This is a genomic window from Lactiplantibacillus sp. DA1 (assembly GCF_032681335.1).
Lineage (GTDB): Bacteria > Bacillota > Bacilli > Lactobacillales > Lactobacillaceae > Lactiplantibacillus.
In genome coordinates, this window is sequence record NZ_JAWHTQ010000001.1 from 346,029 (window position 1) to 403,699 (window position 57,671).

Sequence of the window (57,671 nt, forward strand, 5' to 3'; positions counted from 1 at the left end):
ATACGCTGCGGCAACCTTGATCTGATTATCTTGAATAATCACAGCACCATCATGTAATGGCGTATTTGGAATAAATATGTTAATTAACAATTCACCCGTAATATCGGCATCTAAGGCGATTCCGGTCTCAATATAATCTTCTAAGCCAGTGTCCATCTTAATCGACATTAAAGCTCCGATGCGCCGCTTAGCCATATATTGAATTGCTTTATCCAGTTCGGCAATCATCCGCTCTTCGTCTTCATTTTGACGCTTACCACGAGCAAACATGGAGCCCCGTCCTAAATGTTCCAACCCACGCCGAATTTCGGGCTGAAATATAATGACCATTGCAATAACTGCCCAGTTGATAATTTGATCCATAATCCACGAAACTGTGTCCAGACCAATCAAGACACTCACAGCCTTAATAATGGCAATAACCACGATTCCGCGAAATAGTTGTACGGCTTTGGTACCCCTTAGCAACACAATCAGCTCATAAATGACAAACCATACCGCCAGAATGTCAAGGAGCCGGACAAAGTTTTGTAAGGTCAACAAACCGCTCCAATTGAAAGTCATTAGTCCTCCTCCTCATGAAAATCATTTACTTTCACATTATAGCACGGCAGCCCAATTATCGCGGTGTGATTTAAGTAGCGAAGGCGCTTTTTAACCATATTTTTGAATAAATATTAAGCTTGATGTTATTTAATATAGCTCGTTTAATATTTCTGTTAAAATTAAACGTAGAAAGGAAGTGACTAAATGACTAAGTTACAGCGCTGGCTCGTTCGGCTAGCATTTTGGGGATTCTTTATTTTTGCCGCAGTCGATTTACACGGTGCATTTCATTTTTTACTACTTAATTCTGTCCTAGCTTATATCCCGATCGAGTTGAGCTTTTGGCTAACTAAGCGCCGAGGGCTGTTATTATTCTGGTCCATGACAGTCATTTGGTTACTCTTCTACCCGAACGCACCATACTTAATGACCGACTTATTTCACCTAAGCCTACTAAAACCTTATGGAATCAACGGCTTATTAAGGTTTGATTTACCTATGTGGCGTGACTTTGCCTACCTAGTTGGCCCAATGATGGTTGCAACGATCATTGGAACTTGGGGCGTTGATCGAGTCGCTCAGCAACTGACCTATCGACTGCGATTGGGCCGACTACCCGCTAGTCGTAGCATCATTTGTGCAGCCCTTTTCTTATTTGCGAGCGTCGGCGTCTATGTTGGCCGTTTTTTACGCCTACATTCAATCTACTTGCTGATTACGCCTCAGTATATTGTGAAACAATTGCTTGAGATGTGGTCCTTAAAGATGCTCGCCTTCGTGTTAATGATGTGGCTACTTCAATTAATTATCTATGCAGCTTGGCGATTTACTATGCCACCAATTTCCCATCAGGCCGAGAATGACTCATAACCAAATCAAAACCGCCGTGTAAATTGAGTTAATATCAATTTACACGGCGATTCTTATTATTAGCTTAATATTAGCTAATCCTTAGTTTTTGGATCGCTATATTCTGTATGACGTCCTCGCTTATCATGTAGGCCACTAAAACCACTAAAGCCTAATTGCGTTGCTTTTTGTTCCGCATCGTTAATATATCGTAACGTATCACTAGCCCGCTCTTCACCATAGACTTGGACCCACTGATGAAACCGTTCGTCTGAAGCCGTCGTAATTTCTTGTTCAACTTTAAACCCCGCCGGCGTTAACGATAAATACTTAATACGCCGATCATGCGTATTTGTGGTCTGTTCAATGTATCTCAAATCTAATAATACATTGATTTGTCGTGCAATCGCACTTCGTGAAACGCGCTGTTCCTTAGCAATTTTAACCAATGTTAACGGCTCATCACTCGTTGCAATCATCCGCATAACAGTATAAGCTTCAAATGTTATCTTATATGGTCGTGTTGGAACAGACACAAAGTCGCCAACGTACTTTAAAATATGCATGTAGGTATCTACAAAGCGTTCATGAATTTCTGATTCTGTCATAATGATGTCCCCCTGTAAGGTCGTCCTTATTCGTCCATTTTAAGTTATGATTAATTTGCAGACCTAATCATTCACCATCAATACTACTCTAACATCATTATAACCTAGAACTACTGATTTACAATCTAAAAAGTTAACTAATCATCATCAGCCTCAATATCATTGAGCATTAATAAGTTCTCCGAGTAATTAATGAACTGTCGTAACTTTGCCGCCGTGCGTAGATTAATCTGGCCACTCTCCAATAGATGTTGGACCCCCGCACGTTCGGCCCCTAGACTCTTGATCCGCAATCCGTGGAGTTGTTGTTCATAATCGTCACGTGATAGTGTGTGATCATTTTTAGCATTCTCAATACGGTTCCGGTAATGAACGATTAGATGATACAGTGCTTGCCGATCAAACTGTTGTTCATCAACGTTCGCCTGCTTTAAATACTGCGACAATGCCTTGATTGCCGCTTTGGAAGCCTCACGCTGAATATCTAATAATGCCGCCCTGAGCGCATCACTATCACCTGGGGCCAACCACAAACGAATACCTTGCATTGCACGTGAGATTAATAAACGCAGTGATCGCAGTGTCGGCAATCCTGGTTTATGAGTTGCTTGTAAGAACCGCTGTTCACGGCGATCAACGCGCCGTAAATAAACTTGGCCAGCTAGTTTCGTTGCTTGCTTATTAGCTATTAATTCTCTGACGGCCGCTCGTTCACCATTCAACGCAACCAATCGTAATTGTAATTCATCCGTTAACATTGGTGCTAACTCATCTGCCGTCTGGGAAGCGACTTCCAAGCGTCGCATTTGAAATTGTTGGTCCAAAATCAGATCATAAGCGGCCCGTTGGTTATCTGGACGTCGATGCTCTTCAATATTTTGAATCGCTAACTGTAAAATATAGATCCGCGCTTGTTTATATGTCAATTGTTGTGGCTGGTTATCCGCAACGTCAGTTTCATCGGCCTCATCCGGCCCATCAGCTAGAACCGCATCATCTTCATCAGGACTAGATCCCCGCGTCACAAATGGCAATGATTTGGCGGCCATCAACGGTAAAATGGCAGCCGCAGCAATCAAACTAACGATGATCACACCAGCGGCAATGAACAAGACCAATGATCGTTCCGGAAAAGCTTCACCAGTCGCAATCACGGTTGGAATTGTAAACACCCCGGCCATCGTAATCGCACCACGAACACCCGATAGCCCTGATAACGCGGCAATCCGCAAACTTGGTTTAACCTTTTTATGATGTCGTAACCAGTTAAACAGCATGTACGCATACGTCCAAGCAACCCGAATCAATAACAGAATGCCCCAGACGATTAACACATCAAAGACCGCATGGAACGTGTTCGTATGGGCCCCTTTGATAGTTGCCTGAGTTGCAACCGGTAACTCGATACCAAGGATCAAGAAGACGATTCCATTCAATAAGTAGACAACCACGTTCCAGACTCGTTCCGTCACCAACCGGAGCTCCGGCGCATCTTCACTTTCATGTGAATTTTGCAAGTGTGATAATACGCCCGCAGCCACAACTGCAACGACGCCCGAAGCATGAAACCATTCTTCAGCAATAAAGTAAATTGCAAACGGCGTCAAAATTTGCAATACGACGTTGAACACGATATCGTTAATGCCTTCGCGCCGTAAAATATCACGAATCAATTGAATAATTGTGATCAACGCTAGACCCACAGCCAAACCAATCAGACTAATATAGAAGAAATCACCAATAGCTTGACCTAATACAAAAGTCCCGGTAACTGCTGCAGCTAACGCATACTTAAACCCAATTAACCCACTAGCATCATTAATTAAGCTTTCACCACTAACCAAATGCAAAATTTCTTTGGGTAACTTGACCCCTTCTGAGATCGACTGCACGGCAATTGGATCAGTTGGTGAAAGGATGGCTGCTAACGCAATACCGACAGCTAGTGGGATAGTCGGTATTAACACGTGAATCAAAAAGCCGCCTAAAATTGTGGTAATAAAAACAAGCACGATTGCATTCGCAAAAATCGCCCCGCGTAATTCCCACAGTTCTTGTTTTGGAAATTCTCTGCCGTCGTTGTACAGCATGGGTGCAATAAAGACGAGCATAAACCAGTCCGTTTGCAGTTTAACTTGTACATTTAATAATAAAGCCACCACCAGCCCCAGCCCGACTTGAATTAAACTGACCGGGATTGCGACTAGATAGTGGCTCAACACATTCGACAGCAGCACTAAACATGCCAGTAAAATCACTAACTCGATAATCGGCATCTAGTGGTTGCCCCCTTTGTTAAATTGACATAACTAACCTTGAGCGACATCTTCACCAATAATTCGAACTTCCGTCTGAAGATGGACGCCAAAACGTTCAAATACAACTTTTTGGACGTAATGAATCATATCCATATAATCGGTTGCCGTTGCATGATCAACGTTAATAATAAAACCCGCGTGCTTTTTAGAAACTTCAGCACCACCGATTCGGTGCCCTTGTAGACCAGCATCATGAATTAGTTTACCAGTAAAGTACCCCGTTGGTCGCTTAAAAACACTTCCACACGAGGGCCACTCCAATGGCTGTTTGGCTGCTCGCAACGTATTCAATTCATCCATCCGAGCCTGAATCTTAGTTTGATTTCCTGCTTTGAGGCCAAACGTCACTGATACAACAATATCATCATAATCCTGAATACTACTGTGACGGTACCCAAAGTCTAACTCAGCATGATCCAATGTTTTAAGCTGCCCCGTTGGCGTTAAGACCGTCACCGTTTCAACAACCTCACTCATTTCACCACCATATGCGCCGGCGTTCATAAAAATCGCGCCACCAACGCTCCCAGGGATACCAGCCGCAAATTCTAGACCGGTTAAACTGGCACCACAGGCAACCTTGGTCGTCGCTATGATAGCGGCTCCCGCCTCAGCGACAACTTTATTCTCACTAGCATGAATCTGATTCATACGAGTCAAAATAATCGTCAAACCACGGATGCCACCGTCTTTGACAATTAAATTGCTCGCATTACCAATAACCGTCAGCGGTAAATGCTGGTCGTTGGCATAAGTAATTAAGGCTTTGGTTTCACTAATTGACTTAGGAAATGCCACGTAATCAGCGGGACCGCCTGTTTTAGTATTCGTATAATGACTTAGTGATTCATCTTTTTTAATTTCAATGGCTGGAAAAGTGGCCAAGACATCTTTGGTCATGGTGAAAAGTTCCTTTCGTGTTTCAATTTAATTCACTTACATTAACAAACACTTTAATTACATAGCGTTTTTAGGCTTACAGCGCTATAAAGCTAGTGTAAACAGAAGGTGTTTACTTCAAAACGCTATTTGAACGCTATAACCATGTTGAAATTTGTAAGTCTACCGTTTAATTTTATCACTTTTTAATCACTTAATAAATGACGGCACACCGCGTGACTCGTAATTGCAGAAGTTGGATCGATTGGATTAGGACCATGCGTCGTCACCGCCGTTAGAAACGCACGAATCAATGGCGCAAAACCCCGCTTTTCCAATGTTGGCGTCCAATCTGGAAAATTCGTGGTCATAGTTGTTGCGGTGGTCATCACCGTTTTAGCACTTAAATCAGTCACAGCAACCCGTTGATCAGTTGTTTGGACCGTTACTTGCTCAAGATTAACACCACCATACATATTCGTTACAACTTGCAATTGTTGGTGCGCCGTCTGAACCGTTAAATAACCTTGCGCCAATGCACCAGTCGCCGTAGTCGTTATACGACCACCAGTTTGTTCAAGTGGTTCATCCAACAAGAACAACCCCGTATCAACCATGTGAATCATGAGATCAAAAACAGCTGTCTCCGGATCTTGACCACCAGCTTCGCGGACCTTTTCAGCTACCAGCATCCGTTTATCTGGTAAAGCCTTTAATTGCTGGTTCAAGGGAGCAAAGCGCCGATTGAAACCACAAGTCAACAGTAGATGCCGAGATGCTGCTAAATCATACAGATTTTGTACAACTTGAAGATCAGTCGCTACCGGCTTATCAACATAAACGTGAATACCAGCTAATAATAATTGCTTAATGATAGCGGCGTGAGTACTCGTTGGCGTATGCACAAATACGGCCGCCGGTTTGACCGCCACCAACTCAGCCAACGTCGCATGCGTATGCTGAAACCCATACATGGTCGCTAGTTGTGCCCGTTTTTCAGGGTTACGTGTTGTCAGATGAAATTCATACTGATCTTGCATCGCGGCCATTACTGGCAAATAAGCCTTTTGAGAGATATTGCCTAATCCAATGACACCAATTTTTAACATCGAAATTCCTCCAATTTTATCAACAGCCTTTTGATTCACCATTAGTAATCAAGACATTTAATCTATTTAGCCTATCTTAATTAAATAAGAATTAACTTCAAGCGACCACCTAACTTAAAGTTGCACATCGTGTTAATGATTATTAACACGAAAAATTGTTACGCCGAGGCTGGCTAGTTATTCGTCAGCGCCTGTGCATTCTAGTCTTCCGACCTTCAACGCTTAGGGGGCAATTTAAAACTCGAACGCATACTGCAGTTCACTGCACAACTTCAACTGCTAAACTTCCGTTCAATTGACTCATTGTTATTAAAATAACCAACGCCACCCGTGTTACAATATGAGTAATAAATTACTTGAAAGGTCTGAAACTCACGTGAAACTTATCTCTTGGAACGTTAACGGAATCCGAGCCGCTGTCAAACACGGCTTTGTCACAACTTTTAACACACTTGATGCTGATTTTTTCTGTGTCCAAGAAACTAAATTACAAGCTGGTCAAATCGAGCTGGACTTCCCAGGTTACTACCAATACTGGAACTATGCCCAACGTAAGGGCTATTCTGGTACAGCAATCTTTACAAAGCACGAACCGCTCAATGTGACTTATGGTATTGGCGTACCAGAATTTGATACTGAAGGCCGCGTCATCACGCTTGAATATGCCAACTACTACGTTCTGACGTGCTACACGCCCAATTCAGGTGGTGAATTAAGACGACTCGACTACCGACAACAATGGGAAGATGCTTTTCTCGCCTATATCAATCGTTTGAGTGCTAAGAAACCATTGATTTTTTGTGGTGACCTCAATGTTGCCCATGAAAATATCGATTTGAAGAACTGGCGTAGTAATCAACATAGCGCTGGTTTCACTGATGAAGAACGAGCCAAGTTTGACCGCCTACTTGCGAATGGCTATACTGACACGTTCCGGCACTTCTATCCTGATCAAACAAATATATACTCATGGTGGAGTTATCGTGGTCATGCACGTGACAACAATTCTGGTTGGCGGATTGATTACTTTATAACGTCACAACAACTAGACAAGCAACTATTGAATGCGCGAATTCTTAACGATGTTTTCGGCTCTGACCACTGTCCAGTTGAACTCGACATCATTTTACCGAACCATTAACTTGAAATTTGACAAGATCCTTTGTACGATAAATCTATTATTTAGAAACGGTGGTGGCAACTTTGAACTTTGTCGCAATGGACTTTGAAACGGCGAACGCGAAACGTGACAGTGCTTGTTCACTCGCACTGACGGTTGTCCGCAACAACCAAATCAGCGATGAGTTTTATACACTCATCAAACCGGAAAGTGACTTTTTCTGGCGCAACGTCCAAATCCATGGCATTCATGAAGAAGACGTCGCGGAGGCACCCAAGTTTCCGGAAGTTTGGGAACATATTGCGCCCTTCTTCCAACGAGATCGCCTCGTGATTGCCCATAACGCGCCATTTGACATCGGCGTATTGCGCAATACACTCGCCCATTATGGCATCAGCACGCCAGAATATTTATCAATGGATACTGTTAAAACTAGTCAAAAATTCTATCCAGAGTTACCGAACCACAAATTAGATACACTTTGCCGGGCACTCGATATCGACTTACAGCATCACCACAATGCTTTAGATGATAGTCTTGCCTGTGCCAACATTTTACTCACTGAAGCCCGAGCCTTTGGTACTGAACAGCTTAAACCCTTCGTTCGTGTTCAAGGTTAACACTGCTTAATTTGAGTCCAGCAATCGTGCTGGACCTTTTTTATTTAATCAGCTACACAGCATTCCAGCTGATTTTGACTTACTGCAGACTCAGTGGATCATCCGTCATATCATTATTCTTACAAACATTAACGTCCAAGATTGGCTGGTCGTCCAACCTTAGTCCTAACTAAAACATTGAACTCCCTGCTGTCTTCACCAATCTAACGATTACTAACAGCTTTGACAGCAAGGCCAACCTTTAAACCCACATTTCCATATCAATGGCTGCAACCCGTTTACCGGTAGGATCAACCACGTCATAACTTGTTGAAGTACAGTTTTCAAAACCCAAACGCCGATACAGCTTGATTGCACGCACGTTTCGCAGCTGAACAGTTAACATTAGTCGTTCCAAAGTACTATAATTTCGTGCCCAATCTAGGACTTCCTCAATTAAGGCCGTTCCGAGACCCATGCCCCAGAATTCTTTCAGGACCGCAACTCCGACCTCACCCTGGGCAGCACTAAAATCGGTACTAGCTTGCACCGTACTAACACCGATGAGTCGTGATGCTAACGTTGCAACAAAAATAACATTGGTCGTTGTGCCATTGATATGTGCAATTTGTTCCTGTTCATCAGTCTCACTTAAATCTTCAATCCCCTCATCAACTGTAAAGGTATTACTTTCGCGTTCTAATTGAGCTAGCAGCGCTAATAATTTTGCTGCATCCGCAACTTCAGCCGGCCTTACATTGACAACTTCTTCTGCCATCGATGTCACTCCTTCAATTGATCAACCAATTGTTGATAATGCTCACCTGCAGCTTTAAATGTCATTACCCGCTGGTCGTCAGCATCGGTGTCCCGGCTAATGGCAATTCGCAAGTACGTCGCTGGCAAGAGGTCGTCAATAAACTGTGACCACTCCACAACGCTGACTCCCTCGCCATCAAAATATTCATCTAATCCTAAATCTTCCGCACCACCATCTTCTAGGCGGTAAACATCCATATGATACAGCGGTAATCGTCCTTGATGATACTCACGAATAAGCGTAAAAGTCGGACTCTTAACGTTATTGGGAATCCCGAGACCTTTAGCTAGCCCTTTTGTAAACGTCGTCTTACCAGCACCTAAATCACCATCTAGTAAGATCAGATCGCCAGGCTGCACTAATTGGCCTAGCTTTGTCCCAATTGCCATGGTAGCTTCCGGCGACGTCAACGTGATTGATTCCATATTCTTCCAACTCCTCATCCAATTAACTGCTTTTATTATAGGAAAAACGAGGGAAACTTCAAAGTACAAGCTCTGAAGTTTCCCTCGTTTAACAAACTAAATGGTCGTTTAAGCTAATCCTTGGGCCGCTGTAATGATTGCAACCTTATAGACGTCTTCTTCACTGCATCCACGTGACAAGTCGGAAACTGGCTTATTTAAGCCTTGTAAGACCGGGCCCACGGCTTCAAAATGACCAAACCGTTGCGCAATCTTATAACCAATATTACCAGATTGGAGTTCTGGGAAAACAAAGACGTTGGCGTGACCAGCCACTTTAGAACCCGGTGCTTTTTGCAAACCAACTTTTTCAACGAAAGCAGCATCAAATTGAAGTTCCCCATCGATGGCTAATTCAGGTTCAGCAGCCTGAGCCTTCGCCGTTGCTTCCTGAACCTTAGTCACCATGTCACCCTTTGCTGAACCCTTAGTCGAGAAGCTGAGCATTGCAACTTTCGGATCAATATCAAAGACCTTAGCAGTCGCGGCACTCTGAGTCGCAATTTCTGCTAACGTATCGGCATCAGGATCGATGTTGATGGCACAATCAGCAAAGACATAGCGTTCTTCACCCTTTTGCATAATAAAGGCCCCAGAAATCCGGTGTGAGCCAGGCTTAGTCTTAATAATTTGTAAAGCTGGCCGCACCGTATCGCCAGTTGGATGGATTGCGCCTGAAACCATCCCATTTGCTTTTCCCATATAGACAAGCATCGTTCCAAAATAATTTTCATCTTCTAGCATTTTACTTGCTTGTTCCGGCGTATTCTTACCTTTCCGTCGTTCTACCAGGGCGTCCAACATCGCTTGTTTATCTTCAGCCGGGTATGTCGCAGGATCAAGAACTTGAACACCAGCTAAATCAGCATTCAAATCGTTAGCCACAGCCTGAACCTTGTCTACTGGGCCTAAAACGATTGGCTTGACGAGACCATCTGCTGCTAATCGCGCCGCCGCACCGACAATTCGGGGTTCAGTTCCTTCAGGGAAAACAATTGTTTGATCTTTACCAGTAATTTTTTGTGCTAATGACTCAAATAAATCCATGTGATAACCCTCCAATAAATTAATTAATGCTCAAGATTGACGTGCGCTGGTAACTGCCAATTAATTGGCTGTTCGCCGAAGGATGTTAACGCAATGTTAGTCTTTGAAAATGGTTTAGAACCGAAGAAGCCACGATAAGCTGACAATGGACTAGGATGCGGCGATTGTAACACCACGTTCTTCTGCGTATCAATCAACTTAATCTTAGACCGCGCCGCCTTGCCCCACAAAATAAAGACCACTGGGGTCGGCCGTTCTGATAAACGCCGAATAGCAACGTCAGTCAATTGTTCCCAGCCCTTGCCAGCATGTGAGAAAGCCACGCCATTTTGAACAGTCAACACGGAGTTCAGTAATAGGACCCCCTGCTTGGCCCAACTCTCCAAATAACCATGAGCCACTGGCGTACAGCCAACATCGTCTTGTAATTCTTTGTAGATATTAACTAACGATGGTGGCACGGCTACACCGGGAAGTACGGAAAAGCTCAGTCCGTGCGCCTGACCAGGGCCATGATATGGGTCTTGGCCTAAAATAACAACCTTTGTATCTGCAAACGGCGTCCATTCAAAGGCCTGAAAAATATTGTACATATCTGGGTGAATATTTTTCGTTCGGTATTCATTTTTCAAAAATTCGTGTAATTGGTGGTAATACGGCTTCTCAAACTCTGGTTTTAAGACGTCCCACCAGTCCGTGTGAATAAACGCTTTCATCCTTAACACCTCTTGCTTTATTGTATCATAACCAAAACCACTAATGATAATAATTCTGTATTCAGACGCAAACATGTTAAAATGTAATTATTAAAACAACTAAGGATGTGACAACATGATTTCGATTATCGCCTCTGATATGGACGGAACGTTACTCAACAACGAAATGGTCGTTTCGGATTTTAACGCTGAAGCCATCCGTCAAGCACAACAGCAAGGCGTACACTTTATCGTTTCAACCGGACGCCGGTTCTCTGAAGCCCAGCCACTCCTGGCCGCCCAAGGTATTACCGCTCCTCTGATCACTCTAAATGGTGCAGAGGTTTATGACGCCTCCGGTAAAATGCTCGACATGGTTCCAATTACCAATAGTGTCGCTCGGGCTGTGTTCCATACCCTAACTTCCCAAGGCTACTACTTTGAAGTCGTCGGTAGTGACGGTATTTACTCTAACAGCAAGGCCAAACGAATCGAGCAAATTGCCCATCTCCTAACTAATTTAAATCCAGATACAACGTTCAAAATTGCCGTTTCACTTGCTTCAGCACGCTTAGAGTTAATGGATATTAATTATGTGACTAATTACAACGAATTACTAGCGGATCCCACTAAACACGTCATGAAGATCATCGCCTTCAGTGAAGCCGGTCCTAGCAAACTCAAGCCACTCAGTGATGAAATTCTTGCCAAACACTCGTCCCTCAAGATTACTTCCTCATCGGCATCCAATATTGAAATCAACAATATTAATGCCCAAAAGGGAATCGCCGTAGAACGCTACGCCAACATGCTTAACACACCAATGAGTGATGTCATGGCAATTGGTGATAATAATAATGACGTCTCAATGCTGGAATTGGCTGGCGTAAGTTACGCCATGGGTAATGCTAGTCCCGAAGTCAAACAACTAGCACGCTACATTACCGATACGAATGTCAATGACGGTGTCGGCAAAGCCATCTTGGAAGTACTTGCTAAACAATAGTTTCTAGAGAACGGAGGTTGAAGATGCGCAAACTATATTTCAGCCGCAATAGCTTTGCCCAGGGGGCGCGGATCGTTCGCGATGTGCATAATCAGTCCCATTATCTCTTAGTGGGACGCTGGGGGCGGCGCCAAGACGCGCTTAGTTTATACGCTATTCAAGGTGAGCTACTTGCTGAGATTCGACAGACGTCCCTGGGATTATTGCCGAAATTCGATTTATATTATAACCGTCAAAATGTCGGTTCGATCAGTAAAACATTAGGATTCTGGCACGAAATGTTGTATGTTCGCAAACTTCGTTGGATTATCATGGGTAGTTTAAGTACCGAAAATTACCGCATCTATCATGGCACTGAACTGATCATGACGATGCGCCCCGTTGTCACTACGAATGGTGAAGCATTTGAATTAGCAATTACTGATCAATCAACAGAACCACTCTGCATCTGTATTGCAGCCATCTTAGATCACTGGCAAAAGCCAACCAATCGTAATCAAGCCCCAGTTGCTAAAAAGGGCTTAAAGGTTAGTTTCGGTGAAAGTAACTATACGTTAACACCACGCCACAAAGCGACACAACACTAATTCCTTCTAGGCTGAATGAGTACGACCAAAAAGGACCCCGGAATTTATTCCGAGATCCTTTTTAGCAACAATTTCTAAACATTAATAACTTTTTGTAAGAAATCCTGTAATCGGGGACTTTGTGGATGTTCGAATACATCGTCTGGCTTCCCCGTTTCCTGAATCAAACCGTCTGCCATAAAGACAACCCGATCAGCGACTTCCTTAGCAAATCCCATTTCATGGGTTACCACGATCATCGTCATACCGTCAGCCGCCAATTTTTTCATAACATCCAACACATCCCCGACCATTTCCGGGTCAAGTGCTGATGTCGGTTCATCAAATAGCATGATCTTCGGATGCATAGCTAGTGCACGGGCAATGGCCACCCGTTGCTTCTGACCACCAGATAAGGATTTAGGCATGGCATCCGCTTTATCGGACAATCCAACCGTTGCAAGCAAATCACGAGCCGTTTTCTCAGCTTCTTGCTGACTTTCCTTTTTGAGTTGGGTCGGTGCTAAGGTAATGTTTTGTAACACTGACAGGTGTGGAAATAAGTTGAAATGTTGGAATACCATCCCAATATTTTCACGGACCAAATTAATATTCGTTCCTTTATCGGAAAGGTCATAACCACTAATAATAACTTGGCCTTGTGTTGGGACTTCCAAATCATTTAAGCACCGTAAAAACGTGCTCTTACCAGAGCCAGATGGTCCAATCATGCAGACGACTTCGTTATCTTGAACCTCGAGGTTTAACCCTTTCAAGACTTCATTGTCACCATAACTCTTGTGCAAATCTTTAACAATTACTTTCGCCATGCTTAGTTAATCCTCCTTTGAACCCAGTTAGATAACCATGTTAATAACGTAATGATAATCAGATAAATAATCGCAATCATCAACCAAATCTTAAAGCCTTCAAAGTTACGGGCGATAATCAACGTCCCAGTTTGCGTCAATTCTACAATCCCGATAACTGACACAATTGACGTATCCTTCAATGTGATAATAAATTGGTTAATGAATGATGGAATCATAATGCGAATTCCCTGTGGCATAATGACCTTGCGCATGGCCGTCCAGTATGGCAATCCTAGTGAGCGGGCCGCTTCCATTTGACCATCATCAACGGCAGCAAAGCCCCCCTTAACGAAGGCCCCAGTATAAGCCCCTTCATTCAGCATCAAGGTAATCATCCCAGCAACGAAGGCAGGAATCTTAAAGCCATGACCAATCAAATCTGGAAACCCAATGTAAATAAAGAAAGCCAACACCATCAATGGCATTCCGCGGAAAATATAGATAATCGTACTTGAAATTGCCGGACCCAGCTTACCAGGCATGACACCCAAGACACCAAGAATCAGTCCCAGAATGGTGGCTAAAATAATTGAAATAACCGTTAACTCAAGCGTCATCCATAGCCCTGAACCAATCGTGTCCAAATTTTGAGTGAACAGTCCAACAAACGTTCGACTACTTGCATCTTCGCCAGTCAAAGAGGCTTCACTGGATTTCAAATACTTATTAATAATCTTTTTGTAAGTACCATCCGCTTTAATCGCTTTGAGACCAGCATTAAATTTCTTTAACAGTTCCGCATTTTTACCCTTTTTAACCGCGAAACCATAGTCACCCGCTTCGTGTTGCTTGGAAACGATCTTCAACGCAATGCCATTCTTGATACCGTATGACATCACGGGATAATCTTCAAAACAAGCCGCTGAATTACCGACCTTAACATCGTTATACATGTTATTTGAGTCGTTGAAATACTTGATTTTAAACCCGTACTTGCTTTGAATCGATTTCGCATAGGTCGCACCGGCTGTCCCTGTTTTAAGGGCAACGGTTTTGCCTTTTAAATCCTTAAACGTTTTGACTTTACTATCTTTGGCAACAGCCATAACCACTCCGGACGTATAGTAAGCGTCTGAAAAATCAAACGTTTGCTTCCGTTCGGCCGTAATATTCATTCCGGCAATCACCCCGTCAACTTGGTTCGCGCTAAGTTGCTGGACAGCGGCACCAAAACTAAGTGCTTTTAATTTATAATTGAAATTCTCTTTTTTGGCAATCGCCTTTAAAATATCAATATCAATCCCCTTGTACTGACCACCCTTGACCTGAAACTCGAACGGCGCAAAGGTTGTATCCGTTGCAATGGTGTACGTCTTAGCCTGTGCCTGGGTGCCAATCGCAAACCAGCTGCCCAGCGCTGCTAACAACATGACAACCGCAACATGCCACTTTCTCATCGACGAGACCTCCTCAAATAGTTTACCGAAACGGTATGTCATAAAATATAACATAATTCATGCCTCGCGACCAATTTGTTTTGTTATACTTTTTTAATTTAACTTTAATGAGATCGCTATCATTAATAATTTGCTTAATAATATAAAGTAATTTGGCTGTTTTGGAAAAGATTCTGATGAAAGTTAGCCAATTTTATGTTTTAAAATTTTGTACGCTCAACCGAGTTATGGTGATACTCAAAAAAATAGCACTCACTAACGATCCAATCGTTATGAGTGCTATTACTGACGAGCCTAGTAATGTTTCATGACCCGGTCGATTTGACGCTGTTGTTCGCGTTTCTTAATATCTTGCCGTTTGTCGTATTCCCGTTTCCCGTGAGCGACTCCAATTAAGACTTTCGCAAATCCGTGTTTGAGATACATCTTAAGTGGAATGATCGTCACACCCTTAGTCATTGTTGCTGCACCTAACTTACTGATTTCTTTCTTATGCAGCAATAGTTTCCGGGACCGTAACGGGTCAACGTTATAACGGTTACCCTCTTTAAACGGACTAATGTGAACGTTTTGCATCCAGGCTTCACCATTGCGAATTTGAACAAATCCATCCTTCAAGTTGACCCGCCGATCACGAACAGATTTAATCTCCGTCCCAGTCAACGCAATACCAGCTTCATAGGTCTCTTCAACAGCATAGTCATGGCGTGCTTTCCGATTTTGAGCGAGGGCGGTATCCGGGTGTTTACCGTGTTGTTTGGCCATTGCCGCACATCCCCTTACTTAAAAATTAACGTCGACGATCGGTTGTTGACCGCCGATTATTATTGTTACTACTGTGATTGTTATTATTGTTATTCCGACGGCCATTGTTATTGCCATTACGATGGTTATTGTTGTTGCCACCCCGATGGTCGTTGCTCCGATTATTATTGCCATTGCGTCGATAATTACCAGTATTACCACCACGGCGGTTATTACCACGATAATTATCATGAGATTCCCGTTTTGGTAATAAATCGGTCTTCGGCGCTTCTTCTGGATTCAATAACTTAAAGTCGACTTCGCGTTGATCCTTATCAACCCGCATCAATTGAACTTTGACGGGCTGGCCAATTCTAAACGTCCGTTTCGTCTTACGACCAACCAACGCTAATTGTTTTTCAACGTATTCGTAGTAGTCGTCGTCCATCGTACTGATATGAACTAAGCCTTCAACGGTATTTTCTAGTTCAACAAACAGACCGAATTTCATAACGGAATCAACAACGGCTTCAAACGTCTCACCAACGTGATCAGCCATATATTCAGCCTTCTTCATCGAATCAACGTCGCGTTCAGTATCAATCCCCCGCCGTTCATGATCAGAAGTCGTTTCCGCAATATTTGGTAGGTTATCCCGATAACGGGCCCGTGCATCTTCACCAGTGCCGTTTTCAGCATAATGACGAATCAAACGATGAACCATCATATCTGGATAACGTCGAATTGGTGACGTAAAGTGAGTATAATATGGCGCCGCCAACCCAAAGTGACCAAGCGACTGGTCAGCGTATCGGGCCTGCTTCATGCTCCGCAGCATCATGACTGAGACCATGGCTTCTTCGGGCTTACCAGCAACCTTCTTCAAAACGTCTTGAAGCATCTTCGGCTTAACATCCTTAGAACTCCCCTTGACACTGACACCAAAGTTAGTGACGAATTCAAAGAAACTAAGCATCCGGTCACTATCAGGTGTTTCATGTACCCGGTAGATAAACGGTACCTTAAGTTGACTATAGTTTTTTGCAACCGTTTCGTTGGCTGCCAACATGAAACTTTCGATCATTCGTTCAGCCAAGCCACGTACCCGTAATTGAATGTCAATTGGGTGACCGGCTTCGTCAACGATAATTTTAGCTTCGTTATCATCAAAATCGATCGCACCACGATGACGACGATGCTTGTACAAGATACGGTGCAAGTCACCCATCGTATCAAACATGTCGACTAAGTCCGCGTACTTTTCACGCGTCTTGGGATCATGGGCTTCAAGAATCTGATTAACGGCGTCATAAGTCATCCGGGCGTGCGAACGAATCACACTTTGGAAGATCTTATGGTTAACGATTTCCCCAGTTTGATCAATTTCCATCTCACAACTCATGGCTAACCGTTCAACATCAGGATTTAAGGAACAAATCCCATTGGATAGCCGCCGTGGCAACATTGGAATCACACGGTCAGTTAAGTAAACCGATGTCCCACGTTTGAAGGCTTCCCGGTCTAACTCAGAGTTCTCGGTGACATAATGGCTGACATCCGCAATGTGAACACCTAGATGGAAGTTCCCATTTGGCAAGCGCCAAGCAACGACCGCGTCATCCAAGTCTTTAGATTCGGCGCCATCAATCGTTACTAATGGCTGGTCCGTAATGTCGACCCGACCAGCCTTTTCTTCATCCGTCACGTAATCCGGAATCCGATTAGCTTCATCCGTCACTTCTTCTGGGAAGACTGAAGGAACATCGTGTTGGTAGACTACTTGTAAGACGTCCATCCCAGGATCATCAACACTCCCAATCACCTGCTTAGCGATCCCAATCATCCGCGTTGGATGCTGAGCATCAGGATAAGCAGCCACTTCAGCAATGATGACTTCGCCTTCAGTCGGGTGCAAGCCTTGATCAGTAATCAGTAACTGATATTTAGATAATTTCTTGTCTTTAATCGCCACGGAGCCAATGAACCCAGCCTCATCAGTGCTAGGCGTATATGCACCAACAATTTGGGTATAATTACGCTTAACGATGCTGACGATTTTACCTTCAGGGCCGCGATCGGAACCGGGACGGGCTGGCCGAATAATTTCAACCGCAACATCATCACCGGTAATCGCAAACTGCGTATTGTCCGGATTAATATAGATATCTGGCAATTCTGGATCGTAACGCACGAACCCGAAGCCCTTATCATTACCATGAAATGAGCCTTCAACAGTCTGCGTCTCCTGAATCAGTTTGAAGTGATCATGATCATCGGTACTAACTAATTTTTTACGTTCCATGTTCGCAAGTTCTTTTACTAGAAAAGTAAACGCCGTTGCGCCTGTAAAATGCAATTCATCCGTTAATTGTTCGACACTATAAGTGCGATCGGGATGAGCCTGCAAAAAAGTCAGGATTTGTTCTTGTAAGTTTGCTTCTGACATTATTTACCTCATTTATAAATAGTTTTTAAATATGTTAAGACATCTTGTTCCAATTGGTGATGGGCATTGTTCACGGTGATGACGTGGCCAGCATCCGCATACCAGTGGAAATCAACTGGTACTTGTGATAATTGATCACGCAAGCGTCGCGCCACTGTTGCATCAATTAACTCATCCTGTCCACCCTGACCAATAAAGAAAGGTTGGGTCACAGCGTCTAGCCTAGCCGTCACTTCAGCTGTCGTAAAGGTGTTAATTGCCTGTAATTGCCGCCGAACCTGATCTGGCAAGGCTGTTAAAATCTGTTCCCGTTCAGCAATTGAAAATTGACTATGCGCCAATTGATGGTAACTGAGCGTAATAAACATTTCGGCAACATCACTACGATTGCCAGCGAATAATGGTGAGCTAAACGTCCCACCGCCCACTAACTGCGGATCTCGTTCCAACGCAGCTGTTGCAAAAATACCACCTAACGATAGACCGAAGATACTAATTTTAGTATAGCCTTTTTGGCGCATAAATGATATTGCTTGTTGCGTATCTTGCCACCATTGCGCGGGTGTTTGTGCTAGAATGTCACGCGGATCATCAGTCGCATGGCCACTAAACTGAGGCCCATACACCGTATAATCGGCCCGTTCTAAAGCCCGCGCTAACATTCGAACATCATTGGCACTTCCCGCATAGGCGTGCAGCAAAATGACGGCGTGCTCACCGTGTTCAAAGTAAAACGGTTCGGGTTGTTTCATCATCACTACCACCTACCTTAAAAAAAAGCCTCCTGAAATCACAGGAGGACGGTCAATTACTTCGATGAGTACCATGCTAAAGCTAACGCCAGGATAAAGAATGCGATTCCCAATACCACGGTTACCTTCTGCATGAATGCTTCAAAACCGCGGGGCTTCTGCTTGGCAAACAAGTCATCAGCACCACCGGTTAATGAAGACATGGCATCATTAGTTTTGGATGGTTGCATCATCACCGCAATGATAATCAAGACGGAAACAACCAGTATTAACGTTAACAATAAATTATACAAGAAATGTGCCTCCTAAAGCCTCCGCTATGTCTATAACAATTTAACATATTTTGCCTTATTTTTCCAGTATCCTGAACAATTCATTGATTTGTTCAGGACTCAGGGGGTTGCCGCCATTAAATGTGCAATTTGATGCCGCACCCACGCACGATTGTTCCGATCCGTTAAGATGATTAAGGTGTCCCCAGCGCACATTAGGGTATCCCCGTGGGGAATAACTTGGCGTTCACCCCGCCGAATCGCAATCAGTAAAGATTCAGCCGGCCATTTAAAATCACGAACTTGATGGCCTTCTAATTTGGAGCCTTCGAATATCGGTAGCTCCAAACGATCTTGCACGCCACTGTGCTCGGGTAGACGCGGCTGAATCAATTTTTCCAGCAGCGCTTCATAGATTGGCGCACCACCCAGTAAGTCAACAACAAGGTATGCCGTCATCGATACAACGGCTAGTGGCATAAGATGATGTAAAGTTCCCACCATTTCTGTAATCAAAAGAATAGCCGTAAACGGCGCTTTCCCAATACCAGCAAAATAGCCCGCCATGGCAAAAATAATAAAATTTGGAATCAATCTCGTCGGCATCCAACCAACGGCGACCATGAACTGGGCATAGATTGCACCTAAGATGGCACCCAGCGACAAGATTGGCAAGAAGATGCCACCCGGCAAACCGGAACCATACGAAATAGTTGAAAAAGTGAACCGTAACACAAAAATCCCCACCAAAGCGAGTAACGCTGGCGTCACTGCGGCCAAATTCAAGATAACCGCATTGCCGCCCCCTAATAGTTGTGGCCACATCAATCCAATCGGAATCACCAACAAGAATGGGACCAAGCCGTCCAACCAACTGGGCAGCCGCAACTTGGCATACCAATTCGGCATCGTCAGCGTCACGTTTTGATATAGATAACCGAAGACACCAAGAAAAATTCCGAGCCCAATCAGATTGCCATATTGACTCAACGGAAGGTTATGGCCGTACGGAATGTGTAATACTGGTACAAGACCAAAAAAATTCAGCGAAATAAAATTACTTGCCATGGCACTAACTAATGCGGTGGTCCAAATGATTGGTGAAAAATTATGATAAACCTCTTCCAGAACAAACAATGTACTGGCAATCGGTGCGTTGAAGGCCGCTGAGAGGCCAGCCGCTGCACCACCGGCAATCAGCGAACGTCGATCTGATCCGGTCTGTTTGAGCTTCGACGCGACCCCCTGACCAATCGTTGCTCCCAGTTGAATCGAGGGGCCTTCGCGTCCAAGAAATAGTCCAGAACCAATACCCAGAATGCCACCGACAAACTTGCGCCAGAGCACTGACCACCAACCATAGTCAAGTTCACCGGCTAATTGGCCCTCAACTTGTGGAATGCCAGATCCTTTAATATTAGGCTCCTTCCTAACTAACCAACCCACAAAGAACGCCACAACCACGGACAAACCGATCCAAGGAAAGAGCAATAACCAATTTGTATGAATTTGTGCGTACACCCATTGAACGAGCTTCAGCCCCTGCTCAATGCTGAAACGAAAAATACTAACCACGATACCAGCAATCACACCAACAATTAGTGCCCGGCCAATCGAGCTGAACCGTGTCAAGTCAAAATGTTGTTTTGCAATATGCGGCCGTTGTGCCACTATGAGTCCCCCCTCTTAATCATGACAATCGTTGTGCAATCACTTGCTGAACGGCCGCTAACGTCACGGGTGCTCCAGAAAGTAATGTCTGAATCTGCTGCGGTCCATCTACGCGTAATAACAAGCCCAATAACAGGTCCGTTTCCAAGTCGTCAGTTTGATAAGTTTCTTTAAATCCAGCCAATAAATCGGTATCACTATTAAATGCTTGCAAAATTAGTGGGACTAATTCCGTTTGTTTTGCAGCCTGATGGGCGGCGCTGAATCGCTGTAAACCTAGTTCACCACTAGTCACAATTAAATTATCACCCACCAGATTGCCATGAACAAATTGATTAGGCGTTACAGCGTGTGCTTGCAGCCAGGCCGTACGCTCATCTACAAATTCAGGGCCCAGTAAGTCCCACTGCGTTGATTGCGAAACGGCTGGCCCAAATGCGGGAACTTCGGTATTAAGACGCGTCAGCATTGTCCCAATCTGGCGTCCCAGCGTTGACTTAGCAAGGGGTTTAGCCGTTGTACAAAATTCAGTTAGTGTCAGACCTTGTAGCGGCTGATAAATCACGTAGTAGAACTGGTACTTATCGAAAATGAAACCCGCATGCAATAGACGTGGAGCACCCAAGCTCAACCGGGCCATCCTAGTCAGTCCAAAACGTTCCGCCTGATAATAGGCCCGAGTTTGGGGGATAACCTCACTGGGTGGAAAAATCGCGATTTGGGTGGGTCCGACCGTAAAGCGGGCGGCCAACTTATCTGCAACGGGTTCTGGCGTTTTATAAGGCTCATTTTCACTGGCATAAATTTTTTGCATCACCGGTTCAAAAACACCGGCATTCAGTTGCAGTCCTTGCCAATCAGACCACTGATTAATTTGTTGCTGAAAGTCATCCATTCCGATTCTCCTTACTAAAAATGCACATGCTTTTATTTTACCACGATATCGGCTCATCAAGACGGTAAAATCAAACGGGTGTTCTTTAAATTATGTATAATAAAAACGCCGCCCCAATAGGAACGGCGTTTTCATTAGAACTTCAAATTACTTGCTAGTAATAGTGTTCCGTGCAGCTTCGTCTAAGTTGTAGAAGCCGTGGATACCTTTATATTCTGAAGTGCTTTCAAGTTGGTCTTCGATCCGCATTAATTGATTGTATTTAGCAATCCGTTCAGTACGGCTCATTGAACCAGTCTTGATTTGGCCAGCGTTCATTGCGACAACTAAGTCAGCAATGGTCGTGTCTTCAGTTTCACCAGAACGGTGAGAAACGATGGCAGTGTAGCCAGCTTCTTTAGCCATTTCGATAGCTTCAACAGTTTCAGTTAAAGTACCAATTTGGTTAACCTTGATTAAGATTGAGTTAGCAACGCCCATCTTGATACCCTTTGCAAGGTAGTCCGTGTTCGTAACGAATAAGTCGTCACCAACGATTTGAACTTTCTTACCAAGCTTGGCAGTTGCCATTTGCCAGTCTTCCCAGTTGTTTTCATCCAAAGGATCTTCGATGGAAACGATTGGGTACTTGTCAACGATGCTGTCAAGTAAGTCAACGAATTCTTCGGCAGTAAATGATTGACCATTTTCGCCTTCACCCTTTAAGTCGTACTTGCCAGTTTCTTCGTTGTAGAATTCTGAAGCGGCACAGTCAAAGGCAATGGCAATATCCTTACCAGGCTTGTAACCGGCACGTTCGATAGCTTCAACTAAGATTTCGAATGGTTCTTCGTTGTTCTTCAAGTCAGGTGCAAAACCACCTTCATCACCAACGGCAGTTGAGTAACCGCGTTCGTTCAAGATCGCTTTCAAGTTGTGGAAAGTTTCTGAACCCATCCGGATAGCTTCTTTAACTGAAGAAGCACCAACAGGCATGATCATGAATTCTTGGAAGTCAACGTCGTTGTTGGCGTGGGCCCCACCATTGATAACGTTCATCATTGGTGTTGGTAAAACGTGAGCGTTGAAGCCGCCAAGGTAGTTGTATAAAGGCATTTCAAGTTCGTCAGCAGCAGCACGGGCAGCGGCAATGGAAACACCTAAGATAGCGTTAGCGCCTAACTTAGCTTTGTTAGGAGTACCATCTAACTTGATCATAGCTTGGTCAATGGCACGTTGGTCAGTTACATCGTAACCAACAATTTCCTTAGCAATTAACTTGTTAACATTGTCAACGGCTTTAGTAACACCCTTGCCCATGAAACGGCTCTTGTCACCGTCACGTAATTCAACGGCTTCATGTTCACCAGTTGAGGCACCTGAAGGAACGATACCGCGGCCAAATGCGCCACTTTCAGTATAAAGTTCAACTTCAACAGTTGGGTTACCACGTGAGTCTAAGACTTCGCGAGCATAAATATCTGTAATAATAGACATTAATTTCTCTCCTTAAAATTGGCTTGTTATTTGTTTCACACTTATTGTAGAATTTTGTCAACCAACTTGCAATAACTATTATTAGTTATTTTGGTAATTAACAAGTTCCAAGAATGAATCAGGTTGTAATGAAGCACCACCGACTAAACCACCGTCGATATCAGCTTTGCCCATTAATTCGTTAACGTTGGCTGGTTTAACACTACCACCGTATTGAATCCGAACTTTATCAGCAACTTCTTGTGAGTAAAGGTCAGCAACAGTCTTACGAACAACCGCACAAATTTCTTCGGCTTGGTCACTCGTAGCCGTCTTACCAGTACCGATGGCCCAGATTGGTTCATAAGCAATAACCAATGAACTTACTTGGTCAGCTGATAAATCCTTCAAGGCAGCTTTGATTTGGCCAGAAACCCATGATTCTGCTTGACCAGCTTCACGTTGTTCCAACGTTTCACCACAGCAGATGATTGGCTTCATGCCGTTCTTAAAGATAGCATGGGCTTTTTTGTTAATGTCTTCGTCAGTTTCGTGGAAATAGCCACGACGTTCTGAATGGCCAATAACAACGTAGTCAACGCCTAAGTCAGCTAAAGCGGCTGGTGAAGTTTCACCAGTAAAGGCCCCAGCATCTTCAAAGTAAGCATTTTCAGCAGCAATCTTTAAATCAGAACCCTTGGCAGCTTCAACCATTTCTTGTAAGAAAAGGGCTGGGGCAGCAACGACTGATTCAACTTTTGATGAATCTGGTAATTGATCCTTAACAGCATTAACGAAAGCTAAAGCTTCGCTAGCTGTTTTGTTCATTTTCCAGTTACCGGCAATAATAGGTGTACGCACGATAAACCTTCCTTTCGGAGAACAGATTATTTTTCAGAAATAGCAGCAATACCAGGTAATTCCTTACCTTCAAGGTATTCAAGTGAAGCACCGCCACCAGTAGAGATGTGGGTTAACTTGTCGCCAACGCCAAGTTGCTTAACAGCGGCAGTTGAGTCCCCACCACCAACGATGGTCGTTGCATCTGATAAGGTTCCTAAGAACTTACCAACTTCAAGTGTACCCTTGGCGTAGTTACTCATTTCGAAGACACCCATTGGTCCGTTCCAAACAACGGTCTTAGCGTCGCGTAAAACGTCTTTGAATTCTTCGATTGACTTAGGACCAATATCTAAGGCCATGTAACCATCAGGAATTGAACCTTCAACAACCTTGCTAGGAACATCGTTATCAAACTTTTCAGCAACGATTGAGTCGCTAGGTAAGACTAACTTGTCGCCAGCTTTTTCGATGATTGACTTAGCCAATTCAATCTTGTCTTTTTCAACAAGTGAATTACCAATGCCCATGCCTTTAGCAGCATAGAACGTATAAGTCATCCCACCACCGATGATGATCTTGTCAGCTTTGCTGATTAAGTGATCGATAACACCGATCTTATCAGAAACCTTGGCACCACCTAAGATAGCAACGAATGGGTGCTTAGGATTGTCAACCGCGTCACCTAAGAACTTGATTTCCTTTTCCATTAAGAAACCAGCGGCAACTTGATCCATGTTTGAAGCAATCCCAACGTTAGAAGCATGGCTCCGGTGAGCAGTCCCGAAAGCATCGTTGACGTAGACATCACCAAGTGAAGCCCAGTACTTGCCTAATTCAGGATCGTTACCAGATTCGCGCTTAACTTGTTCGCCGTTAACAACGTCTTCAAAACGAGTGTTTTCAACAACTAAGACGTCACCGTCGTTCATGTTGTTGATGGCAGTTTCAAGTTGTTCGCCTTCAGTAACAGGTACGAAGGTAACAGGCTTGTTTAATAAGTTTGAAAGACGTTCTGCAACAGGACGTAAGCTTAAGCCTTTCTTGTCGTCTTCGCTCTTAATCCGGCCTAAATGTGAGAATAAGATGGCTTTACCATCATGTTCAATCACGTATTTGATCGTTGGTAAGGCAGCGACGATCCGGTTGTCGTCACCAATTTTGCCGTCTTTAATTGGAACATTAAAGTCGACACGAATTAAAACTTTTTTATCTTTAACATCTAAATCTGAAACGATTAATTTAGCCAATGTTAAAATCCTCCTAGAATTCGTGACTGCTGAAATTAAAAAAACGGCAAGAGGAGTTTTGCCTCCCCCCGCCGTCAAAACCATATGCGGTTTTAAAGTTCTTAACTATCTAACAGATATTAGAGAGTGGCGAACTTCAATAAAGTACGTACCATTTGGCAAGTGAAGCCGTATTCGTTATCGTACCAAGCAACAGTCTTAACTAATTGGTTGTCACCATCAGAAGTAACTTCTGTTTGAGTAGGATCGAAGATTGAACCGAAAGTAGTACCGATAACATCAGATGAAACGATTTCGTCATCGTTGTAACCAAATGATTCGTTACCTTCAGTATGCTTCTTGATTGCGGCGTTAACTTCGTCAGCAGTAACTTTCTTGTCTAAGATAGCAACTAATTCAGTTAATGAACCATCAACAACACCAACACGTTGTGCATGGCCTTGTAATTTACCGTTCAATTCTGGGATAACTAAGCCAAGAGCCTTAGCAGCACCAGTTGAATGAGGAATAGTGTTTACACCGGCAGCACGGGCAGCACGGAAGTTACCACCACGTACAGGGCCGTCAAGTAACATTTGAGTTGAAGTGTAAGCATGGATAGTAGTCATAGTACCAACCTTGATACCGAATTCTTTGTTTTCAAAGAATGCTAATGGTGCAAGGCAGTTAGTAGTACATGAACCAGCAGAAACGATACGGTCATCTGCAGTCAAAATGTCATCGTTAACGTTGTAAACGATGGTCTTCAAGTCTGAGCCAGCAGGAGCAGAAATCAAGACACGCTTTGCACCAGCGTCCAAGTGAGCTTGTGACTTAGCCTTTGAAGTGTAGAAACCAGTACATTCGAGAACGAAGTCAACACCGTCGTTCTTAACCCAAGGAATATTTTGTGCTTGTGGTTCAGCATAAACACGGTAGTTCTTACCGTTAACAACGATTGAATCGTCGGTTGCTGAAACGTCAGCGTTCAAAGTACCATGAGTTGAGTCATACTTCAAAAGATGAGCCAACAATGCAGGTGAAGTTAAATCGTTAATAGCAACAACTTCGATATCACTTGACTTTTCACCAAGTTCTAAGATACGACGGAATGCTAAACGACCGATACGTCCGAAACCATTAATACCAATTTTTACAGACATACTAGAATTTCCTCCTTGTGGAAATAAAAATAGTTTTATTTTAAAAAGCAACTTCACTATAGAAGATTACTTTTTTAAAATCAAGTTAGCCGCACCCTCATCCGTGATTAAACACGTCTGTTTAGGTGCAATGTTCCTCATATACGCGGCGATTGCGGTCGCTTTTGAAGCGCCACCCGCAATGGCGAGTATAATTTCCCGATGGGCCAGTTCTCCGATTTGCAACCCAATTCGTGGAATTCGATAGACCACGTTACCCTTCTCATCGAAGAAATAACCAAAGGCTTCGCCAATCGCATCACGACTGCGTAACACCTTGATCTGATCCTCGGACATATTCCGGCGATGGGCCATTGAGATGGCTTCACCGATACTATGCACGACCACGTTAGCTTGCCCGATAATCGCCAGCACCTCTTGAATACTCGGTTCCTTGAGGAGTGGTTCATACGTTCGTTCACTGACCTGTTCTGGTACAAACAACGAGCGGAATTTACCGCCAGTATGTTGTGCCATTTGTGACGCAATGGTATTTGCTTGAATCGCAACTGATTCACCAACACCGCCACGCGCCGGAACAAATAGCAAATCACGTTTGTCGCCTAATCTATTAGTTAAATGACTTGCCACGTGTTCCATGGTATGCCCACCCATGACAGCAATAATGTTATGTCCTTCCGGCAATAACTGCTGTAATAGCTGGTTCACTTCTTCGCCCATGGTCCCAATAACTTTCAACTGTCGATCGGAATCACCAGAAACGATGATGCAACGCTTAATATTAAAGTGTTGTGCCAACTGTCGTTCCTTCTGGCGAATGCCCATTAACTCATCCATAAAATGACTTAAGCCGACTAGCACGTCCTGACCTTGTTGGGTAACTTGCATACCTGACTTGTTCGTCATAATCAAATCAAGCTTCCGCAACGTATCGGTTTCAGTCCGTAACGTCCGTTCGCTAACGCCTAATGTCTGAGCTAATAGTCGACGTCCAACTGGGGCCATCCAATTAATGGTTCTTAATACTAAGTAACGACGACTCAGCATATCAACCATATCTGGGGCAATTGCCTCAATCCATTGAATATCTGAATGCATGGCATTCAACCTGCTCTCTAGTGGGACGGGTCTGGTCCAGCTATGTCGAAAAACGACCCAAAGACTTCAAAAAACAAAGCACACAACGCAAATTCACTAAGAAATCAATGTTGCATACCTCTCTTACCACAACATGAATTATAACAGGTTCATAAGATGGTTGCAAATGAAACCCCAATTAAACTTATACCCGACTGGTCCAAATACCGCATTTAATTATTGTTCGGTTCTCAAGTATTGTTTTCGCTTTGACGAAGGCGGAATATTAAGATTTTCGCGATATTTAGCGACAGTTCGCCGAGAAAGTTCGACATTTTCCGCATTAAGAATCTGAACAATTTTTTGGTCCGAAAGCGGTTTTTCTTTATTTTCTTGCTCAATCAAGGCCATGATTCGATGCTGAACACTATCCGCCGATACTACTTTGCCACCAGTGGGACGTTTACTGACCGCTTTAGTAAAGAAACGTTTAAGTTCAAACATCCCGAAATCGGTCTGAATATATTTACCATTAATGCTGCGACTGATCGTTGATTCATGAACCTTTAGCTGTTGCGCAACATCCCGAAGCAATAAGGGCTGTAAATCCGTTGTTTTTTCTAAGAAAAAATCAGCTTGACGTTCAATAATGACCGTTCCAACCCGAAATATCGTTGCCTCGCGTTGTGCCAAACTACTGGCGATCCAATCGTATTCATTTTTCTTTTCTTTCAGATACTCCGTCACTTCTTGATCATCATGTTGCCCCATCTGATGGTAATATCGGCTACGAAACTTCACAACTGGCTGCGCCATTGAAGCTGTCCTTAGCGCTAATTGGCCGTTCTGATTGGTCACAACCAGATCTGGAAAAATATACCCGGTCGTTTCCTGTCCAATTGCTGCGCCAGGTACTGGTGTGAGTGTGCGGACGTAGTCGTAAATGCTTGAAATATCAGCAAGTTCAACTTGATATTTCTTAGCCAACAATTCCCATTGACGATTGACAAACGCCTCGAAGTCTTCTTCTAAGATGATGTACGCCAAGTTAGGAGCATGGTCATCATTTTCGGTTTGCAACATTAATGCTTCCTGCAAGCTACGCGCCCCAACACCCGGTGGATCAAGCTGCTGTAATAAGGTAATAGCATCTAATAGTTCAATCGGCGTCGCTTTAGTTGCCTGCCGAGCCTGTGCTTCATCGATTCGCAAGTAACCATTGACATCAACATACTCAATTAAGTACAGGACAATTTGCCGCAAATGGGTATCACGTAACGTCAAATGAATCTGATCCAATAAATATTCGAATAACGAGTGCTGATTCGAAGTCGACACCCGCTCAATGAAATCCGCCTTAGTGGTTACATTTTTGACTGCGTTCAAGCTTGCATGATTATTATTCCAATTTGTATCCACATCGATCAATGGGTTTTCTAATGCTTTTTGCGTCAGAAAATCTCGTAGTTCTTCCACATTAAACTGCAACATCTGAATGGATTGTTGTAGTCGCTGGGTCATTGCTAATTTCTGTGATTGCCGCTGTTGCTGGCGAAATCCTGGTCCCAGTGCCATAAAAATACCTCCCTGAATAAATTTTTATGTAAAACCCTTGTGTTTTTATCCATTATTCGCTAAAATATAATATGTTGTTTAGGCGCCCGTGGTGTAATGGATAGCACGTAAGATTCCGGTTCTTGAGATGGGGGTTCGATTCCCTCCGGGCGCATCAGTAGCTGAGAAGTGATTCTCAGTTTTTTTTTTGCACTTATTTAAGTGACAACTACTGGACTATACCAGTCACATCTTCATATGGTAACTTAATTTAAACCAAACAACAAGCAATATCCTTTCTGGGTCAGTAATAGTACCTATACCCGCTCATCCAAGTAAAAATAATCAAAAAGTAATCAGTTCAAGTAAATCATATACCAGTGTAGTCGTTTAGTAGATTTAATAACAGCTAAACTTACGCTATTCAAATAATAATTACTATAATTATATTATATTTTTTTTAACCATGGCAAATTTCATTCATACATCTGATACTAATTAATTCATTGCGAGCAGCTTGAGTCCAGCAACAAGGTCAAAGTAATTTGATTAGCCTACTAGCGTAATAACGGAATTATGCGGGCCAACTACTTTTAAATCACCATATTAGTACTGAATATGTAAGTCGATCACTGCTTAATCTTGAATCATTATTATAAGAAAGCATCATTTTCAAGCCAAGATAGACGCAATACTTAATCCAAGGCCTACTGCCTAAAATCGCTGAAAAAAAAGAGATTGGGTTCACCCAATCTCAAGCCGTATTATGATAGAAACCTAAGTATACCACGTTAACTGCATAAACGGAATTCTGTTTTTGAGGTTTTTCTTTTGACCTTCACTGACCTTAGCGGTAAACTACATTTATATTAGCAATCAGCTAATCAAATAATGCAACCTTAGGAGGCTAACAAATCATGTATCCAGTTCCTACAGTTATTGAACAGTCATCACGTGGCGAACGTGCTTATGACATCTATTCACGACTATTAAAGGACCGTATCATTATGTTATCCGGTCCCATTGAAGATAACATGGCAAACGCCATTATTGCCCAACTACTCTTCTTAGATGCTCAAGATTCAGGTAAGGACATCTATCTCTATATCAACTCACCGGGTGGTGTCGTTACCGCCGGCTTAGCAATCTACGATACGATGAACTTCATCAAATCTGATGTTCAAACCATCGTTATGGGGATGGCTGCTTCCATGGCCAGCGTCTTAGCTTCATCTGGTACTAAGGGCAAGCGATTTGCTTTACCTAACTCTGAAATCTTGATTCACCAACCATCTGGTGGCGCTCAAGGTCAACAAACGGAAATTGAAATTGTTGCGGAAGAAATCTTGAAGACTCGTAAAAAGATCAACCAGATTTTAGCTGACAACTCGGGACAATCCGTTGAAAAGTTGAACCATGATACTGAACGTGATAACTACTTAAGCGCACAAGAAGCTAAAGACTACGGTTTGATCGATGATATTATGGAAAACAACAAATTAAAATAAGTTAATATCTTTGACTGGGCTGACTTGACGTTGGTCCAGTTTTTTTTGTTCGTTTTCTTGTCATTCGTTTTGCAATGGCCCATACTGCACATAAGCAGGGATTACTACCCGGACAATATTACTTGTCCTTGAACTTAAAAGTAAAAAGGAGTCTCTATAATGACAAAAGTCTTTATCGCTGGTCAGCTTCCAGCCCAAGCCAATACGTTACTTTTACAAAGTCAGTTAGTCATCGATACTTATACCGGCGATAACCTGATCAGTCACGCGGAACTCATCCGCCGAGTCGCTGATGCCGACTATTTGATTACCCCACTTTCAACTCAAGTAAATCAAGATGTCTTAGACCACGCCCCACACCTTAAACTGATTGCTAATTTTGGTGCTGGCACTAATAACATCGACATCATGGCAGCGGCTAAGCGCCAGATTTCAGTCACGAACACGCCGAACGTTTCGGCGGTCGCAACCGCTGAATCAACAGTCGGTTTGATTATCAGCTTAGCGCATCGTATCGTGGAAGGCGATCACTTAATGCGAACTAGCGGCTTTAACGGTTGGGCACCACTGTTCTTTCTCGGCCACAATTTACAAGGCAAGACACTCGGCATCTTAGGCCTTGGCCAAATTGGTCAAGCCGTTGCCAAACGACTGCACGCCTTTGACATGCCCATCTTATATAGCCAACACCACCGCCTACCGATTAGCCGTGAAACGCAACTTGGCGCAACCTTTGTCTCCCAGGATGAACTTTTGCAACGTGCCGACATCGTTACTTTACATCTGCCACTTACCACACAAACAACGCATCTAATCGGTAACACTGCTTTTAGCAAAATGAAGTCAACGGCGCTCCTCATCAACGCCGCGCGGGGGCCAATTGTCGACGAGCAAGCACTTGTGACGGCCCTGCAACAACATCAAATTGCTGGCGCTGCACTCGACGTCTACGAACATGAACCGCAAGTCACACCTGGTTTGACCACGATGAACAACGTCATTTTAACACCTCATCTTGGCAACGCAACGGTCGAAGCTCGCGATGGTATGGCCACCATTGTCGCGGAGAATGTGATTGCGATGGCCCAACATCGGCCAATCAAGTACGTGGTCAACGATGTAACACCAGCATAGACCAATCAGTGCAGCTGTCTTGCATGACAAACTTAGGCACTGCAGAATCATTCATCGAAATAAATAAGCGGTCCACTTCGATTCGTCAAGACACTTCGACAAATCGGAATGGACCACTACTTTGTTTTGACCAAGGCAGCGTATGGACCTGGCGCTCCTACTAAGGTAACAGCCAAATGACCAGTTACCATGAACGCTCCTCAATCAGTTAATTATTTGGCAATATAAGCATACTTATAATTCCACTGTGTCCCAGCAGTATTATGAATAATACCCTTTACCTTTGGATTTTGTAAATAAGAGTATACTGTCTGATACAATGGCGTAATTCCTTGATCCTTCATGATCGTCTTCTCAGCGTTGATCATATCTTGCCACCGAGCACTAGTATCATTGGCATCCTGGTTTTGCGCCTTATTAACCAATGCATTGTACGTGCTACTGTTATATTTCCCGTAATTATAACCGCTATTATTAGTCATAATTTGCAAATGTGAGATTGGGTCGTTGAAGTCAGCGCCCCAACCACTGAGATAAAGGTCAAAATCACCACTTTGAGCACGACTTGAAGCCACCTTTGATGGGATGTTGGACAAGTTGACTGTCAAACCATCGAGATTCTTTTCTAGTGCTGATTTCAAGTATTGTGAAATTGGCTTATTAGGTTCGTCATTAGAAGCTAATAACTGAATGGACAATTTCTTGATTCCTGTTTCCTTAAGGCCTTGTTTCCATAACTTTTGTGCCAGCGCTTTGTTATATGACGTTGAATTTTTAACCGTTGACTCATCCGCAAAATCCTTACCATTTTTCGGATCTTTAGCTAAATCTTGTGGAACAAACGTCTTCGAGACCGTTGACGCATCCCCAATTACATTCTTGACTAACGTTTCCCGATTAATAGAAAGAGAAATGGCTTGGCGAATCTTAGCGTTACTGAGTGCTTTTTTGATTGTCGCGTTGCTGTCTTGAAAATTATAAACTAGGAACGCCGTGATCGAATATGGATAAGTCGTATAGTCAGCATTAGTCTTCATATTCTTCACTTGCTCGCTCGCTAATTGTGTTAAGTCCAGCTTCTTTTCTTGGAATAAGTTCAGCGTTGTTGTCGTACTTTCATTAACGGTGTAATTAATTTTTTGTAAATGAACTGCTTTTTTATCCCAGTATTGATTGTTCTTAACAAATTGCCAACTATTATTGGTCCCTGTCCAGCCAGTTAATTTAAACGGCCCACTGTATAGCATATATTGGGCTTTGGTTGCGTACTTGCTACCCCATTTTTTGACCGCCTTTTCGCTGATTGGTCCAAATAGCGGGTAAGTCATCAACTTCTTAAAGTAAGTAATTGGCTTATCCAAGGTGACGATAAAAGTATGCTTACCTTGAGCTTTGACACCCAGCGTACTTGGCGATTTTTTGCCAGCGACAATCGCATCCGCATTCTTCACCCCTGAAAAGAGATAAGCATATTGTGATTTAGTTGCGGGGGTCACCGTGCGCTTCCAAGAATACACAAAATCCTGTGCAGTTATCTTGGACCCGTCACTCCACTTCGCATTGCGAATCGTAAAGGTATATGTCTTGCCGTCCTTTGAAACTTTAGTCGATTTGGCTAATCCAGGCGTAATACTCCCATTCTTCCCTAGCCGGTATAGACTTTCAAAAATATTACCGGTGCTCCCGTATCCCGACATGTTGGAAATATCAATTGAATCCAACGAACTAGGGTACGACAAGTTTAAAACCTGACTACTTGCATACTTGCCACTGCCAGTAGACTGACTACTTTGCTTCCCACACGCTGCCAGCACCGTCACTAATACTAGACTCATCATAATCGCTAACACTGATCGCTTCTTCAAACTTCTCGCCCCTTACATTCCCATTTTAATTGTTATTGATTTACTTATTCTCATCGGTCTAAACAAAAAACGCCTGCTTAGAATCTCGTCAGATTCCAAGCAGGCGTTTCAAAATTAACGATTTGAGCTCAAGTTCGTTATTTTTGATGCAGAGACGCTTGTAATTCAACGCAAATAGCCATGTTGTTTGATTCACAACATGGGCAGCACATCATCATTTGCGTCGCTAATTTTTGCATGATTACGTCTCTCCGATTTCATAAGATGTGTTCAGTATAAATAGCTTCACTTACTTTTGTCAAGTGTTTTTTCTGATCTAAAAGATTGGCAACAACACCCGTCCTAAATAAAAAGCTTCCCAACACTCCCAAAAGAGTGTCAGTAAGCTTCTCAATAACTATTCAGCGCAACTCTCAAGACGGATGGCCTGTATTTAGGCATCTTTTTGTAGCTGTTCGGCAAATTGATTAATCTTGCGTAAGCGATGATTGATACCAGATTTAGAGATTGGCCCACCTGGAACAAGGATTCCCAGTTCCTTAAGACTAACTTCACGGTGTTCCAAGCGCGCAACCGCGACCTCTTGTAACTTCGGCGGTAATTGTTGCAATCCCACCGTTTCGTCAATCAGTAAAATGTTTTCAATCTGTTTGCTAGACGCATTGGCCACTTTATCCATATTGGCATTTTCACAGTTGACTAACCGATTAACCGAGTTCCGCATATCACGCATAATCCGAATATCTTCGAATTTAAGCATGGCATTCGTGGCACCCACTAATGACAAGAAGTCCGCGATTTTTTCTGCTTCCTTGATGTACGTAATAAAGCCGCCACGCCGATCAGTCGTTCGCGAGTTCAAACCATACTGATTCATCATTTCTGAAATCATATGATTGTGTTCCTCATACAGTGAGTAAATTTCCAAATGATACCGGGAAGTTTCAGGATTATTCACCGAACCTCCCGCCAAAAAAGCACCCCGTAAATAGGACCGAACGGCCGCGTCATCCGTTAGCACTTCCGTTGGCGCAACCTCGACAATTTGATAATCCTTCAAAATACCCAAATCGCCTAACACCATATCCGTACCCGTCTTTAAACGTACAATGTACAAATTATTTTTATTTAACTTCATTTTACGTCGAACGATCAATTCACTATCAACGTCGTAAAATTGTTTGAGTAGCCGGTAAATACGCCGCGCGATGGCCGGATTTTCCGTCTGAATATTCAAAATAAAGTGGTGGTTAGCAATGCTAATCGCCCCATTCATTCGAATCAAAGCCATTAATTCAGCCTTAGCATTCTCGCGATGGACAGCGAGGTTAGTTAATTCTTTCTTAACGTCACTGGCGTAGGACATGCCGCAACCCCCTTATCTTAAAACGTCGGAATGACCGACTAAATTCATTAATTCAGCGACGACTTGGTCGCCATCATGAAAGGCCCCATTATCACGGAGTTTCAAAAAATTCGATGAAATCACCCGGCAATTTTGTTCCCGTAAGCCGCGAAAATCATGGCTTACCTGGCGTGAAACTTCATTAAACTTATGGAAATCCATATAATCTTCTGGCACTTCTTCAGTATTAACTAAAACTGTATTGATAAAGTTTTGACCCAAATGACGGTTTAAAACCCGGACGTGATCAGCATCAGAAAAATGATCCGTTTCACCTTTTTGCGTCATAATATTGCAAATATAAACGACTTCTGCATCAGACTTGCAAACGGCCTGACCAATATTACGAATCGTTAAGTTCGGCAAAATACTGGTAAATAAGCTCCCTGGACCCAAGACAATCTGATCTGCTGCCATAATTGCATCAATGACGGGTTGGACGGCTTGCGGTTCCTTGCCATTCTTATCAGTGACCCAGACGCGCTCTAGTGATTTGTGCGCCGCCGTGATCTCAGCTTCACCCACTAACTCCGTACCGTCACTAAACTTACCATGTAACGTCAGTGCTTCGTTTGCAGCTGGAAAGACATGACCATCTACTTGCATCATGTTAGATAGTTCTTGGACCGCGTCAAAAACCCCTGACTTCATTTCCGTCAGCGCCGCAATCACCAAATTACCAATCGCATGACCAGCAAAGAACTGATCATCACCCTGAAAACGATACTGAAAGATATCTTTATATAGGTGGGGCCAATTCGATAAAGCCACCATCACGTTACGAATGTCACCAGGTGGGACCACGTTAACGTAATTGCGAATAATACCGGACGAACCACCGTCATCAGCAACCGTCACTACTGCAGTAATATCCACAGCCTGTTTACGCAGACCCTTCAGAACGACCGGTAAGCCGGTCCCCCCGCCAATCACCACAATTTTAGGCCGCTGAGTCTTAAATGTGTATTTTCTCATGAGCGATTAACAGTTTCCTTTCGTTTATCAATATCACGGTGACTAATATGCACCTTATAGTGCTTAGCCAGAGCTTCACCGATACGTTGCGTCAAAGCAACGGAGCGGTGTTGTCCACCCGTACAACCGATGGCAATCGTTAGACTACTCTTACCCTCAGCTTCATAGCCAGGCATAATACTCTCCAACATGCCTAAAAACTGTTGATAAAAGGCTTCCGTCGCTGGCTGCTCCATGACGTAATCTACCACGGGCTTATCCAAGCCCGTCTGCTTCTTCAATTCTGGAATATAGTACGGATTTGGTAAGAACCGCACATCCATAACAATATCCGCATCAATAGGTAAGCCATATTTAAACCCAAAGGATAACATCTCGATATGAAAAGTCTCATCCTGGTCCGTTTCAAATTTATCAAAAATTGATTCGCGCAGTTCACGGGGCGTCAACGTCGACGTATCAATGACGTATGAAGCCCGATCTTTCAGCGGTGCTAATAGTTCGCGTTCCTTGCGCACGCCATCCATTACGCGCCCCTCCATGGCCAGTGGATGTGACCGACGCGTTTCTTTGTACCGTGAAACCAATTCTTCGTTGGAAGCATCTAAAAACAGAATCCGAGTCGACACAAAGTCCGTGTTGTCTAAGTTAGCCAACATGTCCATGATTTCATCGTAAAAAGCCCGCGAACGTAAATCAATTACTAGCGCTACTTTTTTTATTTTACCCGACTCCTCGACTAATTCTGAGAACTTCGGTAATAACGCTGGTGGCATATTATCAATGCAAAAATAGCCTAGGTCCTCAAAGCTTTGAACAGCAACCGTCTTACCAGCACCGCTCATCCCAGAAATAATTACGAGTTGTAATGATTCTGCCATATTGTATTTGCCCCCTCTTGTCCATATTGTCAGTAGTATAACACACCGGGCGTGTCATTTCTACTGACGGATCACTAACCCCATCGTTTGATGCGGATAATCCGTTAAAATCATGTTACAAAAATGGCCCGTTAACGCCAGGCCAGCATTACGAATGAACGCTCGTAACAACCGAACCCAGGAATCGCTAACGTGCCAAACACTGATTAAACTAATTACGCCGGGCAAAGGCAATCAAGATAGCATTGATCCCGAAAACTGCGAAATAAAAACTAACTAACACATTGAAACTAATTACCGCAATCATTGGATTAATGACTAATAAAATGCCTAATGCCAAACTAATAATGTCCAAAATTAATGATAAAACAAAATATCCCGTCCCGAAGACCCGTAAATGTGAGACCACGGTCAAACGTTCAATTGAGTCAATCAAGAACCAAAAAGCAAAGACGTACCCGAGCACGAGAACACCAGTTGGCGCGTGGAATAAAAATAGTAACCCCACTAGAATATCAATAATCGCAAACACTAGGGCGAAATTTGCTCGTAGACCTGTTTCACGGCGCAATTTGGTGTACCCACCAATCGTGGTAATCCCACTAATAATTGCGGCAATTGCAAATAAAAAGACTAAGCTTAACAGTGCCGCCTGAGGTTGCTTGATGACGAAGTAAGCGGCAATCAAGAAAATAATTCCCGTCATAAACTCGGTCCAATCAAAACCCCATCGATGATCATTAAACATACATCAACATCTCCCATATCCGATATTAATTCCATCTTACCAGTTAATGTAAGAGTTTCCAATTTTTCTGATGAACTTTATTTCAGCTTAAGGATTTTCTGAAGCGCCAACTATTACTCTTCTCATATTAAAAACGACCTCTAAGTGTCGATAATCCGCCACTTAGAGGTCGCTTCGAAAATAATATCAATGGTCAAATTGATAAACATTAATTAATCGATGGTTGCTGATTGATAAGCCGCTAATTGCACTTGTGCTCGTTGCAATTCCTGCTTAATTTGATCAAAACCAGTGCCACCTAGTGAATGCCGCCGTTCAATCGCAACTTTTGCATCTAAGTCATGGTAGACATCTTCTTGAATCAATGGTGAGATAGCTTGATACTCGCTGAGCGGAATCGCTTGCAATGGGCGCTTCTTTTTCAAGCCATCCAAGACTAATTTGCCTACAATCGCATGTGCTTGGCGGAATGGAATCCCTTTATTGGCAAGATAATCTGCTAACTCAGTCGCATTTGAGAAATCATTAGTTGTTGCATCCGCCATTCGGTCTTCATTAACCGTCAACGTTGCTATCATTCCAGTAAAGACATGAAGACTCGTCAACACGGTCGTCACCGTATCAAACGCCCCCTCTTTATCTTCCTGGAGATCCTTGTTATAGGCCAATGGAATGCCCTTCATCACGGTCAATAGCCCCATTAGGTTGCCGTAGACTCGCCCGGATTTGCCCCGAATCAATTCAGCCATATCTGGATTTTTCTTTTGCGGCATAATTGAACTACCAGTTGAAAACTGATCACTCAAGCTAATGTACTTGAACTCATAACTACTCCAACTGACAATTTCTTCACAAAACCGCGAGAGGTGCATCATCAAAATTGACGCGTTGCTGAGAAATTCAAGGACAAAGTCTCGGTCAGAAACAGCATCTAAACTATTATGATAAACTTCACTGAATCCTAATAATTTAGCACTATATTCCCGGTCAATTGGGAAAGTCGTCCCGGCTAGCGCAGCAGCACCCAATGGCGAAATGTCCGTATGCTGCATATTAAATTCAAACCGATCCATGTCACGTTTGAACATTTGATAATAAGCTAACAAATAGTGCGCATATGAAATCGGTTGGGCGTGTTGCAAATGCGTATACCCTGGCATCACCGTCTCTACGTTTTCACTTGCTTTAGCTACCAACACTGTTTCCAACTCATGTAGCCGATCCAAGATCAACGGCAGCTGATGCTTCAAATACAAGTGAAAATCCGTAGCAACTTGATCATTCCGTGAACGAGCTGTGTGCAATTTGCCAGCCACCGGTCCAATTTCTTCAGTTAATAATGATTCAATATTCATATGAATATCTTCGTTGACCGTTGAAAATTCCAGCTTACCCTGTTTCTGGCGTTCTGCCAACGTTTCTAGGCCAGCCACAATCTGATCAACATCTTGAGCAGGTAAGATGCCCGTCTTCTTCAACATCTTAACGTGTGCCAATGAACCAGCAATATCTTCTGCGGCAAGTAGCTGGTCGAAGCTAATGGACGCCCCAAAGTCATCAACATACTTGGCACCGGTTTCTGTAAACCGGCCACCCCATAGTTTTTTTGTACTCATTAGGCGTGAGCCTTATTAGTCTTGGCTTCGGCCTTAGCCTTCGCTTGAACCTGAGCGTTAACTTGCGTTGGTAGGCCCCATAATTTGATAAAACCAACCGCCGCCTGTTGGTCAAATGAATCTGCTGAAGTGTACGTTGCTAAGTTCGTATCGTAAAGGGAGTTAGGTGACTTCCGGCCTTCAGTAATAACATTGCCCTTGAAAAGCTGTACCCGAACGACACCGTTAACCACTTGTTGTGTCTGCTTCAAGAAAGCAACCATTGCTTCCATTAACGGTGAGAACCAAAGACCGTTATAAATGGTATCCGCTAATTTTTGTTCAATAATTGGCTTGAAATGGGCTAATTCCCGTTCAAACGTTAAATCCTCTAAGTCTTTATGTGCTTTGAGTAAAACTGTTGCGGCTGGTGCTTCGTAGACTTCACGAGATTTAATGCCGACTAACCGGTTTTCAATATGGTCAATCCGGCCAATCCCGTGTTCACCAGCGATTTTATCTAACTTGATTATCAAATCTGCTAGATTTAAAGATTCACCATCCAGAGCGACTGGCACTCCGGCTTCAAAGGTAATCTCAAGGGTGGTTGGCGTGTCCGGTGTGTCAGCTAGTGCTTTCGTCCGATCAAACGCATCGGCGGGCGCTCCTTGCCATGGGTCTTCTAAAATACCACATTCGTTAGCCCGTCCCCATAAGTTTTCATCAATGGAATAAGGACTGTCAAGATTGATTGGCACGGGAATATTATGTTCTTTGGCATAATCAATTTCTTCTTCCCGTGACCAGTGCCAGTCACGAACAGGCGCTTCAATCTTAATGTCGGGTGCCAACGCATGAATCGCAACTTCAAACCGAACTTGGTCATTCCCCTTACCAGTACAGCCATGGGCAATGGCCACGGCATGTTCTTGCTTGGCCAGCGTCACTAACTTCTTAGCAATCAATGGCCGTGAAAGCGCTGAGACTAACGGATATTCCCCTTCATATAAAGTATGTCCTTGCAAGGCAATCAAAGCATATTCTTCAGCAAATTCTTGCTTGGCGTCAATCATATATGATGAAACTGCCCCTAATTTCAATGCCTTTTCTTTGATAGCATCCATGTCCTTACCTTCACCAACATCGATACCACAAGCCACAACATCGTAGCCCTTGTCTTTTAACCAACTAATAGCAACTGACGTATCTAGACCACCAGAATAAGCGAGAATAATTTTATCATTTTGTTTGACCATTGATTTGTACCTCCGAAATTTTTATCACTGCTTTTCTCAATGACAGTATCGTACCACCGGCTTTAATTTTATGCAACTATTTTTGAAAAATATTCGATATTTGCGGAATATTCATTATATTAAAGAATATTTATTCACATATTCACTTAAATTGGTATATTTTTTTATTCTCCTACTCATCGTATTTCTAATTTTCAAAATGATATTAGTTGCTACTGATAATGACCAGACGCCACTCAACCTTAAAGTCAAAAGTGGCCGACTGAGAATAAGACCCGTGTTTGAGACGACGCGGTATTTTGCGGCGTGAGTGCCAATCGATGACAAACACGTTGTTTGTAACGATCGGCACCCCCGCCCTGGAGATCGGAACTAGGTACGCGCATACTGACGAACAAGTCTCTAACTAATTGACATCCTCTGACAATAATTCATGCCACATAAATTCGTGCACCTCAGCTTGATCTGCTAATTGAATGTTCATCAAAAAATGGGTCTAGCTTTCGGTTACCGAAAGCTAGACCCATTTTGATTAGCACTATCAACTACGCTTAATTTTAAAATTTCAGACTATTCAACGACTTTGCGAACGAACGGGTCCGATGAAATCCCTTGTGATAAGATCAGCTTAGCCCATTCCTTAGCCGAGAATAACGAATGGTCCTTATAATTCCCACAACTATCAATCGTCGTTCCTTGAACATCTTCCCACTTAGCTGGACCAGCAATGAATTCTAATGAGGACTTCAATGCCTTAGCAACTTCCACGGTGTCATGTTCACCCCAAGTAATCAAATGAAAACCAGTCCGGCAACCAAATGGTGAGCAGTCGATCACGCCATCCATCCGATCACGCAATAATCCGGCTAACATGTGTTCAATCGTGTGTAAGCCCGCTGTATCAATCGCAGTCTTATTAGGTTGAACTAACCGCAAATCAAAATTAGTGATGGCATCGCCCTTAGGACCATTTTCCACCGTAATTTTACGAACGTAAGGTGCTAAAACTTTGGTATGATCTAACGTAAAACTTTCTACTTTAGCCATGTACAAACAACTCCTCTAAATTAAAATTACATTACAAACTCAAGTGTAGCACATTGCCATCTATTTAGCAGGTGCAGGTGCTTCACGAGCACGGTCGCGTTCCAAGACTGGTCTCAAGTATTGGCCAGTGTAACTTTCGGCCACTTCAGCCACCTGTTCCGGAGTACCGGTAGCTACGATTGTTCCACCACCATCGCCACCTTCTGGTCCTAAATCAATCAAATAATCCGCTGACTTCACGACATCGAGATTATGTTCAATAATCAACACCGTATTACCTGCATCCACTAACCGATCCAAGACCCCAATTAACCGCCGAATATCTTCACTATGCAACCCAGTTGTTGGTTCGTCTAGAATATAGAAATTCTTACCCGCTTGTTGCTTATGCAATTCGGAAGCTAACTTCATCCGTTGGGCTTCCCCGCCTGATAAAGTGGTTGCGGGTTGGCCCAACTTAACATAACCTAAACCAACATCAACTAGCGTCTGTAATTTGCGCCGAATCTTAGGAATTGGTTCAAAGAACTTAACAGCTTCTGAAGCCGTCATTTTTAAGACATCCGCAATATTTTTCCCCTTGTATTCAACTTCTAACGTTTCAGAATTATACTGTTGACCATGACAAACCTCACACGGTACGAAGACATCAGGCAAGAAATTCATTTCAATCTTCAAAATACCATCACCATGACAGGCTTCACAGCGACCACCCTTAGTATTAAAACTAAAACGCCCCTTCTTATATCCACGTAATTTGGCTTCATTAGTCTGCGCAAACAAGTCACGAATATTGTCGAATACGCCAGTATACGTAGCCGGGTTGCTGCGTGGCGTTCGGCCAATCGGGCTTTGGTCAATATTAACTAACCGTTCAATATTTTTAATGCCACTAACACTCTTGTACTTACCAGGTTTTTCAGAATTCCGATTCAACTTTTGTGCCAAGACTCGTTTTAAGACGTCATTAACTAGTGTCGACTTACCAGAACCAGAGACCCCTGTGACCACGACAAATTCGCCCAAAAGAAAATCAACATCGATTTTTTTGAGATTGTTTTCGGCCGCACCAGTAATCCTAATCTTTTTGCCATTACCAGAACGCCGGGATTCAGGTAATGGAATAAAACGTTTGCCAGATAAATATTGACCAGTCAATGACTTACGTGAACGCGCCACCTGTTTCGGCGTTCCGGCCGCCATTACTTCACCGCCATTTTCACCAGCACCTGGGCCAATATCAACAATGTAATCAGCCGCACGCATCGTATCTTCATCATGCTCAACTACGATTAATGTATTGCCCAAATCACGCATCTTCTTCAAGGAGCCAATCAACCGATCATTATCGCGCTGGTGCAGGCCAATCGATGGCTCGTCCAAAATATAGAGTACGCCAGATAAGTTAGAACCAATCTGAGTTGCCAACCGTATCCGTTGCGCCTCTCCACCAGATAACGTTCGCGCAGAACGGCTTAACGTCAAGTACGCTAGTCCTACATTTTGCAAGAAAGAAAGTCGATCCCGAATTTCCTTTAAGATGGGCTTGGCAATGACCAGACTTTGTTCTGACAAACTCAATCCATTGAAGAAATCAAGTTCCTTGCCGATTGCTAAGTCAGAAACCATTCCGATATGTTCGCCACCGACTTTGACCGATAAAGCCTTACGGTTTAATCGGAAACCATGACAAGTCTGACAAGTGAGTTCCGTCATGTATTTACGCATGACATCGCGTGTAAAATCACTATTGGTTTCATGATAACGGCGATCAACATTATTAATGACCCCCTCAAAAACTGCGTCAACATCCCGCACACCACCAAAATCATTTTGATAATGGAAATGGAAGGTCTTGCCGTTGGAACCATAAAGAACCGTTTGTTGGTCAGCCTTGGACAAGTCCTCATACGGAACATCCATCGGAATTGCTAACTGTTCGCAAGCTTGCTTCAACATTTCAGGATAGTACTGCGAGCTGATCGGATTCCAAGGTGCTAACGCACCTTCAGCCAACGTCAGCGACTTATCAGGTACGACAAGGTCCTCATCAACTTCTAGCTTGATTCCAAGACCTTCACAGTCTGGACAAGCTCCCTGAGGCGCGTTAAACGAGAATAACCGCGGTTCAAGTTCCCCCACAGTAAACCCACAGATTGGACAGGCATAATGTTCTGAAAACATGATTGGCTTATCGCCAATCACATCCGCAATCGCATAGCCGCCACTCAATCGCAATGCCGCTTCAAAGGAGTCAAACAATCGGGAGCGATCGCCGGACTTCACGACAATCCGGTCGATAACGATTTCAATCGTGTGCTGTTGATTTTTGTTCAGTTCAAAGGTCTCACTGATATCATGAATTTCACCATCAACGCGGACACGTACAAAACCTTCTCGTTTGATCTTTTCAAAGATCTTTTTATGCTCACCCTTTTTCTGACGGACAATCGGCGATAAGATTTGTAACTTCGTTCGCTCTGGTAATTTTTGAATCCGGTCAACCATCTGCTCAACGGTCTGACTCGCAATCGGTGTGCCATCATTTGGACAGATTGGTTCTCCGACTCGTGCCCACAATAACCGTAAGTAGTCATTGATTTCGGTGACGGTTCCGACCGTTGACCGGGGATTCTTCGACGTGGTTTTTTGGTCAATCGAAATAGCCGGGCTAAGCCCGTCAATCGAATCAACATCTGGTTTTTGCATCTGCCCTAAGAATTGACGCGCGTACGCTGACAGGCTTTCCACATACCGACGTTGTCCTTCCGCGTACAACGTATCAAACGCTAATGAGCTCTTACCAGAGCCAGATAACCCCGTAATCACGACTAATTTATCACGGGGAATGGTGACATCGATATCCTTTAAGTTATGGGCTCGTGCACCATGAATGACAATCTTATCATTTGCCAAAAAAAGACCTCCTCAATCTCAAGCCAGCAACCTGCTAGCTAATCTGTGCTTTTAGTTCCATGACCGTATCACGTAGCGTCGCAGCTTGTTCAAAGTCGAGCTTCTTAGCGGCGGTCTTCATCTGTTCTTCTAGCTTACTAATCATATCTAACTGTTGTTCATGGGTCATATCATCAAAATCAGTTTCTAGGAAATCGTCCTTCTTACCAGTGTCTTCAGTGGTCTTCGTCGAAGCAATCAATTCTGGAATAGCTTTCTTGATAGTATGTGGTGTAATATGATGATCTTCATTATACTTCATCTGTACGGCCCGACGACGCGCGGTCTCATCGATCGCCGCCTGCATTGAATCAGTCGTGGTGTCAGCATACATAATCACTGAACCATGTTCATTACGAGCCGCCCGACCGATCGTTTGAATCAATGAACGTTCGTTGCGGAGGAACCCTTCCTTATCGGCATCCAGTATCGCCACTAATGAAACTTCCGGGACATCGATCCCTTCCCGCAACAAGTTGATTCCAACTAATACGTCGAACTTGCCTAATCGTAAATCTCGAATGATCTGCGTTCGTTCCAACGTCTTAATATCACTGTGCAAATACCGCACCTTGATGCCTAAATCTTTGAGGTAGTCAGTTAAATCCTCCGCCATCTTCTTGGTCAACGTGGTCACAAAGACCCGTTCGTTAACTTCAATTCGCTTATTGATTTCACCCACTAAGTCATCAATTTGGCCCATAATTGGTCGGACTTCAATCGTTGGATCTAGCAAGCCAGTCGGTCGAATAATTTGTTGGGCCACGTGTTTCGTACGGTCCATTTCATAAGGCCCGGGCGTCGCCGACATATAAACAACTTGATTAATATGTTGTTCCACTTCTTCAAGCTTCAGTGGTCGATTATCCAGCGCACTAGGTAACCGGAAACCATAATCGACTAACATTTGCTTACGTGCTCGGTCCCCATTATACATTCCTCGAACCTGTGGCATCGTCACGTGCGACTCATCGACCACTAGTAAAAAGTCCTTCGGGAAGAAATCCAGTAATGTATACGGCGGCTCACCAGGTTTACGACCATCCATGAAGCGCGAATAGTTTTCAATACCGCTCGTGTAGCCCATTTCTTTAAGCATTTCGACATCATAAGTTGTCCGTTGTTTAAGTCGCTGTGCTTCTAGTAACTTACCGTCAGCCGTCAATTCCTTTAAACGGCCATCCAGTTCGTCTTCAATGCCCTTAATCGCGTGTTCCATAATCGCATCATTCGTCATAAAGTGCGTCGCTGGGAAAATGGCAACGTGTTCACGATCGGCAACAATCTCGCCGGTCAAAGCATCAATTTCACGAATCCGATCGATCTCATCACCAAAGAATTCAACACGCAACGCGTGGTCATCACGCGATGCTGGAAAGATTTCCACGACATCCCCATGGACTCGGAAACGCCCCCGCTGAAAGTCAATGTCGTTGCGATCAAACTGAATATCGACTAATTTACGCAATAAGTCATTACGATCAATCTCCATGCCGACCCGCAATGATACAACGTGATCTTGATACTCGTGGGGATCCCCTAAACCGAAAATACTAGAAACCGATGCCACGACAATCACATCATTACGTTCCAGTAGCGAACTAGTTGCCGAATGCCGTAACTTATCAATCTCATCGTTAATTGCTGAATCCTTTTCGATATAAGTATCACTCGAAGGCACGTATGCTTCAGGTTGATAATAATCGTAATAACTCACGAAATATTCAACGGCGTTGTTTGGGAAAAATTTCTTAAATTCCCCGTATAGTTGCCCCGCTAACGTCTTGTTATGCGACAAGATCAGTGTCGGTTTATTTACTTGTGCAATCACGTTCGAAATTGTAAATGTCTTCCCAGTCCCAGTCGCCCCCAGTAGAATCTGCTCCTTTTCACCGGCTTCAATACCAGCAGTTAGTTGCTTAATTGCTTGGGGTTGATCGCCCGTTGGTTGGTAATCTGAAACTAAGTCAAAATGATTATTATCTACCCGATCAATCAAACGTAGTCCTCCTTTGAAACGGTCACCCGTTCATATCATCTGCTAATAACTAAAACTTGCTGTCGCACCATAAAAAATAGGCAAGCCCGCGCTTCCCTATCACATTCAAATCGCATTTAATTTTAGCACATCGAACATACTTTCGCCATTAATCAGATTGCGGCACAGCCGTCAAAATTTGAGTCGTCAGTGCTTGCAATTGATCTTGGTGTGTAAATGGTTCCGCTAACATCTCTGGTAATACGGCCTTTAGGAAATATTGAACACTAGTCATCTTTTTAAATGCAACGATTGTTTTTAAGCTTTCTTGATAAATATCCGTAAAAACCGGCTCAGGATTGCCTTTTTGAATTTCGCCAAATGATTCGTACAATAAGTCAATCTTATCGGCTACCGACAAAATTTGGCCTTCTAAAGTTTCATCTTTACCTTCTGCTAACCGTCGCGAATAGGCCGCCTGAAATTCGGCTGGAATCTCATTTTGCACAAAATTTTGTGATAGTTTATGCTCAACATCCGCTAGCATCGTCCGTAGAGTTGGAGTTGCATATTTGACCGGTGTCTTAATGTCACCGATAAACCGTTCATTATAATCATGATTCAATGCTTTTTCATACAAAGCACGCCAATCAACAGTCTGTCCAGCATTTTCTTCAACATCACCTAAAAATTGAGCCACTTCGGCAACTTTAAATGAGTGCGCCGCAACCGAATGATTTTGATACTTAAAGAAACCTGGTGCCCGTTGAATCGTTTCTAAGTTACTTAAACTCTGTAAATATTGATGCATACCCATTGCAACCACCATCCCTCAATCTAATTTGGCCTAAGTGTAACAAAAGCGCCCTGGGGACGCAAACCGGAGCGCTTTGAGCTAGTATTATCATTGTTAATCACACTAAACTTGCTGATGTGATTTTACTTGGTTAGGCAATCGCAACATGAATGCCATTAAGTAAGAGACAATCAAGAAACCAGCCACCACCAAGTATGGATAGTGATAGTTCATATCAAGTAACATACCCGACATAATTGGCCCAACAATGTTCCCCACACTCGTTAAGGACATGTTGAGACCATTAATTAGGCCTTGATTAGCCTCACTCGCTTTAGTCAATAGGGTCGTGATAGTGGGGCGTAAAAGATCGAATGCTGAAAAAATAACTAAGGTCGCAATCATGACTGCCACTTTAGAATGGGCCTGTGTGATCCAAATAGTACAAATCGCAGCAGCCGCAAAACATACGCGAATCACACGCCGCTCACCCCAGCGTTGAACAAATGTATCAAATAACGCAACTTGCAAAAAGAGTGAAATGAGACCATTTAAGGTTAAGACCAACGCAATGTTACTTAGACTAAAGTGAAAGACTTCATTCACGTAAATACTATAAATGCTTTCAAATCCTTGTAGGCCAAAGGAAGAAACTAAAATCATTGTAAACAAAATAATAATGGGCACCGTCCAGAAGGCCCGGGTCATCGGATGATGGGCCGCTGTCGTAGTAGTTGCCTCACGATCAGGATCAATCTGCCGATCCGCCGGTAATAAAACTACTAACACGATCGCGCTGAGTAGTCCTAGCGCCCCAGCGACCCAAAATGGCGTTTTGTAACTAATTCCAGCCAGTACCCCACCGATACCAGGACCAAGAATCAAGCCACCACTAAAAGCCGCTGATAGCCAGCCGATAACTTTGGCCCGTTGCCGTTTCGTCGTAATATCAGACGCTAATGCCATGGCCGTTGGTACGACCATGGCGGCTGATAAGCCACCAACAATCCGGGAAATATTAAAGACCCATAGCTGGTTAGTCAATGCGAATAATACTTCTGAAACCATGTATAAAACGAGCCCCACCGTTAACACAGGCTTACGTCCAATCTTATCTGAAACCCGACCAATAATCGGGGAGGCCACAAATTGAGCCAACGCAAATAACGCGTTCATAATCCCCATGTCAGTGGCGGTTAAATGCAGTTCATTTTTAATAAACGGCATGACTGGAATGACCAAACTGATTCCTAAACAAACTAAGAATTCACTAAAAACTAAAATTAAAATTGCACGCCGTGTTTGCCGATCCATGTGACCTCACCTCTTCGATTAATTGTTAAAATTACACCGCTTCTCATCTTATCAGGGACCTGGATCGAAAGCTAGCAGAAAGTTTGGGCTAACTACAACCCTTTTGCCAGTAAAATAATGATTAATCGGCTACAATAGACATAATTAGAATTTGAGGAGGCCCTACTATGGATCAAACATTAACTGGTTTTACAAATGTTCAACGTTTAGACCCTGACATCATCGTTGCCCTGCGCTATGCCACCCCCCATAACTTTACCCACCAAGTGATTTACGATTTCACCACAGCGATCATCCGTACCGGAACAGCCCATAAGCTTGCTAAAGCTAGTGAAATTGTTAAGCAACAAGGTTACCGGCTTAAAATTTGGGATGCCTATCGTCCAGTCAGTGCGCAACGACGACTATTTGAAGTTTATCCTGATCCTGAATTCGTCGCCCAACCTAACCCTAATTTCAGTCATCAAAAAGGGGTCACCTTAGATCTAACTTTGGCCCATCCAGATGGCAGCGAATTAACAATGCCAACTGCATTCGATGATTTCACAGCCGCGGCTCACCGTGACGCGCCCCGAACAGCCCTTCAAGAAAAAAATTATCAACGCTTAGATACCGCCATGACGACGGCTGGTTTTGTTGGCTACGTTAACGAATGGTGGGATTATCGCGATACCGAAATGGATGCCTATCAACCATTAGCAGCTGACCCCAATGATTATGCTTAATTCGTAACTATGCCAAGTTGCCATTAAAAATATAAGGGTGGTTCCAAGACAGCTGGTTTTGTAAACCGACTATCTTGGAGCCACCCTTTGTGCCTTATACTTGTTAATTCGTCACAAATAACTGGTTATTCATGCTGTCGTTAGCGCGATCCATCTTAATTATTTCGCCGATAGCCATGTTCCTGGTCAACGGCAGTCTGTGCCACTAAGTTCAAATAATTGAACGGTTCATCAAAGTTTGGCGAGAACAACATGTCCATAAAGGCTAATTCATCAATCGTGTTACCATTATGAATCACTATTGACAACGCATTCGCCGATTGCGAAACTTCGTGGGTACTCATTAATTGACCACCCAAAACTTTCCGCGTCTGTTGATCATAGACAAGCTCAATCATTATTTTCGCTGTGGTGGGCATAAAGGCTGGACGATAATTTCCCTCATAAAAGGCCGCTTTGGCATCAAAATTAGCAGCCTTAGCTGCTGCTAGAGTCATCCCAGAACAAGCGACAGTCTGATCAAAAATCAACATGCCAGTCGTTGCCTGTGTACCAATCGAACCTAAACGTTTCTCAAAAACATTAATTCCAGCTAACGCACCTTGTCTAATCGCATGCGATACTAACGGCATATAGGCGTGATCTTTCGTTGGATTAAAGTTAACTTCCGTCACGTCACCAGCTGCAAAAATATCCGGATTAGATGTTCCCATATAACGATCCGTCACAATAGCACCCTGATTAGTTCGGTTAACTTGCCCCGCTAATAACTCCGATTGTGGAATCACGCCCGGACAAATAACAGCCATATCAAACGTTTCTTCACTATCGGCCGTCGCAACGCGCAACCGACTATCATTCGTATCACTAAAGGACGTCACTTGTGAGTTTGTTCTGACTTTAATACCTTTCGTTGTTAATAAAGTCTCTACTTTTTCAGCGAACTGTGGATCAAGATACTCATTAATTAAATGTGATCCCCGCTGAAATAGTGTCACCGTATGACCAGATTTGACGTAACCTTCAGCGAGTTCTACTCCCGAATAACCACCACCAACAATGGCAATATGCTGGGCATGTTGGGCCGCCTCATAGAGTTGTTGAGCCTGTTCACAAGTCTTGCAAAGCATAACCTTGGAATTTTCTACGCCCGGAATGACCGGAATCGCAGTAATCGACCCCGTTGTCATAATTAATTTATCATAGTGTTCCGTTTGTATCTTTTTTGTCTGTAAATTTTGAGCCAAAATTGTATGTTTATCAGCATTAACATTAATCACGTCATACTGCATTCGCATCTGCACACCCTGTTCGCTGAATTCCGTCGGATTAGCGTATAGCGCTTGATCCAAGTCCTTAATAGTTCCCCCTAAGTGTAAATAAGTCCCACAAGACATATATGAAATATCCGCGTGTCGTTCATAAACAGTAATTTCAGTCCTCGGATAGTATTTCAAAATCTGTTTCATGGCGGCAATCCCCGCATGTGTACAGCCAATAATGGCAACTTTCATTTTTTCGACCACAGCTTTCATTAAAAATTAAAGTTTAACTAAGATTCAGTTAAACATTTATTTAAGTTGACGTATACTTAGAGTATACAGCGATTTGATTTATTTTAAAACGATTCAATGAATTTAAACTTATTATAAAAGGCGATGGTACTTATGCAACCCATTTACCGCTATTTTGTGCAACCCCAACTCAATTTGCTCAACAATACAGTTTACGGATACGAACTATTAATCAAGCAACTCACACCAGATGGCTGGCGTCTGCCTGAATCCTTTACAGCCATTAGCTCACAAGTTACTTCTGACTTACTTATTGCAACAACTAAAATTCTAGGACTTAAGGTTCGCTATTGTGCAGTCAATATTAGTCGCGAACAACTAGTGGATACCACGGTCGCCCAGGCAATCATTCAAAGTCAGGTACAACTATATCCTGCTAAATTAGTTGTCGAATTAACTGAAGAACGTAGCCCCAAAAGCTACCCTGACACGATGTTGATTCCACACTTACGGGGGTTCATTGAACATGGAATGCAAATTTCACTCGATGATGTTGGTACGGGAATTAATGATTTTAGGAGTATTCAAGAGATTTTACCACTAGCTTCCGAATTAAAATTTGCGCTACAAAATTTTCGTAGTGATATCAAAGACCCTAAAATTCAGCAAAAACTCCATTTTTGGCGTGCAATCAGTAGTGAGTATGGTCTTCGTTTGATTCTAGAAGGAATTGAAGATGCCGAAGATGATCGATTAAGCAGCCACTTCGATATTAATCTCCGACAAGGTTACTACTACGGCAAACCGCAACTATTACGATTACCTGGTGATCCAGTCAACTTTGAATATCCCACCAAATAACACTACTACACCTTACAAATAAATAGTACCGCTCGAAACTATAAGTAGATTTCGAGCGGTACTATTTATTTGCTTAATGACTAATCTATGCTACACACAACGTCTGACTAAGTCGGCATCCTATTCTTTAATAAATGCTTGAATGGCAGCTTCAAACTTCGCCAATTTATCATTAGCTTCATTCAAGGTGTCACCTAGTGTCCCGATGTAGAACTTAATTTTCGGCTCCGTCCCGGACGGCCGAATGGCAATCCAAGTACCATCAGTCAAATGATATTTTAAGACATTCGCTTGTGGCAAAGCAATTGGCGCCGTGTGACCATCCGCAAAGCTTTCAGTCTGACTCTGAAAATCTTCGGTCCCAGTAACATCGTAACCAGCAAAGTCCGTTGGCGCTTCATTACGGAACTTAGTCATTAAGGCAGCAATCTTATCGCTACCACCGACCCCGTCAAATTCTTCGGACGTGGTTTGTTCGCGGAAGTAACCATATTCATTGAACAAGTCTTGTAACCCATCATAGAGATTCTTACCTTGTTGCTTATAGTAAGCGGCAACTTCAGCTAAGAGCACTGTCGTTTGGATTGCGTCCTTGTCATGAACGAATGGCTTGATCAAGTAACCGTAACTTTCTTCAAAACCAAACATATAAGTATGTTCACCAGTGGCTTCAAAGTTTTCAATCTGTTCAGCAATATACTTGAATCCAGTCAAGACATTGATCATCGTGACACCGTATGAAGCAGCGACTTTGGTTGCAAATTCGCTTGAGACGATCGACTTAACTGCAGCCGCGTTAGCCGGCAACGTCCCCGCATCCTTGTTGGCCTGCAAGATATAGTGTAACAAGACGGCGGCAATTTGATTACCAGTTAACAGGACATATTCACCATCAGGTTGACGAACAGCCGTCCCTAACCGGTCAGCATCGGGATCAACCGCAATCAAGACATCTGCATCTTCCTTTTTACCCAAATCAATGGCCATCTTAAAGGCTTCTGGGAATTCAGGGTTGGGAAATTTGACCGTTGAAAATTCAGGATCGGCTACAGCCTGTTCCTTAACAACACTGAAGTTTTTAAACCCAGCATTCTTCAAGGCTTTCTCACCAAGCATCCGGCCAGTTCCATGTAATGGCGTAAAGACTAACTTCATGTCCTTACCAACTTCATCCACTAATTTTTGGTTGATCGTGACTTCTTTGACCTTGGCTAAGTAGTCCTGATCGACGTCATCGCCGATGATGGTTTCAGTCTTATCAGCTAATAATTGTTGTTCATCAGCTACGGCAATCGCAAAGACATCGTCAACCTTACGAATGTATGACGTAATGAGATCGGATTCTTTTGGTGGCATTTGACCACCATCTTCACCGTAAATCTTGTAGCCATTGTATTGCTTCGGATTATGACTCGCCGTAATCATAATTCCCGCGTAAGTATGCAAGTGCCGAACCGTAAATGAAAGTTCTGGGGTTGGCCGCAAGCTTTCAAAAACGTACGACTTGATACCGTGTTGTCCCAATACTCGCGCAGATTCATGCGCAAAATCTTCTGAATGGTGACGTGAATCAAAACTGATAGCTACACCACGTTCCTTGGCTTCAGCTGGCAAGGTATCCATAAAGCGCGCTAACCCTTCCGTTGCTTGACGAACCGTATAAATATTCATTCGATTGATGCCAGGTCCAAGCACCCCACGCATCCCCGCCGTTCCGAATTCCATTGGTTCATAAAAGGCATCTTCTAAAGCAGCGTCATCACCAGCCATGCCCGTTAATTCTTGTTTTAAACTTGTTTCAAGTGTCGCTTGGTTTTTCCAGGTATTATAAGTATCCTGCCAACTCACAAAAACCATCTCCAATTCCGATATTTGTTAGTGCTTACAAAAATAGTATACAACATTGACACGCTATACAAAGTAAAATTTACTAAGAAAGTCCATTAATTAGTGTATTTTCAAGCGTTAGTTCGTTAGCATAAGCACGATTATATGCTAATTTTGCAATACCAATTAATTCAGTCACTACTAAAAATTGCTATAATAAATCTTATAAGGAGGCCATCATGACTTTTTATTCATACAACTACTTAATTCACCAAAATAGTAATCACGCTCTCGTTCAACTGGCCGCTATTGGTATCATTATTTTGATGATTGCCGTACTCAGCTGGCTATGGTATCGCCACAAAACGGATCTCAAATACCGTGACTTATTCATTATCATGGTTTTGTTATTATTATTACTCGTTGGCATTCAATTTAATGAGTGGCAGACCCTTCAAAACAGTTTCAATCAAAAATCACAGGTCACACAAATTATGCAACGCGTGGCTAAGGAACAAAACGTCAGTAAAACCGCCGTGTGGTCCAACACGAGTTCCGTCAGCAGTGGCATGCTGATTAAAATTCATGACCACATCTACAACGTGACGGTCAATCCGGATGGCAATAGCTACACGCTGACTAAAGCAACACCAATTCAGTCAACGATCAATTACGTTAAGGAGGGGCAATAAATGTTTTCCTACTGGGATGTGACAATCAAGCTGGCGCTAGGATTATTAACCATCATTTTGCAAATCAACTTATCTGGTAAAAGTAATCTCGCCCCAATCAGTGCACTCGACCAAGTTCAAAACTACGTCCTCGGTGCAATCGTTGGCGGCATGATTTACAGTACTAGCGTAACCGTCTTGCAATATATTTTAGTTCTGCTGATTTGGACATTACTCGTACTAGTTCTTCGATTTCTCACGCATCACAACCGCTACGTCAAACAATTGATTGATGGTCAGCCCCAACTGCTGATCAAAAACGGCCAATTACTAGTCAGTACGGCTCTTAAAAATGGGATGAGTGCCAATGATCTCATGTTTAGATTGCGTACGGAGGGCATCACGGATATTCGTTACGTCAAACGAGCGGTAATTGAACAAAATGGGCAATTAACGATTACTCAAGTTGGCGACGACGCCGTCAAGTATCCGCTGATTGTTGATGGCCAAGTCAACCTAGATGCACTTGAAACTAGTCAACATGATGAGGACTGGCTACTAACGCAATTACAGGCCCAACATTACACCGTCAGTGACATTTACCTGGCAACTTATACAAATAAACAGTTACTCCTATTTCCATACCAGCACTAAACCATATGATAGGCTTGTTTCGGGATTACTAAATTACATGTTGTACCAGTTCATTTAACCATGATTTATGCTAATGAAAATCCATATCAAGTTCGGTAAAGCACCTCCTAACCTGATGTTTTCAATTAAAAATGCGTGGTCAGATCTCAATCGGATCAACCACGCATTTTTTAATTGAATTTAATTTTTAACTTTATCACCTAAAGCTGTGATGTAAGTGTAAACACCTTGTCCAGCTGTCCCACCTTCACCAACGGCCGTTGCAACTTGGCGTAAGTCCTTCTTACGAACATCACCAACTGCAAAAATACCAGGGACCTTCGTTTCCATATGGTCATTGGTTTCAATCCAGCCATTTTCATCAGTAATGCCAAGATTACTGAATGGTTTCGTGATTGGGTTGATCCCGACATAAATAAAGACGCCATCAACCGCAATTTCACTATCTTCGCCCGTCTGGTTATTGTTGACCTTAACACCAGTGACTTTTTTATCGTCACCGATAATTTCCGTAACATTGCTGTTCCAGACAAATTCCATCTTAGGATTGGCAAAGGCCCGATCCTGCAAGATTTGTTGTGCTCGAAGTTGATCGCGCCGATGAATAACCGTGACCTTATCAGCCAGTTGAGTCAGGTAAGCCCCTTCTTCAATTGCTGAATCACCACCACCAATAACGACCACATGCTTGTTGCGGAAGAACGCCCCGTCACAAACTGCACAGTATGACACACCACGACCACCATACGCATCTTCGCCAGGAACGCCCAATTTACGATATTCAGAACCAGTTCCAATAACAAGCGCCTTGGTCTCAAATGTATCACTATCAGTCGTCACGATTTTAACATCACCACGATCCTCAACCGATTCAACACTGCCATAAGCATATTCAGCCCCAAACTGAGTCGCTGATTCATACATGTCTTTAGCTAGGTCCGGTCCCAAAACAGATTTGAAACCCGGATAATTTTCAATTGCGGCGGTATTATTCATTTGACCACCATAGATTCCGCGATCCAATAGTAGTACTGATAGATTGGCCCGTGAAGCATAGAGGGCGGCTGTCATACCGGCAGGCCCCGCACCAATAATAATCACGTCGTAACTCTTTGCCATTTCTAAAGACCCCTTCCACTTAAATTACTATGTGGCTTAATATACCCCCAAAATTTACATTTGTCGACTATCTTGTTTGTACACAACTGAAATTAGCGCGCCACATCGTACTCAGTTTCTTTAATTCCCGTGTTCATAAAGTCGTATGGACTCTTCATCTTATCCGCATCCCAACTAGCAATACCGACTACTAATAAAATTTCTAACGAATTTAGACTAGTTGAACGTTGTAAATTTTTCTCAAAATTAGATTTGATACGATCAGCGGCAATCTGTGCTCCAGATTGATCCGAAAATAGCAAGATTGCCCACGTTGGATTATCTTGATCTAGCGAATACGTAATGTCATTATCACGCGTTGCCGACGTAATCGTATCTGAAACTAGCCGTAATAAATCTCGATATTGTTGTTCACTCATCATTCGACGAATTTCGTTATAGTAGCGTACGCGAATAATGACCGTGGTGACCGGCAATTGAAAACGCCGATTAGTTTCGATAAACACTTGCGCATCTTGAATATACGCGACAGTCGTTCGCAAATTAGTCTGTTCGTCGAAAGCACCACGTTTAATAATATCCGCTCGTAATTTAGCATTAGCGGCTTGTAACTGAGTAAGCTGCCGAGTCATCCCATAAAAAGTTACCGATAATAATAATGGCATAATCAACCAAAAAATCATCATCATTGGAATCATCGCATGATGGGTTGAATTGATATAGATCATGACAACCGCCTGGACAAAAATAAATAACAAATTAGCCATCAGTCCCATGATGGCACCAAAAAAGTAGGTCATTAAAATCATAATAATTGTCACGCCTAAATAAACAGTGTTAAGCGTAATATTAGGGGTTAGCGCCATCAACACTGCCATGGTACTGACAAATGCTAAAAATAATAACAAATAAACATCAGCAAAAATTGACGTTCGTTGATCATCATTCATGATGCCGCTCCTTTCGTTCTAACAAACCACTTTTACGCATAATCAAAAAACCTGCCAATAAAATAATGATGATTATTAACAGCGCAATCCCTAAATAAACCACTAACTTGCCGTTTTTTTGCACCACCGTTTTGACATTTACCCCATCATTAACAGTCTGATGCTTTTTGAACCGATAATCATAATAATTATTATCATGATCCACGACAATAGCATCTCCTTGATACTGGGCGATATTACGCTGAAAATTAATCTGTGTGGACGCCCGGTAGACATCGCTACTCTTCACAGCCGTCACCACTAACAGGCCAGATTGCTGATTATATGGCGAGCGTAATAGCTGTGCCGTACCAATATTTTGACCGTACGTCTTTTCAACACTGAGTTTTTCATTCGACAAAAATTCGGTAAAATGTTGGTTGTATTTAAAATACAACTTGGAATTCAACGAGCGAATAAACGCATTTTGCTTAGGCGTCCCAAATGCAATCACATTACTATTCTTGAGTACAGCCTTACTAGGCTTATGCGTATAAAATTGGATCGTCCCGGTATTGCTTTGCGCATACGTCCCGATTAAATTAAAAATATTAGTCAATGTCTGAAAATCATCGCCAGTCAAATTTCGTGGCCGTACGACTGCAATATGATTGAAGGTAGAATCTTTTAAAAACAGGTATGGGTAATTAGTAAATAATAAACCCGCTACCGGCTTTGACTTTATCGTCGCTTCAGAATCAGAACTTATCAATGCCCACGGTGTTTGCGCATTATCGCTTTGTGTCTTTCCCTTCATCTCAAGGTCGAAGGCCACTCGAATAGTAAAACTATGCCCTAGAGCTTTCCCTTTAGGTAGACTAACAGTCAACTCATCATCATTGGCCCGTGCAGCCGTGAGCC

At 43.2% G+C, this 57,671-nt stretch carries 51 protein-coding genes and 1 tRNA gene (2 of these 52 cut by a window edge); 12 read left to right on the forward strand and 40 right to left on the reverse strand.

From position 1 onward, the window contains the following. Positions 1–564: the 5' portion of a diadenylate cyclase CdaA gene (gene cdaA / locus RXV91_RS01650; RefSeq protein WP_033611082.1), read on the reverse strand. The gene continues 279 nt to the left of window position 1, outside the view; the window shows 564 of its 843 coding nt (coding positions 1–564); the start codon lies at positions 562–564; its stop codon lies off the left edge, out of view. 186 nt (positions 565–750) lie between these two features. Between cdaA and RXV91_RS01655 the strand changes: the two genes are divergently transcribed. Beyond that, a complete protein-coding gene (locus tag RXV91_RS01655) occupies positions 751–1,416 on the forward strand; it encodes a DUF1361 domain-containing protein (RefSeq protein WP_316438401.1) in 666 nt (221 codons plus the stop codon). A gap of 74 nt (positions 1,417–1,490) precedes the next feature. Here the strand turns inward: RXV91_RS01655 and RXV91_RS01660 are convergent, their stop codons facing one another. The 4 genes from RXV91_RS01660 to RXV91_RS01675 form a co-directional block, all read right to left on the reverse strand. Beyond that, positions 1,491–2,003, reverse strand: coding sequence for a MarR family transcriptional regulator (locus RXV91_RS01660; protein WP_316438402.1), 513 nt, complete (start codon positions 2,001–2,003; stop codon positions 1,491–1,493). 137 nt (positions 2,004–2,140) lie between these two features. Then, on the reverse strand, positions 2,141–4,279 hold the full coding sequence (locus RXV91_RS01665) for a sodium:proton antiporter (protein ID WP_316438403.1): 2,139 nt from the start codon (positions 4,277–4,279) through the stop codon (positions 2,141–2,143). A 33-nt stretch (positions 4,280–4,312) separates the two neighbouring features. Continuing rightward, the gene (gene murB / locus RXV91_RS01670) at positions 4,313–5,221 is read right to left on the reverse strand and encodes a UDP-N-acetylmuramate dehydrogenase (RefSeq protein ID WP_316438404.1); all 909 of its coding nucleotides are present in this window, start codon (positions 5,219–5,221) and stop codon (positions 4,313–4,315) included. Positions 5,222–5,406: 185 nt separating this feature from the next. Further along, a complete protein-coding gene (locus RXV91_RS01675; RefSeq protein ID WP_316438405.1) occupies positions 5,407–6,309 on the reverse strand; it encodes a Gfo/Idh/MocA family oxidoreductase in 903 nt (300 codons plus the stop codon). A gap of 376 nt (positions 6,310–6,685) precedes the next feature. Between RXV91_RS01675 and RXV91_RS01680 the strand changes: the two genes are divergently transcribed. Further along, positions 6,686–7,450, forward strand: a complete 765-nt coding sequence (locus tag RXV91_RS01680; protein ID WP_316438406.1) for an exodeoxyribonuclease III — start codon at positions 6,686–6,688, stop codon at positions 7,448–7,450. 62 nt (positions 7,451–7,512) lie between these two features. Then, a complete protein-coding gene (locus RXV91_RS01685) occupies positions 7,513–8,049 on the forward strand; it encodes a 3'-5' exonuclease (protein WP_316438407.1) in 537 nt (178 codons plus the stop codon). Positions 8,050–8,290: 241 nt separating this feature from the next. Here RXV91_RS01685 and RXV91_RS01690 read toward each other — a convergent pair whose 3' ends face one another. From RXV91_RS01690 to RXV91_RS01705, 4 genes are all read right to left on the reverse strand, one after another. After that, a complete protein-coding gene (locus RXV91_RS01690) occupies positions 8,291–8,806 on the reverse strand; it encodes a GNAT family N-acetyltransferase (protein WP_316438408.1) in 516 nt (171 codons plus the stop codon). A gap of 5 nt (positions 8,807–8,811) precedes the next feature. Beyond that, on the reverse strand, positions 8,812–9,273 hold the full coding sequence (gene tsaE, locus RXV91_RS01695) for a tRNA (adenosine(37)-N6)-threonylcarbamoyltransferase complex ATPase subunit type 1 TsaE (protein WP_316438409.1): 462 nt from the start codon (positions 9,271–9,273) through the stop codon (positions 8,812–8,814). Positions 9,274–9,381: 108 nt separating this feature from the next. After that, positions 9,382–10,359, reverse strand: a complete 978-nt coding sequence (pta, locus tag RXV91_RS01700) for a phosphate acetyltransferase (protein ID WP_316438410.1) — start codon at positions 10,357–10,359, stop codon at positions 9,382–9,384. 23 nt (positions 10,360–10,382) lie between these two features. Then, the gene (locus tag RXV91_RS01705) at positions 10,383–11,075 is read right to left on the reverse strand and encodes a uracil-DNA glycosylase (RefSeq protein WP_316438411.1); all 693 of its coding nucleotides are present in this window, start codon (positions 11,073–11,075) and stop codon (positions 10,383–10,385) included. A 115-nt stretch (positions 11,076–11,190) separates the two neighbouring features. On the opposite strand from RXV91_RS01705, the gene RXV91_RS01710 reads away from it, so the two are divergent. Next, a complete protein-coding gene (locus tag RXV91_RS01710) occupies positions 11,191–12,060 on the forward strand; it encodes a Cof-type HAD-IIB family hydrolase (RefSeq protein WP_316438412.1) in 870 nt (289 codons plus the stop codon). Between the two features lie 23 nt (positions 12,061–12,083). Next, positions 12,084–12,647, forward strand: a complete 564-nt coding sequence (locus RXV91_RS01715) for a hypothetical protein (protein ID WP_316438413.1) — start codon at positions 12,084–12,086, stop codon at positions 12,645–12,647. Between the two features lie 74 nt (positions 12,648–12,721). Here the strand turns inward: RXV91_RS01715 and RXV91_RS01720 are convergent, their stop codons facing one another. The 14 genes from RXV91_RS01720 to rpoN form a co-directional block, all read right to left on the reverse strand. Beyond that, on the reverse strand, positions 12,722–13,456 hold the full coding sequence (locus RXV91_RS01720; RefSeq protein WP_316438414.1) for an amino acid ABC transporter ATP-binding protein: 735 nt from the start codon (positions 13,454–13,456) through the stop codon (positions 12,722–12,724). 2 nt (positions 13,457–13,458) lie between these two features. Continuing rightward, a complete protein-coding gene (locus tag RXV91_RS01725) occupies positions 13,459–14,895 on the reverse strand; it encodes an amino acid ABC transporter substrate-binding protein/permease (protein ID WP_316438415.1) in 1,437 nt (478 codons plus the stop codon). A 294-nt stretch (positions 14,896–15,189) separates the two neighbouring features. Beyond that, positions 15,190–15,660, reverse strand: coding sequence for an SsrA-binding protein SmpB (gene smpB / locus RXV91_RS01730; RefSeq protein ID WP_316438416.1), 471 nt, complete (start codon positions 15,658–15,660; stop codon positions 15,190–15,192). A gap of 25 nt (positions 15,661–15,685) precedes the next feature. Further along, entirely contained in the window at positions 15,686–18,085 is a 2,400-nt protein-coding gene (gene rnr, locus RXV91_RS01735; protein WP_316438417.1) for a ribonuclease R, read from the reverse strand. Between the two features lie 8 nt (positions 18,086–18,093). Further along, a complete protein-coding gene (locus RXV91_RS01740) occupies positions 18,094–18,843 on the reverse strand; it encodes an alpha/beta fold hydrolase (protein ID WP_316438418.1) in 750 nt (249 codons plus the stop codon). Between the two features lie 50 nt (positions 18,844–18,893). Further along, on the reverse strand, positions 18,894–19,130 hold the full coding sequence (gene secG / locus RXV91_RS01745) for a preprotein translocase subunit SecG (RefSeq protein WP_003641050.1): 237 nt from the start codon (positions 19,128–19,130) through the stop codon (positions 18,894–18,896). Between the two features lie 99 nt (positions 19,131–19,229). Continuing rightward, the gene (locus RXV91_RS01750) at positions 19,230–20,783 is read right to left on the reverse strand and encodes a ClC family H(+)/Cl(-) exchange transporter (protein ID WP_316438535.1); all 1,554 of its coding nucleotides are present in this window, start codon (positions 20,781–20,783) and stop codon (positions 19,230–19,232) included. Positions 20,784–20,799: 16 nt separating this feature from the next. Next, positions 20,800–21,675 carry a hypothetical protein gene (locus tag RXV91_RS01755; RefSeq protein WP_316438419.1) on the reverse strand — a complete coding sequence of 292 codons (876 nt, stop codon included), beginning with the start codon at positions 21,673–21,675 and terminating at the stop codon, positions 20,800–20,802. 147 nt (positions 21,676–21,822) lie between these two features. Beyond that, the gene (gene eno / locus RXV91_RS01760) at positions 21,823–23,151 is read right to left on the reverse strand and encodes a phosphopyruvate hydratase (RefSeq protein ID WP_003643976.1); all 1,329 of its coding nucleotides are present in this window, start codon (positions 23,149–23,151) and stop codon (positions 21,823–21,825) included. 81 nt (positions 23,152–23,232) lie between these two features. Continuing rightward, positions 23,233–23,991: a triose-phosphate isomerase gene (gene tpiA, locus RXV91_RS01765; protein WP_316438420.1), complete on the reverse strand. Its 759-nt coding sequence runs from the start codon at positions 23,989–23,991 to the stop codon at positions 23,233–23,235. A 26-nt stretch (positions 23,992–24,017) separates the two neighbouring features. Next, positions 24,018–25,220 carry a phosphoglycerate kinase gene (locus RXV91_RS01770; protein ID WP_316438421.1) on the reverse strand — a complete coding sequence of 401 codons (1,203 nt, stop codon included), beginning with the start codon at positions 25,218–25,220 and terminating at the stop codon, positions 24,018–24,020. Positions 25,221–25,339: 119 nt separating this feature from the next. After that, on the reverse strand, positions 25,340–26,362 hold the full coding sequence (gap, locus tag RXV91_RS01775; RefSeq protein ID WP_003643974.1) for a type I glyceraldehyde-3-phosphate dehydrogenase: 1,023 nt from the start codon (positions 26,360–26,362) through the stop codon (positions 25,340–25,342). Between the two features lie 66 nt (positions 26,363–26,428). Continuing rightward, the gene (locus tag RXV91_RS01780) at positions 26,429–27,460 is read right to left on the reverse strand and encodes a sugar-binding transcriptional regulator (protein ID WP_021731162.1); all 1,032 of its coding nucleotides are present in this window, start codon (positions 27,458–27,460) and stop codon (positions 26,429–26,431) included. Between the two features lie 216 nt (positions 27,461–27,676). Further along, a complete protein-coding gene (gene rpoN, locus RXV91_RS01785; RefSeq protein ID WP_316438422.1) occupies positions 27,677–29,014 on the reverse strand; it encodes an RNA polymerase factor sigma-54 in 1,338 nt (445 codons plus the stop codon). A gap of 82 nt (positions 29,015–29,096) precedes the next feature. Here rpoN and RXV91_RS01790 point away from each other — a divergent pair. From RXV91_RS01790 to RXV91_RS01800, 3 genes are all read left to right on the forward strand, one after another. Next, a tRNA-Arg gene (locus tag RXV91_RS01790) sits at positions 29,097–29,168 on the forward strand. A gap of 742 nt (positions 29,169–29,910) precedes the next feature. Continuing rightward, on the forward strand, positions 29,911–30,501 hold the full coding sequence (gene clpP, locus RXV91_RS01795; RefSeq protein WP_003641041.1) for an ATP-dependent Clp endopeptidase proteolytic subunit ClpP: 591 nt from the start codon (positions 29,911–29,913) through the stop codon (positions 30,499–30,501). A gap of 159 nt (positions 30,502–30,660) precedes the next feature. Then, positions 30,661–31,635 carry a 2-hydroxyacid dehydrogenase family protein gene (locus tag RXV91_RS01800; protein ID WP_316438423.1) on the forward strand — a complete coding sequence of 325 codons (975 nt, stop codon included), beginning with the start codon at positions 30,661–30,663 and terminating at the stop codon, positions 31,633–31,635. A 212-nt stretch (positions 31,636–31,847) separates the two neighbouring features. Here the strand turns inward: RXV91_RS01800 and RXV91_RS01805 are convergent, their stop codons facing one another. The 12 genes from RXV91_RS01805 to RXV91_RS01860 all read right to left on the reverse strand — a co-directional run bounded on the left by RXV91_RS01805 (position 31,848) and on the right by RXV91_RS01860 (position 48,450). Beyond that, positions 31,848–33,500 (reverse strand): peptide ABC transporter substrate-binding protein, encoded by a 1,653-nt coding sequence (locus tag RXV91_RS01805; RefSeq protein ID WP_316438424.1) that lies wholly within the window; start codon positions 33,498–33,500, stop codon positions 31,848–31,850. A 433-nt stretch (positions 33,501–33,933) separates the two neighbouring features. Further along, positions 33,934–34,866, reverse strand: coding sequence for a DNA-binding protein WhiA (whiA, locus tag RXV91_RS01810; protein WP_316438425.1), 933 nt, complete (start codon positions 34,864–34,866; stop codon positions 33,934–33,936). A gap of 12 nt (positions 34,867–34,878) precedes the next feature. Then, positions 34,879–35,880, reverse strand: coding sequence for a YvcK family protein (locus RXV91_RS01815; protein WP_316438426.1), 1,002 nt, complete (start codon positions 35,878–35,880; stop codon positions 34,879–34,881). Continuing rightward, complete coding sequence (gene rapZ / locus RXV91_RS01820; protein WP_251897467.1) at positions 35,877–36,761, reverse strand: RNase adapter RapZ; 885 nt, start codon at positions 36,759–36,761, stop codon at positions 35,877–35,879. Before rapZ ends, RXV91_RS01815 begins: the two co-directional genes overlap by 4 nt. Before the next feature lie 211 nt (positions 36,762–36,972). Further along, complete coding sequence (locus RXV91_RS01825; protein ID WP_316438427.1) at positions 36,973–37,509, reverse strand: DUF308 domain-containing protein; 537 nt, start codon at positions 37,507–37,509, stop codon at positions 36,973–36,975. A gap of 212 nt (positions 37,510–37,721) precedes the next feature. After that, entirely contained in the window at positions 37,722–39,125 is a 1,404-nt protein-coding gene (gene argH / locus RXV91_RS01830) for an argininosuccinate lyase (RefSeq protein ID WP_316438428.1), read from the reverse strand. Further along, complete coding sequence (locus RXV91_RS01835) at positions 39,125–40,360, reverse strand: argininosuccinate synthase (protein ID WP_021731173.1); 1,236 nt, start codon at positions 40,358–40,360, stop codon at positions 39,125–39,127. The genes argH and RXV91_RS01835 overlap by 1 nt, the downstream gene beginning before the upstream one ends. Positions 40,361–40,930: 570 nt before the next feature. Continuing rightward, entirely contained in the window at positions 40,931–41,407 is a 477-nt protein-coding gene (locus RXV91_RS01840) for an S-ribosylhomocysteine lyase (RefSeq protein WP_003641031.1), read from the reverse strand. Between the two features lie 60 nt (positions 41,408–41,467). Beyond that, complete coding sequence (uvrA, locus tag RXV91_RS01845; RefSeq protein WP_316438429.1) at positions 41,468–44,323, reverse strand: excinuclease ABC subunit UvrA; 2,856 nt, start codon at positions 44,321–44,323, stop codon at positions 41,468–41,470. A gap of 34 nt (positions 44,324–44,357) precedes the next feature. Further along, positions 44,358–46,361 carry an excinuclease ABC subunit UvrB gene (gene uvrB / locus RXV91_RS01850; protein WP_316438430.1) on the reverse strand — a complete coding sequence of 668 codons (2,004 nt, stop codon included), beginning with the start codon at positions 46,359–46,361 and terminating at the stop codon, positions 44,358–44,360. Positions 46,362–46,509: 148 nt separating this feature from the next. Next, positions 46,510–47,157 carry an HD domain-containing protein gene (locus tag RXV91_RS01855; protein WP_316438431.1) on the reverse strand — a complete coding sequence of 216 codons (648 nt, stop codon included), beginning with the start codon at positions 47,155–47,157 and terminating at the stop codon, positions 46,510–46,512. A 102-nt stretch (positions 47,158–47,259) separates the two neighbouring features. Beyond that, on the reverse strand, positions 47,260–48,450 hold the full coding sequence (locus RXV91_RS01860) for an MFS transporter (protein WP_316438432.1): 1,191 nt from the start codon (positions 48,448–48,450) through the stop codon (positions 47,260–47,262). A 167-nt stretch (positions 48,451–48,617) separates the two neighbouring features. On the opposite strand from RXV91_RS01860, the gene RXV91_RS01865 reads away from it, so the two are divergent. Then, positions 48,618–49,175, forward strand: a complete 558-nt coding sequence (locus RXV91_RS01865; protein ID WP_316438433.1) for a M15 family metallopeptidase — start codon at positions 48,618–48,620, stop codon at positions 49,173–49,175. 155 nt (positions 49,176–49,330) lie between these two features. Here the strand turns inward: RXV91_RS01865 and RXV91_RS01870 are convergent, their stop codons facing one another. Further along, entirely contained in the window at positions 49,331–50,689 is a 1,359-nt protein-coding gene (locus RXV91_RS01870; RefSeq protein ID WP_316438536.1) for an FAD-dependent oxidoreductase, read from the reverse strand. 153 nt (positions 50,690–50,842) lie between these two features. On the opposite strand from RXV91_RS01870, the gene RXV91_RS01875 reads away from it, so the two are divergent. Further along, the gene (locus tag RXV91_RS01875) at positions 50,843–51,550 is read left to right on the forward strand and encodes an EAL domain-containing protein (protein ID WP_316438434.1); all 708 of its coding nucleotides are present in this window, start codon (positions 50,843–50,845) and stop codon (positions 51,548–51,550) included. 120 nt (positions 51,551–51,670) lie between these two features. Here the strand turns inward: RXV91_RS01875 and RXV91_RS01880 are convergent, their stop codons facing one another. Further along, complete coding sequence (locus tag RXV91_RS01880) at positions 51,671–53,398, reverse strand: phospho-sugar mutase (RefSeq protein WP_316438435.1); 1,728 nt, start codon at positions 53,396–53,398, stop codon at positions 51,671–51,673. Positions 53,399–53,616: 218 nt separating this feature from the next. Here RXV91_RS01880 and RXV91_RS01885 point away from each other — a divergent pair, with 218 nt between their 5' ends. Then, positions 53,617–54,069 carry a DUF3290 domain-containing protein gene (locus RXV91_RS01885; RefSeq protein WP_131509435.1) on the forward strand — a complete coding sequence of 151 codons (453 nt, stop codon included), beginning with the start codon at positions 53,617–53,619 and terminating at the stop codon, positions 54,067–54,069. Beyond that, positions 54,070–54,702, forward strand: a complete 633-nt coding sequence (locus RXV91_RS01890; RefSeq protein ID WP_316438436.1) for a DUF421 domain-containing protein — start codon at positions 54,070–54,072, stop codon at positions 54,700–54,702. 180 nt (positions 54,703–54,882) lie between these two features. Here the strand turns inward: RXV91_RS01890 and trxB are convergent, their stop codons facing one another. The 3 genes from trxB to RXV91_RS01905 all read right to left on the reverse strand — a co-directional run. Then, complete coding sequence (gene trxB / locus RXV91_RS01895; RefSeq protein WP_316438437.1) at positions 54,883–55,821, reverse strand: thioredoxin-disulfide reductase; 939 nt, start codon at positions 55,819–55,821, stop codon at positions 54,883–54,885. Positions 55,822–55,913: 92 nt separating this feature from the next. After that, the gene (locus tag RXV91_RS01900; RefSeq protein ID WP_316438438.1) at positions 55,914–56,771 is read right to left on the reverse strand and encodes a GGDEF domain-containing protein; all 858 of its coding nucleotides are present in this window, start codon (positions 56,769–56,771) and stop codon (positions 55,914–55,916) included. Beyond that, a protein-coding gene (locus RXV91_RS01905; protein WP_316438537.1) for a cellulose biosynthesis cyclic di-GMP-binding regulatory protein BcsB crosses the window boundary here: on the reverse strand, positions 56,764–57,671 show its 3' portion. 1,237 nt of this gene lie beyond the right edge of the window; only the last 908 of its 2,145 coding nucleotides appear in the window; its start codon lies beyond the right edge, outside the window; its stop codon occupies positions 56,764–56,766. Before RXV91_RS01905 ends, RXV91_RS01900 begins: the two co-directional genes overlap by 8 nt.

What these genes read in the sequence shown, in the direction of transcription:
- RXV91_RS01855 (WP_316438431.1), bottom strand. Translation starts at nt 47,157, where the DNA reads ATGGGTATGCATCAATATTTACAGAGTTTAAGTAACTTAGAAACGATT.
- tsaE (WP_316438409.1), bottom strand. Translation starts at nt 9,273, where the DNA reads ATGGAATCAATCACGTTGACGTCGCCGGAAGCTACCATGGCAATTGGG.
- RXV91_RS01755 (WP_316438419.1), bottom strand. Translation starts at nt 21,675, where the DNA reads ATGGATGACTTTCAGCAACAAATTAATCAGTGGTCTGATTGGCAAGGA.
- RXV91_RS01665 (WP_316438403.1), bottom strand. Translation starts at nt 4,279, where the DNA reads ATGCCGATTATCGAGTTAGTGATTTTACTGGCATGTTTAGTGCTGCTG.
- pta (WP_316438410.1), bottom strand. Translation starts at nt 10,359, where the DNA reads ATGGATTTATTTGAGTCATTAGCACAAAAAATTACTGGTAAAGATCAA.
- RXV91_RS01655 (WP_316438401.1), top strand. Translation starts at nt 751, where the DNA reads ATGACTAAGTTACAGCGCTGGCTCGTTCGGCTAGCATTTTGGGGATTC.
- rpoN (WP_316438422.1), bottom strand. Translation starts at nt 29,014, where the DNA reads ATGGCACTGGGACCAGGATTTCGCCAGCAACAGCGGCAATCACAGAAA.
- RXV91_RS01800 (WP_316438423.1), top strand. Translation starts at nt 30,661, where the DNA reads ATGACAAAAGTCTTTATCGCTGGTCAGCTTCCAGCCCAAGCCAATACG.
- clpP (WP_003641041.1), top strand. Translation starts at nt 29,911, where the DNA reads ATGTATCCAGTTCCTACAGTTATTGAACAGTCATCACGTGGCGAACGT.
- RXV91_RS01720 (WP_316438414.1), bottom strand. Translation starts at nt 13,456, where the DNA reads ATGGCGAAAGTAATTGTTAAAGATTTGCACAAGAGTTATGGTGACAAT.
- RXV91_RS01660 (WP_316438402.1), bottom strand. Translation starts at nt 2,003, where the DNA reads ATGACAGAATCAGAAATTCATGAACGCTTTGTAGATACCTACATGCAT.
- RXV91_RS01815 (WP_316438426.1), bottom strand. Translation starts at nt 35,880, where the DNA reads ATGAGAAAATACACATTTAAGACTCAGCGGCCTAAAATTGTGGTGATT.
- argH (WP_316438428.1), bottom strand. Translation starts at nt 39,125, where the DNA reads ATGAGTACAAAAAAACTATGGGGTGGCCGGTTTACAGAAACCGGTGCC.
- smpB (WP_316438416.1), bottom strand. Translation starts at nt 15,660, where the DNA reads ATGGCCAAACAACACGGTAAACACCCGGATACCGCCCTCGCTCAAAAT.
- RXV91_RS01690 (WP_316438408.1), bottom strand. Translation starts at nt 8,806, where the DNA reads ATGGCAGAAGAAGTTGTCAATGTAAGGCCGGCTGAAGTTGCGGATGCA.
- whiA (WP_316438425.1), bottom strand. Translation starts at nt 34,866, where the DNA reads ATGTCCTACGCCAGTGACGTTAAGAAAGAATTAACTAACCTCGCTGTC.
- RXV91_RS01725 (WP_316438415.1), bottom strand. Translation starts at nt 14,895, where the DNA reads ATGAGAAAGTGGCATGTTGCGGTTGTCATGTTGTTAGCAGCGCTGGGC.
- RXV91_RS01825 (WP_316438427.1), bottom strand. Translation starts at nt 37,509, where the DNA reads ATGTTTAATGATCATCGATGGGGTTTTGATTGGACCGAGTTTATGACG.
- rapZ (WP_251897467.1), bottom strand. Translation starts at nt 36,761, where the DNA reads ATGGCAGAATCATTACAACTCGTAATTATTTCTGGGATGAGCGGTGCT.
- trxB (WP_316438437.1), bottom strand. Translation starts at nt 55,821, where the DNA reads ATGGCAAAGAGTTACGACGTGATTATTATTGGTGCGGGGCCTGCCGGT.
- RXV91_RS01890 (WP_316438436.1), top strand. Translation starts at nt 54,070, where the DNA reads ATGTTTTCCTACTGGGATGTGACAATCAAGCTGGCGCTAGGATTATTA.
- murB (WP_316438404.1), bottom strand. Translation starts at nt 5,221, where the DNA reads ATGACCAAAGATGTCTTGGCCACTTTTCCAGCCATTGAAATTAAAAAA.
- RXV91_RS01875 (WP_316438434.1), top strand. Translation starts at nt 50,843, where the DNA reads ATGCAACCCATTTACCGCTATTTTGTGCAACCCCAACTCAATTTGCTC.
- RXV91_RS01885 (WP_131509435.1), top strand. Translation starts at nt 53,617, where the DNA reads ATGACTTTTTATTCATACAACTACTTAATTCACCAAAATAGTAATCAC.
- RXV91_RS01865 (WP_316438433.1), top strand. Translation starts at nt 48,618, where the DNA reads ATGGATCAAACATTAACTGGTTTTACAAATGTTCAACGTTTAGACCCT.
- RXV91_RS01710 (WP_316438412.1), top strand. Translation starts at nt 11,191, where the DNA reads ATGATTTCGATTATCGCCTCTGATATGGACGGAACGTTACTCAACAAC.
- RXV91_RS01715 (WP_316438413.1), top strand. Translation starts at nt 12,084, where the DNA reads ATGCGCAAACTATATTTCAGCCGCAATAGCTTTGCCCAGGGGGCGCGG.
- RXV91_RS01705 (WP_316438411.1), bottom strand. Translation starts at nt 11,075, where the DNA reads ATGAAAGCGTTTATTCACACGGACTGGTGGGACGTCTTAAAACCAGAG.
- eno (WP_003643976.1), bottom strand. Translation starts at nt 23,151, where the DNA reads ATGTCTATTATTACAGATATTTATGCTCGCGAAGTCTTAGACTCACGT.
- RXV91_RS01780 (WP_021731162.1), bottom strand. Translation starts at nt 27,460, where the DNA reads ATGCATTCAGATATTCAATGGATTGAGGCAATTGCCCCAGATATGGTT.
- RXV91_RS01900 (WP_316438438.1), bottom strand. Translation starts at nt 56,771, where the DNA reads ATGAATGATGATCAACGAACGTCAATTTTTGCTGATGTTTATTTGTTA.
- RXV91_RS01835 (WP_021731173.1), bottom strand. Translation starts at nt 40,360, where the DNA reads ATGGTCAAACAAAATGATAAAATTATTCTCGCTTATTCTGGTGGTCTA.
- rnr (WP_316438417.1), bottom strand. Translation starts at nt 18,085, where the DNA reads ATGTCAGAAGCAAACTTACAAGAACAAATCCTGACTTTTTTGCAGGCT.
- RXV91_RS01840 (WP_003641031.1), bottom strand. Translation starts at nt 41,407, where the DNA reads ATGGCTAAAGTAGAAAGTTTTACGTTAGATCATACCAAAGTTTTAGCA.
- RXV91_RS01870 (WP_316438536.1), bottom strand. Translation starts at nt 50,689, where the DNA reads ATGAAAGTTGCCATTATTGGCTGTACACATGCGGGGATTGCCGCCATG.
- RXV91_RS01675 (WP_316438405.1), bottom strand. Translation starts at nt 6,309, where the DNA reads ATGTTAAAAATTGGTGTCATTGGATTAGGCAATATCTCTCAAAAGGCT.
- RXV91_RS01860 (WP_316438432.1), bottom strand. Translation starts at nt 48,450, where the DNA reads ATGGATCGGCAAACACGGCGTGCAATTTTAATTTTAGTTTTTAGTGAA.
- gap (WP_003643974.1), bottom strand. Translation starts at nt 26,362, where the DNA reads ATGTCTGTAAAAATTGGTATTAATGGTTTCGGACGTATCGGTCGTTTA.